The sequence below is a fragment of the Shinella sp. BE166 genome, assembly GCF_051201095.1.
In the GTDB taxonomy this organism is placed as follows: Bacteria; Pseudomonadota; Alphaproteobacteria; order Rhizobiales; family Rhizobiaceae; genus Shinella; species Shinella lacus.
In genome coordinates this window covers 108,012-163,488 of the sequence record NZ_JBPEHL010000009.1, presented here as the reverse complement: position 1 = coordinate 163,488, position 55,477 = coordinate 108,012, and the positions used below count along the sequence as shown (strand labels likewise).

The following is a 55,477-nucleotide window of genomic DNA, read 5'->3' as shown; positions in this document are numbered from 1 at the left end:
TACCGCGCGACGCTCGTGTTCCGGAAGGAACACGAGACGCTGCACGACGGCGACATGTCCTTCCTCCACTCCAACCAGGACATCCTCGCCTTCACCCGCGAGAAGGGCGGCGAAAAACTGCTCTTCATCTTCAACTTGACGCGCGAAAAGGCCGAGTTCGTGCCGGCGAAGTCGCTGAAGCTCGGCGAACCGCTGCCGGTGCCCGGCTTTGGCGCGAAGCTGAAGGACGGGACGATCGAGCTGGATGGGCTGGATATGGCGTGCGTGCGGATTTAGCGTTTTCGCCCGACGAGCCGGTCGTATTCGGCATGTGAGCCGATCCAGAACCAGATGAGTGTCTCCGTGTCGCTATCCCTGACGGCCAGTGCGCGCCAGGAGATGCCGACGCGTGCGGACCAGAAGCGGCCGACGGATTTGAGCTGCAAGGATGGATGAGCCGGATTGGCCTTGAGGAGAGCGAAATTCCTGTCGGCTTGTTCGCGTATGTGGGATGGCAGTGCTTCGTAACACGTCCAGAACGCGTTCGTGGCGTGATGTTTCAAAGCGGGCGGGTCCGATTGCTGCGGAATTCCGACAGAGCGAGCTCAGCGAACTCGTCCAATGCTCCGTTGGCGGCGTCTTCGGTCAGATCCCGGTCCCAACGTTCAGCCTGAAGCGCCTCGAACCAGGCCGAGAATCGCTCGAACTCGTCCGGGCTAAGCTCTGAGACGCTCTTCTCGATTTGCTCCAGTTTGGTCATGCCGCACTCCTATCGTGCATATTGTACGCGAAGGGGGCGCCGGAAGGCAAACTTCACCCGATCAGCGCAAACCGGTCCACATCCACCATCCCCTTGTCCGAGATCTTCAAATGCGGGATCACCGGCAGGGGCAGGAAGGCGAGTTGGAGGAAGGGTTCCTGCAGCGTGGCGCCGAGGGCGAAGGCGGCCTGGCGCAGGTGATGCAGGGTGTCGCGGACGGTCTCGTAGGGTTCGAGGCTCATCAGGCCGGCGACGGGGAGCGCGATCTCGCCTGTCACCCTGCCGTCCTCCACCACGACGAAGCCGCCCTTGATCTCGCCCAAACGGTTGGCGGCGAGCGCCATGTCGTCCTCGTCTACGCCGACGACGCAGATATTATGGCTGTCATGGCCGACCGTCGAGGCGATCGCGCCCTTCTTCAGGCCGAAACCCTGCACGAAGCCGTTGGCATGGTTGCCGTTCTTGCCGTGGCGCTCGATGACGGCGACCTTGATGATGTCCTGCGCGAGATCGACGGTCGTCTGGTTGCCCTTCGCGGGCAGCCGGTAGCGCCGGTGCTCGGTGATGATCTTTCCCGGCAGCACGCCGATGACCGGCGTCTCGCCATCCGTGACCGGCACGGCAAAATGCGCGGCATTGACCGGCCGCGCCTTGACGCTGTCGAGGCCGACCGGGGCGACGGATTGGCGTGTCGCAAACAGCGCGTCGTCGACCCTGCGGCCGGCGGAAAACACGATCTCGGCCTTGCAGTTCTCCAGCGTGTCGATGACGACGAGATCGGCGCGCCAGCCGGGCGCGACCAGGCCGCGGTCGCCGAGCCCGAAGGCCTTGGCCGCGGAAATCGACGCCGCGCGATAGACGGCGAGCGGCGCGCGGCCATGGCCGATCGCGGTGCGGATCATATAGTCGAGATGGCCCTGCTCGGCGATGTCGAGCGGGTTGCGGTCGTCCGTGCAGAGCGCGATGAAGGGCGAGAGCCGCTCGGTGATAACAGGCAGCAGCGCCAGCAGGTCCTTGGAGACCGAGCCCTCGCGCACGAGGATGTGCATGCCCTTGCGGATCTTCTCCAGCGCCTCCTCGGCCGTCGTGCATTCATGCTCGGTGCGGATGCCGGCGGAGAGATAGCCGTTGAGATCGTTGCCGCGCAAGAGCGGCGCGTGGCCGTCGATATGGCCGCCCTGGAAGGCTTCGAGCTTGGCGAGACAGATCGGGTCCTTGTGGATGACGCCCGGGAAATTCATGAATTCGGCCAAGCCTATGACCTTCGGGTGGTCGCGGAAGGGCAGCAGGCGCTCGATCGGCAGGTCCGCGCCGGAGGTCTCCAGATGTGTCGCCGGCACGCAGCTCGAAAGCTGCACGCGGATGTCCATGATGGTTTCCAGCGCGCTATCGAGGAAGAACTGGATGCCTTCCGTGCCGAGCACATTGGCGATTTCATGCGGATCGCAGATCACCGTCGTGACGCCATAGGGCAGCACACAGCGGTCGAATTCATGCGGCGTGACCAGCGAGGATTCGATGTGCAGATGCGTATCGATGAAGCCCGGCACGACGATGCGGCCGGAAATGTCGATCTCGGTGCGGCCGGTATAGTCGCCGCAGGTGCCAACGATGCGGTCGCCGGAAATCGCGATGTCGGACGCGACGAGCTCGCCCGTCACGAGATCGAAGAACTGCCCGCCCTTCAGCACGATGTCGGCTGGTTCGCGGCCGGTCCCCTGGTCGATGAAGCGTTCCAAGTCGGTCATGGCAAAGTCTCCGAATCCTTTTGCAGAGACTCTAGCGGCGCGGCGGCGAGAGGGAAGGGCCGGCGCGCCGAATTGCTAGACCGGGAAGGTGACGGAAAAAGCGAAGCGCTTCGTTTCGCCGCCGGCAAGCACCGTCGTGGAAGGCCGATCTTTCAACTCGCGCGATCCGCCCAATTCCGCCGCCGTACCGTGCCAGGGCTCGACGCAGAGGAAAGGCGCGCCGGTTTTTGTCCAGAGCGCGAGGTTCGGCAGGTTTTCGAAACGGAATTTCAGCGCCGGTCCGCCCTCGGCCCCGTAGGTCAGGCCGTCGCCCGTGCCTTCGGGGAAGACCAGCGCGTCGTTCTCGAACAGTCCGTGGGCGAGCACGAGGCGGCCTTTGTCGAAGGGTGAGGCTTGGCGCTCCGAGGCGAGCAGGCCGTTTTCCAGCGGCTGGCGTTCCGGCTCGCCGCCGTTGTCGAGGATGACGCTGTGTGGCTTGCCTTCCGCGCCGGGCAGGGGCCAGGCGAAGGCAGGGTGGAAGCCGAAGCCGAAGGGCATCGGGTCCTGGCCGCGGTTCTCCACCTCGGCGGCGACTGTCAGCGTGGGGCCATCGAGGCTATGCTCGACGGAAAGCCGGAAATCGAACGGGTAGATCGCGCGGCTGTCGTCCGAGGCGTCCAGCGTGAAGCGGCAGGCGGTCGCGCTGGCACCGGCGGGCGAAAACTCGCGTCGCCGGGCAAGGCCGTGCTGCGCCATGGGGTAGGGCTTGCCGTCGATCAGCAGCGTGTCGTCCGGCGCCTTGCCGACGATCGGGAAAAGCACCGGCGAGCGCCCGGTCCAGAAGGCGGCGTCGCCGTTCCACAGCCAGTTCGCTCCGTCGCGCGATGTGATCGCCTGCATTTCGGCGCCGAGCGAGGAGACATCGATCGAGAGGTGGTCGTTCTCTATGCGGGTGATTGTCGGCATGAGGCTCTCCCCTGGTTTTATCGTGGGCACAATAGCCCCGAAACCGGGCGGGCTTGCAAGCGCTATCAGGGCACGGCTAACCTTCGGCCCCGCATGGAGAACGATATGCAGACGGCACATACCATACGCGCGGCCGAGACCTCGGAGATCTCCGCGCTTGCACGGCTCTGGCACGCCGGCTGGCAGGATGGTCATGCGGCGGTGCTGCCGGTCGAACTGACCCGCCTGCGCACGCTCAGAAGTTTTGAAGACCGCCTGCCGGCCATGCTGGACGATGTGCGCGTCATCGGCGAGCCCGGCGCGCTGCTCGGCTTCTGCTACATCAAGCATGACGAGCTGGACCAGCTTTTCGTGGCGCCGGAGGGGCGGGGTGCGGGCATCGCCGCAGCCCTCGTCGCCGATGCCGAAGAGCGGCTTGCCGCGCACGGCGTGACGACGGCCTGGCTTGCCTGCGCGATCGGCAACGACCGGGCCGCGCGCTTTTATGAAAAATGCGGCTGGACGCTGACCGGCACGGTCACCATCAGGACGGACACGATCGAGGGGCCGTTCGATCTCGATGTCTGGCGCTATGAAAAGACGCTTGTCCCCGCCGCATAGTGGTTGATGGCGCGAGGCCGGCACCATATGTTCAGGTCATGAACCGGAACGACGCGGCAGGCCCGATCATCGTCTTCGATGCGGAGTGCATTCTCTGCTCGGCCAATGCGCAATTCGTGCTCCGGCACGATCATGCCCGTCGTTTCCGTCTTGCCTCCATGCAGAATGCGGTGGGTACGGCCCTCTATCGTCGCTTCGGCATCGATCCGGCCGATCCCGAATCGATGATCGTCGTCGAAGGCGACCGGCTGTTCAAGGACAGCGATGCGGTGCTGGCGATCTATGCCGGCCTCGGCTGGCCGTGGAAGGCTTTTGCCGCGCTGCGCTTCATTCCCCGTTTCCTGCGCGACCCGGCCTATCGCTGGCTCGCGCGCAACCGCTACCGCATTTTCGGGCGGCGCGAAGCCTGCTGGGTGCCGTCGCCCGACGATGCGGACAGGGTGCTGTGAAAAGCGTCATCGTGCTCGGCGGCTATGGCGGTTTTGGTGCCCGGCTGTCGAGACGGCTGGCGGCGGATGGCTGGGCGGTGCTGGTCGCCGGCCGCAACGGTTCCGCGGCAGAGCGCCTTGCCGCGGACTTGCCCAACGCCCGCGCGCTGGAGGCCGATCGCAACGCCGACCTCCGCCCGCTTCTCGAAGCCCATCGCCCCTTCCTGCTGGTCGATGCGGCCGGGCCGTTCCAGGGCAGCGGCTACCAGGTCGCCGAAGCCTGCATCGCCTGCGGCGTGCACTATCTCGACCTTGCGGATGCGCGGGATTTCGTCTGCGGCATAGGGCGGCTGGATGATGCGGCGCGGGCGGCGAGCGTCGCGGTGGTCTCCGGCGGCTCCAGCGTGCCGGCGCTTTCCGGCGCGGTGATCGCGGAATTGTCGCGGGACATGGGGGATGTGTGTTCGGTCGAAACCTCGATCAGCGCCTCCAACCGGGCGACGGCGGGCGCGTCGGTCGCGGCGGCGATCCTGAGTTATGTCGGAAAACCGGTGCGGCTCTGGCGCGGACAGCGTGTTCGACAGGAAAACGGCTGGCACCGGCTGCATGTCGCGCGCTATCACATTGCCGGCCGGGCGCCGATCCGCCGGCTGGTGGCGCTCGCGGATGTGCCGGACCACGATATCGTGCCGGCCACCATCCCCGGAAGGCCGGCGACGGTTTTTCGCGCGGGGCCTGAATTCGCCTTCCAGCTCCTGACGCTCTGGCTCCTGAGCTGGCCGGTGAAATGGGGCTGGGTCCGCTCGCTTTCACCCTTCGCCGGATGGCTGCTACCGCTGCAGAAGCTGAGCGCGCGTTTCGGCACGGATCGCTCCGCCATGGCGGTCGAGCTCAAGGGATTTGCCGGTGGCGAGGCCGTGGTGCGCCGCTGGACGCTGATTGCCGAGGATGGCGACGGGCCGGAGATTCCGACCATTGCCGCGCATGTGCTGGCGAATGCGATGGCGGCGGAGCGGCTCGCGCCCGGTGCGCGCCATGCAGCAGGTACGGTGGTGCTGGACGATTTCGCCCCGCATTTCGACAGGCTCGCCATTTTTCGGGAAATCGAAAGCGGACCCTATCAGCCGCTTTACCGCCGCGTCATCGGCCCGGCCTATGCGACCCTGCCGCAACCCGTTCGCGCGATGCACGACCTGATCGGCGATGCCGGCGCCTCCGGGCGGGCGACGGTGCGGCGTGGAACCTCGCTGCCCGCGCGTATCGTCTGCACCGTCATGCGCTTTCCGCCGGAAGGCGAACACAACCTTCATGTCGCCTTCGAGGAGCGTGACGGCGTCGAGCGCTGGACGCGCGATTTTGCCGGCCATGCTTTCATGAGCGAACTCAGCCAGAAGGGCGACCGTCTCACCGAACGGTTCGGCCCGATGCGCTTCTCGTTCGATCTGCCTTCGGACGCCACCGGCCTCACGATGGTGATGCGCGGATGGTCCGTTTTCGGCATCCCCATGCCGCTATGGCTCGCGCCGCGCAGCGAGGCGCGTGAATGGGCGGAGGGCGAGGATTTCTGCTTCGACGTGCCGATCGCGCTGCCGGGCATCGGCACCATCGTGCACTATTCCGGCCGCCTGCGACGGATCTGACCCCGCAAACGAAAATGGCGGCCGAGGCCGCCATTGCGCGTCCGCCCGATGGGTGGCGATCAGATGTTGTTCTGCAAGACCTCGCGCAGCTTGCCGAACAGGTCGTCGATATGGTGCTTCTCGATGATCAGCGGCGGCGAGAGCGCGATGATGTCGCCCGTCGTGCGGATGAGCAGGCCTTTTTCATAGGCCTTGAGGAAGGCGTTGAAGGCGCGTTTGGTCGGCTCGCCGGCGATGGGCGCGAGTTCGACGGCGCCGATCAGGCCGACATTTCTGATGTCGATGACGTTGGGGCAATCCTTCAGCGAATGTAGGCCGTCTTCCCAGTAGGAGGCGAGTTCGGCGGCGCGGGTCAGCAGGCCTTCTTCCTTGTAGGTGTCGAGCGTGCCGAGGGCGGCGGCGCAGGCCAGCGGATTTCCGGAATAGGTGTAGCCGTGGAAGAACTCGATCATGTGCTCCGGGCCGTTCATGAAGGCATCATGGATCTCGGAGGTCACGAAGACGGCGCCCATCGGAATGACGCCGTTGGTGAGGCCCTTGGCGGTGGTGATGATGTCCGGCTTCACGTCGAAATACTGCGCGGCGAAGGGGGCGCCGAGGCGGCCGAAACCGGTGATGACTTCGTCGAAGATCAGCAGGATGCCGTGCTGCGTGCAGATTTCGCGCAGCTTCTGGAGGTACCCCTTCGGCGGAATGAGCACGCCGGTGGAGCCGGCGACCGGCTCGACGATGACGGCGGCAATCGTCGAGGCGTCATGCAGGGTGATGATGCGCTGCAGTTCGCTGGCAATGTCGCCGCCGTGCTCCGGTTCGCCGCGCGAAAACGCGTTCCTGTCCGGGAAGTGGGTGTGCGGCATGTGGTCGACGCCAGTGAGCAGCGTGCCGAACATCTTGCGGTTCGAGACGATGCCGCCGACGGAGATGCCGCCAAAATTGACGCCGTGATAGCCGCGCTCGCGGCCGACCAGGCGGAAGCGCGAGCCGTCGCCCTTGGCACGGTGATAGGCGAGCGCCACCTTCAGCGCGGTCTCGACCGATTCGGAGCCGGAATTCGTGTAAAGAACGTGGTTCATGCCCTCGGGGGCGATGTCCACCAGGCGGTTGGCGAGCTCGAAGGCCTTAGGGTGGCCGAGCTGGAAGGCGGGCGCATAGTCGAGTTCGCCGGCCTGTTCGCGGATCGCCTCGGTGATCTTCGGGCGGCAGTGGCCGGCGTTGACGCACCAGAGGCCTGCCGTGCCGTCGAGCACCTGCCGGCCGTCATGGGTCGTGTAGTGCATGTCCTTGGCGCCGACGAAGAGGCGCGGTTCCTTCTTGAACTGCCGGTTCGCCGTGAACGGCATCCAGAAGGCGCGCAGATCGTTTGGGGTGTTGAGGCGGTTGGACATGCGGTCTCTCCGGTGCTTCTGAATGCGGGGGCTTTTGAATGCGGGGCCATGCGGATGGCAAATTTTACCCGGCGGTCAAAGTATCAAGGCCCCCCGGGGCGTCAAGCAGCCTTGGGCGTGCAGCCATGCAAAACGCCCCGGACGGGCATCCGGGGCGGCCTATGCCGAGTGATTTCTGCTGTTCAGGCGATGCGCAGCTTCTTTTCGGCGGCGCCGCTGCCGGAAGCCCGGTAGATGCGCTCAAGCGCGTCGAGGATGGTCAGCACGGCATCCGACTTGCTCGAATAATAGATGGTCTGGGCATCGCGGCGCGTGGTCACCAGGTTCTGTGCGCGCAGCTTCGAAAGATGCTGGGACAGCGCAGACTGGCTGAGGCCGACCTGGTTTGCCAGGGCGCCGACCGCGATCTCGCCTTCGACCAGCACTTTCAGGATGAGCAGGCGTTTGGGGTTCGCCATGGCGGAAAGAAAGTCCGATGCAACTTCGGCCTGCGCGTGTTCTGCGTCTGAAATCTTGTCCATCTGAAACTCCTTTGGGCGTTTCCGCTTCAAATCATATGATTTTATGTGAATCCGCTTGTTAGCATATAAACAAAATACCCCTCATCAAGAGCCAGAAATGGGGGTATGCTGCACGCATAGCGATAGGCGCAGGCCGAAAACCCGGAACACGCCAAAGCGGACGGACGCGGAAACGCCGCTTTTCAGCCAGCCGCCCGTGCTTCGCGAAGCAAACGCGCAAGCTCGCCCCTGAGTTCCGAGGCCTGATCAAGTTCGCGTGAAAATTCCAATCGCTTCAATTTATCGCCGCTCGCAAGGTCCACGCCGGCCGCATCCAGGCCGACGATGATCCATTCGCCGTCCTTTGCGCCGCAATAATGGCGGGCGTAAATGCCGGCTGCCTCCGCATGGTCACTGTTCATGTGCTCGACGGCGCCGGTTTCCATCTCGGCGAGCGCGCCACGGGCGGGCGAGCGAATCAGCAGGTCGTCGGCGGCGAGCACGAAGGCCTTGCCGAAGCCGCCATTCAGATGGGCGCGCAGCGGCACGAGGCGGAAGAAGGCGAAATCCGGGAAATCGACATAGAGCTTGGCCTTCGGATGGCGGCGGATGAAGCGTTCGCGCAGCGCTGCGTGCGAATCGCTTTCGCGCACCACCTCCTCGGCCTCGCAGATGACGGTGAGGCGCGGATGGGCGAGGGGATCGCCCTTGCCGGGCTCGCCGGCGAGCAACGAGGCGCGCGGGTCGCGCCGCAACGCCTGGGTGTGGACGGACAGCGCCGAGACGAGGATGACCGGCGTGCCGTCGGTGTCAGTACCGGTCAGCGTGCGGCTGGCAAAGGGCGCGCCGCTTTCCGGTTCGATGACGGCGAGCGCGCAGCTTCGCGCCGAGCGCAGCAGCGTGCGGGCGAGGCGGCGGGCGTCGTCGTCCGTTTCGCGCAGAACGCTGGGTTTGTCCTTCTCGGCCATGGTGCTTGCTCCCGTATCGCGAATGCAAAAGGCAGCGCCCTTGCGGAGCGCTGCCTTTTCTAGTCCGATTGGGCGCGGCTGTCAGCCGCGGCGGCGGTGCCGCGTCAAACCGTTCACGACATCCTGCGCGCTGATCGTGCCGATCACCGTGCCGTTGTCGACCACACCGACATTGCCGGGCGTGCGCGACATGGCGTCGAGGATATCGACGAGCGGTGTTTGCGGTGTTGCCGTCGCGGTGACGCCGCCGTTGCTGGAGGCGCCGTGCTGCATGACGTCCTGCGCCGTCAGCATGTTGATCGGGTTCATGTTCTGCACGAAATCCGCGACATACTGGTTGGCCGGGTTTTTCACGATGTCCTGCGGCGTGCCGCACTGGATGATCCGCCCGCCTTCCATGATGGCGATGCGGTTGCCGATGCGGAAGGCTTCGTCGAGATCGTGGCTGACGAAGAGGATGGTCTTCTTCAGCCGGCGCTGGAATTCCAGAAGCTCGTCCTGCAAACGCGTGCGGATCAGCGGATCGAGCGCGGAAAACGGCTCGTCCATCAGCAGGATCGGCGCGCCGGTGGCAAACGCGCGGGCGAGGCCCACGCGCTGCTGCATGCCGCCCGACAGCTCGTTCACCTTGCGGCTCGCCCATTTGGTGAGGTTGACGAGTTCGAGCTGTTCGGCGACGCGCGCCTTGCGCTCGTTGTCCGGCACGTTGGCCAGTTCGAGGCCGAAGCCGACATTGTCGGCGACGGTGCGCCAGGGCAGGAGCGCGAACTGCTGGAACACCATCGAGACGGTGTGCATGCGGAAATCGCGCAGCGCCTTGGGCGTCGATTTGTACGGGTTCACCGAGCCGTTGCCGGCCTTCACCTGCACATCGCCGCGCACCACCGGGGCAAGCCCGTTGACGGCGCGCAGCAGCGTCGATTTGCCGGAGCCGGACAGGCCCATCAGCACGAGAATCTCGCCTTCGGTGATTGACAGGGTCGCATCGGCGACGCCGAGCACAAGCCCGGTTTCCGCGCCGATCTCGTCGCGGGTCTTGCCCGCATCGACCATGGCGAGCGCCTTTTGCGGGCTGTCGCCGAAGATGATCGAGACGTTCTGGAAGATGACGGTGTCGGTCATTGGGCGTCTCCGTCATCGGAGGAGCGGAAGAGGCGGTCGAGGATGATCGCCAGGATGACGATACAGAGGCCGGCCTCGAAGCCCATGGAGATGTTCACGGTGTTGAGCGCGCGCACCACCGGAACGCCAAGCCCCTTGGCGCCGACGAGGGCCGCGATGACCACCATCGACAGCGACAGCATGATGGTCTGGGTGAGACCCGCCATGATCTGCGGCGTGGCATAGGGCAGTTCCACCTTGCGCAGCACCTGGCTCGGCGTCGCGCCAAAGGCCTGGGCGGCTTCGACCAGCGAGGGCGGTGTGGAGATGATGCCGAGGCGGGTGAGGCGGATCGGCGCGGGGATGGCGAAGATCACGGTGGCGATGAGGCCCGGCACCATGCCGAGACCGAACAGGATGAGCGCCGGGATCAGGTAGACGAAGGTCGGGATCGTCTGCATGAGATCGAGGATCGGCCGCAGGATCGAATAGAACCAGGGCCGGCGCGCGGCGGCGATGCCGAGCGGCACGCCCACGACCATGCTGACGCCGGTCGCAGCCAGCACCAGCGCCAGCGTCTCCGTCGTCTCCTTCCAGTAGCCCTGGTTCACGATGAGCAGCAGGCCGAGGAAGGTGAAGATCGCCACGCCGAGCGAGCGGCGGAAATACCAGCTCAGCCCCGTCACCAGCGCGATGAAGAAAAACGCATAGGCGAGCTTGCCGCCGGCGCTGGTGATGAACGGCCCTTGCAGCAGGAAGAGCACGGCATCGATGCCGGCCTGCAGGAAGACCTTCAGGAAATCGAACAGGCCTTTGCCATTCGTCGTCAGCCAGTTGACGGCTTCCTTGGCAATCGGGCCGATCGGAATTTTAGAAACGGTAAGCCAATCCACGGCAGCAAGCCCCGTTCTGGAGGTTGAGGATGAGCAGAAATGCCCGCGCAATTCCGGGTGCAAAACCGTTGCACACTTTTGCTGGAATTGCAGTATCCAGAGGCAAGAAGGGCGGGAAAGTTTCCTTCCCGCCCTATTCTGGCCTGTTAGAGACCGAGTGCCGTTTTTACGGCCGGCAAGGCCTCGCCGCTGCCGTCCTTGGTCGTGACGCCGGCAAGCCACGGCTCGATGGCCGCCGGGTTGGCCTTGATCCATTCGGTCGCGGCCGCTTCCGGGTCCTTACCGTCGTTCAGGATCTTGCCCATGATCTGGTTTTCCATTTCCAGCGAGAACTTGAGGTTCTGCAGGAACTTGCCGACATTCGGGCATTCGGCGACATAGCCCTGGCGCACGTTGGTGTAAATGGTCGCGCCGCCGAGGTTCGGGCCGAAGACGTCGTCGCCGCCGGTCAGGTACGTCAGCTTGAAGTTGGCGTTCATCGGGTGCGGTTCCCAGCCGAGGAAGACGACCGGGGTGCCATCCTGCTCGGCGCGGGCGACTTCCGCCAGCATGCCCTGCTCGGAGGATTCGACCACTTCGAAGCCGGTGAGGCCGAACTTGTCGCCGGAGACCATGTCGATGATCAGGCGGTTGCCGTCATTGCCCGGCTCGATGCCGTAGATCTTGGCGCCGAGCGCATCCTTCTGCGCGGCGATGTCCTTGAAATCCTTGATGCCGAGTTCGGCGCCCTTGGCGTTGGTCGCGAGCGTGTACTTCGCGCCCTCGAGGTTTTCGCGCACGGTCTCGACCGAGCCGTCCTCGCGGAACGGCTTGATGTCGGCTTCCATGGTCGGCATCCAGTTGCCGAGGAAGACGTCGATGTCCTTGTTCTTCAGCGAGGTATAGGTGACCGGCACGGAGAGAACGGTGGTTTCCGTCTCGTAGCCGAGGCCCTTCAGGATGGTGGCGGCCGTCGCGGTCGTGGCGGTAATGTCCGTCCAGCCCACATCCGAGAACCGAACCTTGCCACAGCTTTCGGCTTCGGCGGCCGAAACATGGGCGACGCCGAGGGCGAGGACGGATACGGCTGCGGCAAGAATGGTTTTGAATGGTGATGCAGTCTTCATTTTTTGCTCCCCTTATAATTGGTGGTATAGCCAATCATCAAAACGACATGCTTTCAAGCACCTTGGCGTGGCCCGAAGCCACTGAAACGTCCAATAAATTTCGCGCCTGTTCGCAATTGCGCCCATGAATGTCGCAACGGATGGGCCGTGCTGTTTTCTGTGGTTTTCCGCCCTTGGCGGCTGGAAAATCGCGCGTTCCCGCGCCATGACGCGGGGACGGAGAAAATCATGGCCAAGCTTTATTTCAGTTACGCGACGATGAACGCGGGCAAGTCGACGCTGCTCCTGCAGGCGTCCTACAATTACCGTGAACGCGGCATGCGCACGGCGATCTTCATCGCCTCCTTCGACGACCGCGCGGGTCAGGGCCGCATCTCGTCGCGCATCGGGCTGACCTCAGATGCCATCGCCTTCGACCATACGGACGATCTCTATCGCCATATCGAGCAGCTGAACGGCGATGGCGAAGGCGAGATCGCCTGCGTCTTCGTCGACGAGGCGCAGTTCCTCTCGGAAGAGCAGGTCTGGCAGCTCGCCCGTGCCGCCGACCGCTTGCATATCCCCATCATGGCCTATGGCCTGCGCACCGATTTCCAGGGCAAGCTCTTTCCGGGTTCGCAGGCGCTGCTCGCCATTGCCGACGAGCTGCGCGAGGTGCGCACCATCTGCCATTGCGGCCGCAAGGCGACGATGGTCGTGCGGCTGGGCGCAGACGGCAAGGTGGCGCGCGAGGGCGCACAGGTGGAAATCGGCGGCAACGACAAGTACGTTTCCTATTGCCGCCGCCACTGGGACGACATCATGAACGCCGATTGACGGCATCGAGCGGCGAAGGACGGACGATGAAACATCTTCTTGCAGGTGCAGCCGCTTTCCTCTGTCTGACCACATCCGCGCTGGCGGAGGGCGATCCCATTGCCGGCAAGGCGGTGTTCAAGAAATGCATGGCCTGCCACTCGACGGAGCCGGTCAACAAGGTCGGGCCGACCTTGTCCGGCATCATCGGCCGGCCGGTCGCCTCCATTGCGGATTACGGCTATTCCCCGGCCATGACGGCCTTTGCCGAGGGCGGCAAGCAATGGAGCGAGGGGCTGATCGCCGAATATCTGATGGCGCCCAAGGCGATGGTGCCGGGCACGCGCATGACCTTTGCCGGGCTGAAGAAGATCGAGGACATCGCCAATCTCATTGCCTACTTGAAGAGCCCGGCGCAAGAGTAGGCGTGCCCAAGAATATTTGCCCGCCGGCCTTGCGGGCGTCCCGCGCTGTCCCACATCTTGTTCCGGTAACGCCGTCGGGCAGGTTCCTATCCGTCTGAAATCGTATAGTGTTGCCGCAACGGAATAAATCGGGCGGCGAAGACGTCTGCCGTGGAGAGTTTCAAGGGGACAAGGCATGGCCACACTTCAGAATTTCGATGCGGAAATCGAGAAGACCCGCAGCGTCGTCAGCCAGATGCGCAGCAAGATGGAGCAGTCGGGCGTCGTGCTCGACCAGTTCGCCAAGGCGGACACCAAGCTCGGCGACGTCAATTTCGACATCGAGAACGCCCGTATCTCGGATGTCATTAACCAGCAGAAGGTGATGGAAGGCAATATCGCCGATCTCATCATCGGGCTGGAGGATGCGACCAACATCTTCGGCACCGAATTCGAGAGCATGAAGAGCTACACGGGCTATGAAAAGTTCATCGGCATCTTCTCCAAGCAGAAGATGCAGCGCATGCGCACCGACCGCGTGCGCAACATGTCGCTCGCCGGCAACCTACAGGAACTGCTCTCGAAGTCTGACACGATCGTTGGCATCCTGAAGGAACAGAAGTCGATCCTCGACCAGCGCTACAAGACGTCCGAAGCCAGCCTCGTGCAGGTGATCGAGCGCCGCAAGGGCACGATGGTTAATCTGGAAGCGACCCAGAAGCGCATCGAGGAATTGAACCCGCTTCTCATGGACCTCGAAAACCGCATCGCCGCGTCTACCGACCAGAAGAGCCGCACGGAACTCGAAGGCGAGCGCTCGGCGCTGGCGACCGAATACAATATGATGCAGGCGAAGGAGCAGGAGCTTTTGGCCGAAAGCCAGACGCTCGAACGCTACACCTCGATGTTCCAGACCTTCGTCGATTCGCTCAACAACCAGATCGCCGCGCAGAACACGCTGATCAACAAGCTGACCATCGATACCGAGCAGCGCATCGTGCTCTACAAGGCGCTGGAAGATTCGTTGAAGACGGCCGCCCAGCAGGACGTGGCGCACAAGATCAATACGCTCGGTTCGCAGGTCGATACCGCGGCGGAAGAGACCATGGCCGGCATCGGTTCCGCCGCCCAGCGCCATATCGGTGACCTTCTCGAAATGCACGAGAAGAACATGCTGTCGACCCAGGACATCCAGCGCCGCAAGAAACTCGCCGACGATGCGTTTGCGCGGCGCTTCCAGGCCGTGATGGACAAGCACAACACTGCGAATTACGTGAAGCAGTGATGGTTGCAGGCATGCCATTGCCCCTCACCCTAACCCTCTCCGCGCAAGCGGGGAGAGGGGACGTGCCCCACGAACGGTCATTGTTTTGGGAAACCGGCGCGGCATATCTCCTTCGCCCCGTTTACGGGGAGAAGGTGGCCGGCAGGCCGGATGAGGGGCAGCCCGGACCTGCCCGTGAGGATGCTGTCCAATGAACGCCCCCGCCGACAGCGCCGTCGCGCAATATTTCTCCACCATCCGCTCCGCCCTCGGCGGCCTCGAAATCTTCCTGGCCGACCGCAACTCGCCGCTCTACCGCAACTCCGTCGTCGGCGAGATCGTCGTGCCTTATCTCGCCCGGCTGAAGGCCTCCTTCGCCTGCTGGGAGAACCGGATCGGCTTCATCGACCAGTTCCGCGTCTCGCGCGCCGAAAGCGGCTTTCCGGTGTTCCAGAACGTGCTGGAACTGGAAAACGACCGGCAGACAGCGGAAAAGCGGCTCGCCGCCATACCGAACGCCGACCAGCTTCGCGGCGAGATGGCGGATTTCATCCTGCGCCAGAAGGCTTTCCCGACCGATCTTCAGGGGCGCATGGCCGAGCGGCTCTATCTGGAACAGATCGGCAAGGGCGACATCTTTTCGCCCTTCGTGCTGCCGGAGACGATCCGCGTCGCGGTCAACCCCAAGACCATGCGGCCCTATTACATCGTCTGCTGGGGCGCCTTCGACGGCACTGCGACATTGCCGATGGTCTACATGGCGACCATCGAGGATTCGAGCGAGAACGTCGTGAAGATGCTGGTGGGGCAGGACGGCAAGCTCAACCCGGACGTGGACATCCCGCTGCCCGTCGGCGGCCTGCTCAATCCGGAGCTTGCCAGCCGTTTCGACGATTTCACGCTGAAGAACAGCGCCTATTCGCTGACACCCGCAACGATCGCCACCAATCTCGACAAGGATTTCCCGACGCTGCACCCCAAGCAGCTGCGCCGCATCGTGCTCGGGCCGTTCTATTCGGCCGGCATCACCGAGAACAATGCGCGGGTCAACGAGATCCTCTCCAAGGTGCGCAAGCCCGAAAACGCCTGGCTGCTGACCTGGACGGTGCAGGAGGTGTTTTCCAAGGCCGAGCGCCCGGCGCAGAAGGGGTTCTGGAGCTCCACCCCGTCGCAGGAGGAATTCCACATCGAGACCAACGATCTCGAAGCCGCCCGCATGGGCGTCAGCACATACGAAAAACATGCGCTTGTGCCGCACGATGCCTACCAGGCGCTTTACGCCGCAGGCGAGACCGCCGGCATCTTCGGCGCCTACAAGGTGCATGTGATTTCCGGAAACCAGGTGATCAGCGAGGGCTAACCAATGAGCCTCAATGCCGGACTGACGACGATCCACGAAGACGATATCGCCAAGCATCAGGCGGCGGCGCAGAGCCTTGTCACCAAGCTCGTCATCCTCGAAAGCGAGGACGGCAAAAGCGGCACGACGCTCGCCGGTACCGGCCGGCGTTTCGTCTCCACCGTTTCGACGGCGGGCACGCGGCGCACCCGCGAAGTGGAGCTGGCAAAGACCATCCAGTCCGTGCGCGCCGCCGATCCGCTGCTCTCGCCCCAGCAGCATGCCGTGCTGTTCCGCTCACGGCGCGGCTTGCAAGTGGCGCTCGCCGTCACCGATGCCTTCTCCCGCCAGACCAATCTCGAAAGCCTGCAATCGCGTAATCTCGCCTCGCCCCTGGCCGGCGACGAGGCAAACCAGTTTAAAGCATTGCTCGCCGCCTCCGCCTATATCGCCGCTTTCACCTTCGCCGCCTATCTCGGCGCGACGCTGCCGGGCGAGGGAGAGCCGGTGGAGGATGGTGGCGAGCCGGACTATCTCTTCGACACGCCGCAGGATGCGCTGAAAAGCATGATCGCCGGCCTTGAGCACACGATCGTCGGTGCGCCCGACGATGCAGCACTCGTCAGCCGCGCCCGCGCCTTCTCGCGCGTCGCCATCGAGGGCCTGATTGGCCGCCGTGCGCGCTTCACCGGCCTTGCCGGCTTCGAGAATGCGCATATCCGCATCGAGCAGGACGATTTCACGCTTTCCGGCTTCGACGTGGCGCCCGGCCAGAAGCGCAAGCCTCTGACCATGACCTTCAAGAAGCCCGAGGAGATCATCGGCAACCACATTGCCAAATACCAGGCGATGAAGCTCGCAAAGATGCTGGTCGCCTATGATTTCGAGCGGCAGCTCAACCCCTTCGTCGAACTCGGCGGCTTCCTCTTCACCTTCATCGGCGACGGCATGCCCGGCACCGGCAAGACGATTCTCATCCAGATGCTCGCCGGCCTCGTCAACGATTACTGCCAGACCGCCGGTTACGCCTTCCATTACGAGAATTTCGGCGTCGACCAGATTTCCTCCTATCAGGGCAAATCCGGCCAGAACTGCAAGGAATTCGTCAACAACGTCATCAACCCCAAGGCAATCGGCTTCGGCACGATCGACGACGTCGACCAGGTCGCGGCCAAACGCTCCGACGACCGGGCATCCGCCGGCCAGCACGAGGTGACGGCGGTGCTGATGGAAAGTTTTGCCGGTGCCTCGACGGTCATTCGCGGCAACTGCACCTTCGGCATGTTCTCCAACTATCCGGAAAACGTTGATGACGCTCTGCGTCAGCGCGCCGGCGCCCGCTGGCTGGTGGACGGCCCGCAAACCGAGGACGACTATATCGACATTTTTGCGATGCTGGTCGGCAAGAACCATTCGATTCCGCTCGGCGAGCACAAGCTCTTCGAAGGCCAGGAGATCAAGCGCGCCGTCTCGACCTCCTACGAGCAGCATGCCAAGCCCCAGGAAGACGGCCTGCTCGCCGTCTGGGAGGCGCATGAGAAGGAGCACGGCGCGGTCAAGTCGCTCGCCGATGTCGGCGCTTACCTGCACCGCATCAAGATCGCCGAACCGCGCTTCACCGGCCGCGCCATCAAGAACATCACCGACGCGATCAAGATGCGCGCCATGGACGTGGAACTGCCGGACGACTGGTTCACCACCGCTGATGCCTTCATGCACAAGGGCTATGACGAGAAGAAGGCGATGATCGAGGAACTGCGCGGCCCCATCTCGATGGAAATGGTGCTCCAGGAGATCAACCGCTACGCCGATTCCGAATTCCGCTACACCGACAAATCCGACGATGCCGCCGTCACCGACATCATCCGCCGCGAACGCCAGCGCGAAAAGGCGATCCGCGAGATGGAGACGATGAAGGCGGAGGGGCGGTGGTAGAGGTGGGGCTGCCCCTCATCCGGCCTGCCGGCCACCTTCTCCCCGCAAGCGGGGAGAAGGAGATATGCCGCGCCGTTTTCCTCCCTTCGCGACCTACCGCCGGGCAGGTCCCCTCTCCCTGCTTGCGGGGAGAGGGTTAGGGTGAGGGGCAGATGCGTGGCGCGAACGGCAAGAGGACAGATAGAGCGCGCCAACTGCGTCAAGTCGACAATGATGCGGAAACATGGCTTTGGTCGGATTTGCGGGCACGGCGTCTGAACGGCTTCAAGTTCGTGCGGCAGCTCGCAATCGGTCTCTATTTCGCAGACTTTGCATGCCGGGAGAAAATGCTGGTGATCGAGGTTGACGGCAGCCAGCATGCGGGTAGTGAATAGGACCAGAAACGAAATGAATTCATGCGCCTGAATGGGTGGTCAATAGCCCGTTTCTGGAATGTGGATGTGATAACAGAGCGCGAGGCTGTATTGGAGACGATCGTGGCGATATGTGAAGGTCGTCTGTCCGAGCGTGTATCTGGGCCAGGTTTCACGTTTCTGCCAGCAGCGGAGCGCCAATGAAACGCCTCCTCGAAGCCGAATTGATCTATGGGCGGCTGTTGCCGGTCGATGAGCCGCATCTGGTCGAGCGCTACAACAAGGCGCTGGACGGGTTTGGCATGCGGCGCACGGCGCTTACCAATTTCCGGATCGACATGACGGGGTTTTCGCCGGAGATTGCCGATGAGCTCGGCGACCGGGATTATCTCGATCCGAATCGTGTCAACCGGCGCTTCGTCATCATGACGCCGGAGCAGGTGAACCTGCCGGTGGTGCATACGAGTTTTTCGAACACCGCCGCCCTGATGCACGAGTTCTTTTCGGCGAATGCCCGGGCGATCAATGCGATCACCATCCGCGATGCGCTCTATGGCGAGATTGAGGACTCGGTGTCCGTCGTCAACGATATCGACGACCTGCTGTCGATCAACGAGGTGCGTTTCAAGGTGCTTTCGGCCGAGGACATGCTCGGCAAGGCGGGGGAGTTGCGCGGGCTCGTCGACCGGCTGAAGACCGTGCCGAATGCCTGGTCGGACGATGCCATGCTCAACCGCATGGTGGAACTGGCCAAGCAGACCGGCGATATCCGCCAGAATGCGCTGGTGCCCGACCAGCTCGTCTTCCGCCACGAAGCCTATTGGGCGAACCATTTCGGCGGCGTCTATGTCTTCCTCGACGACAAGACGACGACGGTGATCTGCGATCCGACCGTGCCGGGTTTCCGCCGCTCGCGGCCCTGGCAGGTGAGCTATATCGCGCTGAACGACCACAAGCGCATCTTCGAATTTCTCTCCTCGACCAAGCGGCTGGAACTGCCGCGCGCCTCGTGGGTCGAGCAATCCGGCCTCTTCCAGCACCGTGCGGATATGACGGTCGTCAATCTCGTCAACCAGGGCGATCCGACGAGCGATCTTGAAAAGGCCGACAGGATCTGGCTGCAGACCTGGATGCACCGCAATTCCGAGCTTGTGGCGCGCGACGGAACCTACCCGTTCCTGCAGGAAGCGATCCGCACCGTGGCGGCGACCGGCGAGATCAAGATCAACGAGGTGCAGCCGGAACGGCGGTTCCTCGTGGTGCGCGCAGCCCCCGAACATCCCGACCAGTGGCTGGTCAACCGCCTGATTTCACAGATGGTTCCTTATGACTTTGTGTCGCGCTTCGTCTTCGACAAGCAGGGTTTCTACGCGGCCTACGAGCAATATAGCGAAAAGTTCCGCGAGTATGTTGTTGCGACGTTGACGCGGACCTATCTGCAAGACAAGGCTGGCTTCCGCCGAAAGCTGTACGGCATCAGAGAGGACGATACCAATGCTTGACCCGATCGTGGCGTTTTTCCAGCGCATCTTCGCGGCCATCGGCCGGGGCATCGGCCTGGTGATCGCCTGGATCCTCTGGCCGTTCATGGCGGCGGCGAACTGGTATCGGGCGCGCGGCTGGATCATCAAGGGGCCGATCGGCATCGGCCTGCTGGTCCTCTTCGGCCTCTATGCCTATTTCATCTGGCAGGCCCAGGTGTGGAGCGGCTTCAACCCGGATTATGTGAACAATTACAATCTCGCCCAGCGCAAGCAGGATGCCGGCGTCGCCTCGACGGGCGCGGCCGCAACCACGCCGGCAGCAGGCGAGGTGGCGGAGCCGGAGCCGAAAACCTGCGTGCGCTCGGCGATCGTCGATGTGACGGCGGACCTGATCGACTACAATGTCAACCAGAATGCCTGGATCTCCTCGATGCTGCTCTACAAGCTCGGGCTGTTCGGGCTCGACTGGGACAAGACGCCGTGGTTCGACAACAAGGCGTCGTTCCAGCGCGGCATCAACCAGGCGGTGCGCCGCACCTCCGTCGAGCTCGTCGATTCGCTCGGCCGCGTGCGCGGCACGTCCGGCATCAACGCCGATCTCCAGCGCGCCCGCGGCAATATTCAGTTCGATGAGGAGACCTGGTATTTCGGCTCGGATTCGTTGCTGCCGAAGACGCCGACGCCGAACTATTACCGCACGGCGATGGCGGACCTGCGCAAGTTCAACACCTCGCTCGAATCCTGCGAGGCGATCTTCGACGGCCGCTCGGACAACCTGATCGAGTTCCTCGATCGCATTGCCAACGATATCGGCTCGACCTCCGCGATCATCCGCGAGCGCTCGGAGTTCCACAATGGCGGCTGGTTCGATACGCGCGCCGACGATCGCTTCTGGTTCGCCTATGGCCAGCTCTATGGCTACTACGGCATCCTGTCTGCGGCCGGCGCGGATTTCGACGCGGTCATCAAGGCGCGCGGCATCGAGCCGATCTGGGCGGAAAGCATCAAGCAGCTGCGCTCCGCGCTCAGCATCCAGCCGGCCATCATTTCGAACGGCCGCGAGGATGGCTGGATCATGCCGACCCATCTGGCGACGATGGGCTTCTATATCCTGCGCGTGCGCTCCAACCTCGTCGAAATGCGCGACGTGCTGGCACGGTGAGCGAATAGGGAGTTGCGAATAGCGAATAGCGCTAAATTCTATTCGCTATTCGCTATTCGCTATTCGCTATTCGCTTCCGCCGCAAATTTATCGCTCCGTGTCGTTTTTAACCCAGCAAGCGGCAAATTCCGGCGTGGCGCGGCGGGCGGCTTCACGCTGAAATGGCGGGGCAAATAACAAGGGAAAACGCCGCCTTCGGGAGAGGAGACCCGGCTGCGGACGTTTTGCCAAAAGGGAGCGACACTGCATGGCTGACGTGAAATCCGACATCGAAATTGCCCGCGCCGCAAAGAAGAAGCCGATCATCGAGATCGGCGGCAAGCTCGGCATTCCGCCCGAGCACCTGCTGCCCTATGGCCATGACAAGGCGAAGATCAGCGCCGAGTTCATCGCTGCGCAGAAGGGCAAGAAGAACGGCAAGTTGATCCTCGTCACCGCCATCAACCCGACGCCGGCGGGCGAGGGCAAGACGACGACGACGGTCGGGCTTGGCGACGGCCTCAACCGCATTGGCAAGAAGGCCATCACCTGCATCCGCGAAGCCTCGCTCGGCCCGTGCTTCGGCGTCAAGGGCGGGGCTGCCGGCGGCGGTTATGCGCAGGTCGTGCCGATGGAGGACATGAACCTTCACTTCACCGGCGATTTCCACGCCATCACCTCCGCGCACAACCTGCTTTCCGCGCTCATCGACAACCACATCTACTGGGGCAACGAGCAGAACATCGACATCCGCCGCATCGCCTGGCGGCGCGTGATGGACATGAACGACCGGGCGCTGCGCCATATCGTCGGCTCGCTCGGCGGCGTGGCAAACGGCTATCCGCGCGAGACGGGTTTCGACATCACGGTGGCCTCCGAAGTCATGGCCATCCTGTGTCTTTCGATGGATCTCAAGGACCTCGAAAAACGCCTCGGCAACATCATCATCGGCTATCGCCGCGACAAGTCGCCGGTCTTTGCCCGTGACATCAAGGCGGATGGGGCGATGACGGTGCTGCTCAAGGACGCCATGCAGCCGAACCTCGTGCAGACGCTGGAGAACAACCCGGCCTTCGTGCATGGCGGCCCCTTTGCTAATATCGCGCATGGCTGCAACTCGGTGATCGCGACGACCACGGCGCTGAAGCTCGCCGACTATGTGGTGACGGAAGCCGGTTTCGGTGCCGATCTCGGAGCGGAAAAGTTCTTCGACATCAAATGCCGCAAGGCCGGGTTGAAGCCGGATGCGGCGGTCATCGTCGCCACCGTGCGCGCCATGAAGATGAACGGCGGCATCAAGAAGGACGAGCTCGGCAAGGAGAACATCGACGCGGTCAAGAAGGGCTGCGCGAACCTTGGCCGGCATGTGCAGAACGTCAAGAAGTTCGGCGTGCCCGTCGTCGTCGCCATCAACCACTTCATCTCGGATACGGATGCGGAAATCCAGGCGGTGAAGGATTATGTGGCGACGCTCGGCGCCGAGGCCATCCTCTGCAAGCACTGGGCGCAGGGCTCCGCCGGCATCGAGGCGCTGGCGCACCGGATTGTCGAGCTTGCCGAATCCGGCCTGTCGCAGTTCTCGCCGCTCTACCCGGATGAGATGCCGCTGTTCCAGAAGATCGAGACGATCGCCAAGGACATCTACCATGCCGGCGAGGTCATCGCCGACAAGTCGGTGCGCGACCAGCTGCGCGTCTGGGAGGATCAGGGTTACGGCCACCTGCCGGTCTGCATGGCGAAGACGCAATATTCCTTCTCGACCGACCCGAACCTGCGCGGCGCGCCTTCCGGCCATACGGTGCCGGTGCGCGAAGTGCGGCTATCGGCCGGCGCCGGCTTCGTCGTCGTCATCACCGGCGAGATCATGACCATGCCGGGCCTGCCCAAGGTGCCGTCTTCGGAAAAAATCTTTTTGAACGAAGAAGGCTTTATCGAGGGCCTGTTCTGACAAAAGAGGGGCGCTTCGGCGCCCCTCCTGCTTTCGGCTTACGTGCGGCCGAGGAAGTCGAGCTTGCCGACGGGAACGCCGTTGTGGCGCAGGATCGCGTAGGCGGTCGTGAGGTGGAAGTAGAAGTTCGGCAGCGCGAAGGTCAGCAGGTAATCCTTGCCGGTGTAGGTCACATCCTGGCCGCGCGACTTTATGACGACCGTGCGTTCCGCGGCGCCCTCGAAGCCCGATTCCGGCACGGTGGCGAGATAGGAGACGGTCTTTGCGATGCGGGTGCGCAGGTCGGCCAGCGTCGTTTCGTCATCCGGGAAGCTCGGGGCGTCCGTGCCGGTGAGGCGGGAGGCGGCGCCCTTTGCCGTGTCGCTCAGGCGCTGGATCTGGCCGGCGAGCGAGAGCATGTCGGGCGAGAGGCGGGCATTCACCAGCACGTCCGTCTTGATCTTCTTTTCTTCCGCAAAGGCCTCGGCCTTGTCCAGCAGTTTCGTCAGCACGGCGAAACCGCGCTGGAAGGTGGGGATCGAGATTTCGTAGGGGGAGATCGACATGGTGGGGGACCTTTGAGGTGGAATGATTGGGCCGGAGCCGGCCGCCCTACAGATAGGTGCCGTCGTACCGCCTTTTGAGGAGCGCTAGAACATTTCCGCTTTTCTTCGAATCGCGAGAACGCTCTATCTCTTTGTTTTAACGCAATTCCGGACGCAAAACCGCTGCGCACTTTTGCTGGAATTACTAGGAAATAAACGGTGCCTACCAGCAATAGCGGTAGCCGCCGCGCCGTTCCTTCACGTCGAGATGCAGGTGGTTCTGGTGGGCGGCGTCGCTGCCCGGGTCGAGCACGGTCGTGAAGTAGAGGCAGGCGGCCTCGGTGATGGCGCGCTGGAAGGCGCCCTCCATGGTGGAATCCTTGTCGGCCGGGCGGATGGTGAGGGTCTTGCCGCTTTTCAGCGTGAAGCCCGCCACATCCACCGCATTGCCGAAGGCGTGCTCGGAAATCCTGCCTTCTTCGGCGCCGTTGCGGTTCTTGCAGACATAGGCTGAGGCCTGGGCGAGGACCGTGATCGTCTCGCCCGGCATGGCGGCTTCGAGCGAGGGTTTGACCGATCCCTCCATCCAGCGTGAAAGCTGGAGCGCGGTGTCGCAGCGCACCGTCGCCTCGGGCTCGACCTTGCTGCCGCCCGGCAGGCCCTTGAGCAGCACCGGCTTGTCGATGCCGCAGGCCTTGCCATCCTCGACAGCGGGCGCCTCCTCGAAGGTCGCGCCGATGCTTTTGAGTTCCGCCCGGCAGGCCGCCTGTTCCTGGCCGTCTTCCTGCGGGCGCTCCTTGGCCTTATCTTCCTCTTCCTTCGCCTTGCGCGCAGCCTCGGCCTTCGCGTCGTCGTCCTTCACGGCCTTGTCGGGCACGGCCTGATCGGGCGTCTCCTTGGCGTCTTCCTTGGCCTGCTGTTCCGGCCGGGCAGCGGGAAGCGGGCCTTCCTTCGGCAGGTCGGCAGCGCCGGTGAGCACCAGCGTGGCGGCAAGCAGAGCTATGCGATGGAGCGTTGCGATGGGTCCGTCTCCCGGCTGATTATATCAGCCGACAGGCTGATCGTATCAGCGGGGAAACGCCGGGGAATGGATTTGGTTGCCGGATTTTCGTTAGATGCCGGCGCCGTACACGATTTCCATGGAGGGCGGGCAGGAGCCGGCACAGTCGTCGATGATCGTGCGCACGCGCTCGATGAGGTGGATGCTGTCGCCGGCATCGTTGTTTTCGATAAGCTCGAGGAACAGGCGCACCATGGCGTGCGCCTCGTCGACCGTGCGTGGCTCATGGCGATAGATCGCATCGAAGACGCTGGCGATGCGGCCGTCCAGCGCCTTGAATTCGGGGGACTCGTATTGCTCGATCGTATCCGCCAGCAGGAGCTGCATTTCGCGGAACTGTTCCACCATGACGGAAACCATGGGTATTTGCCTTGACATCAATACTCTTCTATGGCCGCCATTAGCACATGCTCAAGAAAGGAGCAAATGCCGCGGCATGGTGAAAATTCGCCATATTGACAGATTGTTTCGCCGCACTAAGCCGTCACGCACGGTGTGTAATGGCCGGTGGTGCGCCGGCGCAACATCCGGAAAGCCAGCGGTAAACGGCCGCAATCGGTCTTGCGCGCCGCAAAACTTCAGGCTAACACTCGTCGCCATGGAAAAGATGATCATCATTGCTGGTTGGTGGTGGGCTCGCTGAGGCGGCCTTGACCAGTCATGCGTGATTGAGACGACAAGCCGCCCGAAACCTTCGAGGCGGCTTTTGCTTTTTTAAGCCGCCTTCAAGGGAGCGGGCCTGAAACGGAGTTGGGGAATGGCCACGAAAATTCTGGAAGACGGCGCGGAAGCCTACGAGACGAAGGGTGGCGTGACCGTCACGCGTCGCCGGCGCGCAACAGATTATGCGAACTCGATTTCCGCCTATGTCGACAAGCTCGATGAGCGGCGCGGCGCGGTCTTCTCGTCGAACTACGAATATCCCGGCCGCTACACGCGCTGGGATACCGCCGTCGTCGATCCGCCGCTCGGCATCTCCTCCTTCGGCCGCGCCGTCTGGATCGAGGCTTACAATGCACGCGGCGAGGTGCTGCTTTCCCTGATCGCCGATCGCCTGGCCGCGGTGCCGGAACTGGCGCTCGGCGCCCGCACGGCGACCCGCCTCGATCTCGACGTGAAGCTGCCCGACCGGATCTTCACCGAGGAAGAGCGCTCCAAGATGCCGACGGTGTTCACGGTGCTGCGCGCCGTCACCGACCTCTTCCATTCTGACCAGGATGCCAGCCTCGGCCTCTACGGCGCCTTCGGCTACGACCTCGCCTTCCAGTTCGATGCGATCGAGCTGAAGCTGAAGCGCCCGGACGACCAGCGCGACATGGTGCTTTTTCTGCCGGACGAGATCCTCGTCGTCGACCACTATGCCGCCAAGGCCTGGATCGACCGCTATGATTTCGCCAAGGATGGGCTTTCGACGGAAGGCAAGGGCGAGGCGATCGAGGCCGAGCCGTTCCAGACGGTTGATGTCATCCCGCCGCATGGCGACCACCGGCCCGGCGAATATGCCGAGCTCGTCGTCAAGGCGAAGGAAAGTTTTCGCCGCGGCGACCTGTTTGAAGTCGTGCCCGGCCAGAAATTCTTCGAGCGCTGCGAGAGCAAGCCTTCGGAAATCTCCAAGCGGCTCAAGGCGATCAATCCGTCGCCCTATTCGTTCTTCATCAATATCGGCAATCAGGAATATCTTGTCGGCGCCTCGCCGGAAATGTTCGTGCGCGTGTCCGGACGGCGCATCGAGACCTGCCCGATCTCCGGCACGATCAAGCGCGGCGAAGACCCGATTGCCGATTCGGAACAGATCCTGAAACTGCTCAATTCGAAGAAGGACGAATCCGAACTCACCATGTGCTCGGACGTCGACCGCAACGACAAGAGCCGCGTCTGCGAGCCGGGCTCCGTCAAGGTCATCGGCCGCCGGCAGATCGAGATGTATTCGCGCCTCATCCACACGGTGGACCATATCGAGGGTCGTCTGCGCGACGATATGGACGCCTTCGACGGTTTCCTGTCGCATGCCTGGGCCGTCACCGTCACCGGCGCGCCGAAGCTGTGGGCGATGCGCTTCATCGAGGCGCATGAGAAGAGCCCGCGCGCGTGGTATGGTGGGGCGATCGGTATGGTCGGCTTCAACGGCGACATGAACACGGGGCTGACGCTGCGCACCATCCGCATCAAGGACGGCATTGCGGAAGTGCGCGCCGGCGCGACGCTGCTCTACGATTCGAACCCGGAAGAAGAAGAAGCCGAAACCGAACTGAAGGCATCCGCCATGATTGCAGCCATTCGTGACGCCAAGGCCGGCAATGCCGCAAAGGTCCAGCGCGACGTCGCCTCCGTCGGGGCAGGGGTGAATATCCTGCTCGTCGACCACGAGGACAGCTTCGTGCACACGCTCGCCAACTACTTCCGCCAGACCGGCGCGAACGTGACGACGGTGCGCACGCCGGTGCCGGAAGAGGTGTTCGACCGCCTGAAGCCGGATCTCGTCGTGCTGTCGCCCGGCCCCGGCACGCCGAAGGATTTCGACTGCAAGGCGACGATCAAGAAGGCGCGCGCCCGCAACCTGCCGATCTTCGGCGTCTGCCTCGGTCTCCAGGCGCTCGCCGAAGCCTATGGCGGGGACCTGCGCCAGCTCGCCATCCCCATGCACGGCAAGCCGTCGCGCATCCGCGTGCTGGAGCCCGGCATCGTCTTCTCCGGCCTCGGCCGCGAGGTGACGGTCGGCCGCTACCATTCGATCTTCGCCGATCCCTCGACCCTGCCGCGCGATTTCATCATCACGGCGGAGAGCGAGGACGGCACGATCATGGGCATCGAACATGTAAGCGAGCCGGTCGCCGCGGTGCAGTTCCATCCGGAATCGATCATGACGCTCGGCCAGGATGCCGGCATGCGCATGATCGAGAACGTGGTGGCGCACCTCTCCAAAAAAGCCAAGGTAAAAGCCGCCTGAGGCTTTGACAAAACGGCCGAACTGGCCGATAGCAGGCCCAAGAGAAAACCGCGTGCACGTCCCCGTGCGCGCGGTTTTGCGTTGATGGGCACGGCTTTTGCAACTCGGTTGCATCTGCATGGAAAGAACGGCCATGGAAAACACGGATAGCAAGACGGTCAAGCGGCTGGCGCTCTGGGGCATTCCGCTGTCGCTCGGCGTGATGGGGCTGAAGCTCGTCGCCTGGTGGGTGACGGGGTCAGTGGCGCTGCTGTCGGACGGCATGGAATCGAGCGTCAACGTGGTTGCCGCCATCGTCGCCTTCGCGGCCATCACCTATGCGGCAAAGCCCGCCGACAAGACGCATCCCTTCGGCCATCACAAGGCTGAATATCTTTCGGCGGTTCTGGAAGGCGTGCTGATCGTCGTCGCGGCGCTGCTCATCGTGGCGGAGGCGCTGCCCGCGGTCATGGCGCCGACACCCATCGAAGCACCGGCGCTCGGCCTCGCCATCAACTTCCTGGCCGGCGTCATCAATGCGATCTGGGCCTTCGTGCTCATACGCGCCGGCCGGCGCTATCGCTCGCCGGCGCTCTCGGCGGATGGCCAGCATATCCTGTCCGACGTCGTCACCTCGATCGGCGTGCTCGTCGGCCTCGTGCTGGCGATCGCGACGGGGTATGCGGTGCTCGACCCGCTTTTGGCGGTGCTGGTCGCGCTGAACATTCTGTACCAGGGCTGGAAGGTCATCGCGCATTCGGTCGACGGGCTGATGGACCATGCGGTGGAGCCGGAGGAGGCCGATGCCATCCAGGCGGCCATCGCCGCCCATGGCGCGGGTTCGCTCGGCGTGCATGATCTCAAGACCCGGCGGGCGGGGTCGGCGACCTTCGTCGATTTCCACCTGGTCGTGCCGGCATCCATGCCGGTGGGGCAGGCGCATGACATCTGCGACCGGATGGAGGATGCCATCCGCACCGTGCAGCCCGGCGCGCAGATCGCCATCCATGTCGAGCCCGAGACGGAAAAGGCGCATGGTATCAGGGTCAAGATCGAGGAGGCATGACGATGAGCAAGACGGACGTATCGGGACTGTCGCAACTGGGGCAGGCGGTGGAGCTTCCCGTCAATCCGGAAACCGCGGTGCTGGAAAAGGTGCCGAGCAACCACGCCGGCACGGATTTCGTCGTGCGCTTCACGGCGCCGGAATTCACCTCGCTCTGCCCGATGACCGGCCAGCCGGACTTCGCGCATATCGTCATCGACTATGTGCCGGATGGCTGGCTGGTCGAATCGAAGTCGCTGAAACTCTACCTGCATTCCTTCCGCAACCATGGCGCCTTCCACGAGGATTGCACGATCGACATCGCCAAGCGGCTCGTCGATCTCTTGCAGCCGAAATGGCTGAGGATCGGCGCCTACTGGTATCCGCGCGGCGGCATTCCGATCGATGTGTTCTGGCAGACGGGGGAGGCGCCGAAGGGCGTCTGGCTGCCCGACCAGGGCGTGCAGCCCTATCGCGGACGCGGATAAGGCGGCGGCGGTTGCCCGCCGCCTCTTAAAAATCAGCCGAAGGCGAGGGCGAGGCCGGCGAGTGCCGTTGCGCCACCGATGATGCGGGCAGCGATCGCGCCGCCGGAAAGCCGCGCGATGCCGAGACCGAGGCCGATGCCGGCGCCATGCAGCAGCGCGGTCGCGATGACGAAGCCGATGCCGAAGGACAGCGCGCCGGCCGAGCCGAGCTCGCCGCCATGGGCATGGCCATGGAAGAGCGCGAAGACGGCGACGATCGCGGCCGACACGACCGTGTCGAGCTTCACCGCCATGGCGACGAGGAGGCCGAGTGCGACGACCGAGGCGAGGATCGCGGGCTCGACGAAGGGCAGGCCGATGCCGGCGAGCGCAACGCCGAAGCCGAGCGCCATGGTCGCAACGAAGGCGGTGGGCACGGCCCACAGCGCCTTGCCACCGATCTGCGCCGCCCACAGGCCGACGGCGACCATGACGAGGATATGGTCGAGGCCGAACAGCGGATGCGAGAAGCCGGCCATGAAGGAGCCGTGCTCTTCCGGGTTGAGATGGGCAAAGGCCGGTGCCGTCGTGGCGGCGAGCGCTGCAAGCGCCAGCGTGATGCGTCTGATCATGATGTCCCCTGTTGCGCCGGTGGGGGCCCCGGCGTTTCGTCAATGAGAACCGCATCCTAGGAGCTAGGCTCCGGGCAAGTCCATACGCAAATTGCGTAAGTGCGGGCGGCGGCATTTACCCTGTTTTCCGGTGGCGCCGACGTGCTCTATCGCGCGCTATCGGTTTTGTTGCATTGTCTTGGCCGGTGAGTCGCATTATCTGACAGCGACAGGACTATTCTGACGAGCAATCGGAGATTTTGCATGAGCGACGAGGACGACAAGAAGACGGAACTGCCCCTGGGCAAGGAAACGGAGGCGAACCTTTTCAAGTCGCGTTCGATCTTCATCTATGGGCCGATCAACCAGGAACTGGCGCAGAAGGTCTGCTCGCAGCTCGTGGCGCTCGCCGCCGCCAGCGACGAGGACATCCGCATCTACGTGAATTCGCCGGGCGGCCATGTCGAATCGGGCGATTCGATCCATGACATGATCAAGTTCATCAAGCCGAAGGTCTGGATGATCGGCACGGGCTGGGTCGCCTCCGCCGGTGCGCTCATCTATGTCGCGACGCCGAAGGAACGCCGGCTTTGCCTGCCGAACACCCGCTTCCTGCTGCACCAACCGTCGGGCGGTACCCGCGGCATGGCGTCTGACATCGAGATCCAGGCCCGCGAGATCATCAAGATGAACGAGCGCCTGAACCGGATCTTCGCCGAGGCGACCGGCCAGCCGATCGAGAAGATCGCCAAGGACACGGACCGCGACTACTGGCTCTCGGCCGAAGAGGCCAAGGGCTACGGCCTGGTCTCGCGCATCGTCACCTCGCAGGGCGACATCTGAGGCTTTCTGCCTTTCCGAATTGACGAAGCCCTCCCGTCGTGGAGGGCTTTTTCTTTTGGGCGCTTGCGCTTTGCGCCTCCCGCCGGTATAGACGGCCTCATGTTGAAGACCAGCGCACAGATCATCGAACGAGTTTCCCGCGGCAGCGCAGCTGTTCGTGAGCGTTCGCGCGGCTTCTCCTCGCTTCTTCTTCTCGGCCTTACGCGCGGTTGCCGGGTTCGTTGAGGAGCGCCCGGCGGCCGAAAAGCCCGCCCAGGCCATAGCTCCTCGTTTCACCCTACGCATTAATTCCGGTTTGGCCGCCCACGGCCAGCATTCGCCGTCGCAAAATGCGCACGCTTGCGCTAAGACGCTTTCGCGAATGCCGGGACGACGAAGAGACGAAGACGATGATTTTGAAGACCCATACGCCCAAGCAGGGCATGCCCGAGGCCGCCGTCAAGTACCAGGCCTACCCGACCATCAACATCCCGGACCGCACCTGGCCCGGCAAGGTGATCACCGAGGCGCCGATCTGGTGTTCGGTGGACCTGCGCGACGGCAACCAGTCGCTGATCAACCCGATGGGCCACGACCGCAAGGCCCGCATGTTCCAGCTCTTGCTCGACATGGGTTTCAAGGAAATCGAGATCGGTTTCCCCTCCGCCTCGCAGACCGATTTCGACTTCGCCCGCTGGTGCGTCGAGCAGGGAAATGTGCCGAAGGATGTCTCGTTGCAGGTGCTGGTGCAGTGCCGGCCGGAGCTGATCACCCGCACCTTCGAGGCGCTGGAAGGCGCGCATAACCCGATCATCCACTTCTACAACTCCACCAGCGAATTGCAGCGCCGCGTGGTGTTCGCCAAGGATGTTTCCGGCATCAAGCAGATCGCCACCGATGCGGCCAAGATGATCACCGACATGGCCGCCAAGGCCGGCGGCGGTTACCGCTTCGAATATTCCCCGGAAAGCTTCACCGGCACCGAGCTGGAAGTGGCGCTGGAGATCTGCAACGCGGTCGTCGAGATCGTCAAGCCGACGGCTGACAACAAGCTGATCCTCAACCTGCCCTCCACCGTCGAGATGGCGACGCCGAACATCTATGCCGACCAGATCGAATGGATGTGCCGCAACATCGACAACCGCGAGAACGTCATTATCTCGCTGCACCCGCACAACGACCGCGGCACCGGCATCGCCGCCACCGAACTCGCCTTGATGGCGGGCGCGGACCGCGTCGAAGGTACCCTGTTCGGCAATGGCGAGCGCACCGGCAATGTCGACGTCGTCACGCTGGCCTTGAACATGTACACGCAGGGCGTCGATCCCAAGCTCGACTGCTCCGACATCGAGCGCATCAAGGCGGTCTATGAATATTCCAACGAAATGGCCATTCCGGAACGCCACCCCTATGTCGGCGAACTGGTCTACACGGCCTTCTCCGGCTCGCACCAGGACGCCATCAACAAGGGCATGAAGGCCATCAAGAAGGCCAACAAGCCCTTGTGGGAAGTGCCTTACCTGCCGATCGACCCGCAGGATGTCGGGCGCTCCTACGAGGCGATCATCCGCATCAACTCGCAGTCCGGCAAGGGCGGCATCGCCTATATCCTCCAGGAAGACTACGGCATCAACCTGCCGCGCAACCTGCAGGTGGAGTTCCGCGAGGAGATCCAGCGCATCACCGACGAGGAGGGCGTGGAGCTGCCCTCGAAGCGCATCCACCAGAGCTTCATGGACCGTTACGTCACGCAGCCCGGCACGCGCCTGCGCTTCGTCGATCACCACACCTATCCGGACGATGCCGGCCAGAAGGGCACGCGCATCGTTGCGGCCGAGGTCACCGATGGCGGCGAGACGAAGCGCATCGAAGGCAAGGGCACCGGCCCGATCGACGGCTTCATCAACGCGCTGTCGATCTATCTCGGCATCCCGATGTCCGTGGCGGACTATTCCGAGCACTCGCTCCAGCACGGCTCGAACGCCGCAGCCATCGCCTATGTGGAAGTCGAGCATCCGGGCGGAAAACTGTTCGGCGTCGGCATCAACACCAACATCGTGACCGCCTCGCTCGAAGCCATCGTTTCCGCCGCAAACCGCGTGCTCGCGATCCGCGGCTGAGCCGTTTGCGCGTTACAATCGAATGCGCCCCGGTCGCCTCGCGGCCGGGGTTTTTTGTATCAGTACATTCTTAACTATCCTGTGAAATATTATAGTTCATAGCGAAAGGCTGCCTCGATCGATGAGGTGGCGGCAATGATTGCTTGATCGCGGAGCCGCCTTTGGCGGCCGATACCCATTGCGTGCGCGGCGCGAAAAGCCGCAAATTTCTGCTTTTCAGGACATTACGGAATGCCAGTCGCGACCCGGCTTATGGCTGGCCATGTCGCGTGGCTACTCATCGGGGGAGATGTGACTATGGGCATGCGCTTCGGAATTTCCGCCCGTCTCGGGCTAGGCTTCGGCTTTCTCGTCGTTTTGATGATGGTATTGACGTGGACATCGGTCTCGCAGGTCAACAGCATCAACCACGACCTCGGCCGCATCAACGACGTCAACAGCGTCAAGCAGCGCTTCGCGATCAACTATCGCGGCAGCGTGCACGACCGCGCCATCGCCATCCGTGACGTGGTTCTCGTCAGTTCGGACGACGAGCGCAAGGAGGCGATCGCGCTGATCGACAAGCTCGCCGCCACCTATGCCGAAAACGAAAAGAAGATGGCGGACATGGTGACGCCGCCTGATGGCGCGACGGCCGAGGAACGCACGATCCTCGCGGAAATCGCCGACATCCAGGCGAAGACCAATCCGCTCGTGGCCGAGATCATCGATCTGACCGCCAAGGGCGACGCGGCAAACGCACATACCGTGCTGCTTGAAAAGGCCCGTCCGCTCTTCGTTTCGTGGCTCGGCGCCATCAACAAGTTCATCGACTACCAGGAGAACCTGAACAAGACGATCGGCGGCGATGTCCGCACGTCGGCAAGCGGCTTCGGGAACCTGGCGATGATCGAGCTTTCGGTCGCCGTCGTGCTGGCGCTTGTCGCCGCCTTCCTGGCGAGCCGCTCGATCACGCGCCCCGTCGGCCAGTTGCGCACCACGCTTGCCGCCATGGCCCGCGGCGAACTCGACAGCCAGTCGGTGACCGACGGCCGCAAGGACGAGATCGGCGACCTGGCGCGCGCCGTTGCCGAGGTTCGCGATGCGACCCGCGCCCGGGCTGACGAACGCTCGCGTGTCGATGCGGATCGCGCCTCCGCCGAACATGCCCGCATGAGCGCCGACGCGGATGCCCGCTCCATCCAGGCCTCGCGCACTGCGACCGCCGTCGGCGAGATCGGGCTCGCCCTCGAAGAAATGGCCAATGGCCGCCTCGACTACCGCATCACGCAGGGCTTCGACGCGGAACTCGATACGCTGCGCGTCAACTTCAACGCGTCGATCGGCAAGTTGCAGGAGACCGTCGAGGCGATCGGCCGCATCGCCGGCTCCATCGATGCGGGCGCCCGCGAGATCAGCGGCGCCACCAATGACCTCGCTCGCCGCACGGAGCAGCAGGCGGCCTCCGTCGAGGAGACGGCGGCGGCGCTGGACGAGATCTCGACGACGGTCGCCGACTCGACCAAGCGGGCGGAAGAGGCGGGCTCGCTGGTTGCCGAAACCCGCCGCAATGCGGAAAAGTCCGGCGACGTCGTCGCCCAGGCCGTTGCCGCGATGGGCGAGATCGAGCGCTCGTCCACCGAGATCAACAACATCATCAGCGTGATCGACGACATCGCCTTCCAGACCAACCTGCTGGCGCTCAATGCAGGTGTCGAGGCGGCGCGGGCCGGCGAGGCGGGCAAGGGTTTTGCCGTTGTCGCGCAGGAGGTCCGCGAACTCGCCCAGCGCTCCGCCACGGCGGCAAAGGAGATCAAGCAGTTGATCAACAGTTCCGGCGAGCAGGTGCGCGCCGGCGTGTCCCTTGTCGGCCAGACCGGCACGGCGCTGACGGGCATCGTCTCCGGCGTGCAGGAGATCAACCGTCACGTCGTCTCGATTGTGGAGGCTGCCCGCGAGCAGGCGACGGCGCTGAAGGAGATCAACGCCGCCGTCAACAGCATGGATCAGTCGATCCAGCAGAACGCGGCGATGGTGGAAGAGACATCCGCCGCCAGCCAGACGCTTGCAAGCGAATCGGTCTCGCTTTCGGGCCTGCTCGCGCAGTTCCGCGACGGCGGGCAACGCCGCCCGGCGGCGGTCGCGTCGTCGCAGGCCCGCTCTGCCCCGGCACGACGTCCCGCACCGGCGTCGCACGGCAATGCGGCCCTCAAGGCGAGCGAATGGGAAGACTTCTGATCGTTGCGGTAGACTGATCAAGCCGGCTGGATTCCAACGAATCCGGCCGGTTTTGTTTTGCCGTCAGATCGACGCAGACACGGTTTCCGCCAGCCGTTCGAGGCCAGGATCTGCCGAGGGGCCGACCACCACGTAGGAGGCGTTGCCCTTCTGCCAGGAGACGAGGCCGATATCGTTGCGCATGCTCTCGGAGAGGGCGGTTGCGCTTCCGACCGGGTCGCTCTGCAGGAAGCAGATGGCGAAGATCTCGTTTTCGGCATTGCGGTAGAGAAGCTGGGCGGTCGGCTTGCCGCCGGCGACCAGCAGGCGCGCGCCTTCGAACGTGAGGTTCTGGCCGGACAGGTCGGGCAGGGCGAAATTCACGCCGGTGCTGGCCGACAGCCATTCGACGATATGGTCCTGCTCGCTCGCCGGCACTTCCACCAGATGGCGCGTCTGGCGCGAATAGATGCGGTGATAGTCGGCGATGTCGTCGAGCCAGGTGCGGGCAGGGGCGAACTGGGTGGAGGCGACTTTCTGCGCGGCATCCCGCTGCTCGGAGACGAGGTAGCCGGCGGCACCGCCGGCGATGAACAGCGCCATCGAGGCGGCCAGCGCCTTCGGCCAGAACGGCGATTTTCGGCGCGGAGCGGCGGTGGCGACCGGAATGGCGGCAAAACCCGATTTCGGCGGTTCGTCCTCGGTCTTACCGGCGTCCTTGATGTTGCGCACCAAGTCGAGCGGGATCGGCTCCTGCAACAGTCTGTCGAATGCGCGCGCACCGAATTCGCTGCCGAGCTTCAGTTTCTCGTAGACGCCGCGCGCGTCGTCGTCCTCGGCGAGGATGGCGTTGATTTCGTCCACTTCCGAATCCGGAAGCTGGCCATCGAGATAGGCCGACAAGCGTACTTCGAGCGGGAGACCCTGTGTGCTTTCCACGATCAGGCCCTCCTTTCCATCTGTTCGGAGATCATGGCCGCGAGCCTGATGCGGGCCGCCGAAAGCCGGCTCATCACGGTGCCGATCGGTATCCCCAGGATATCCGCCGCCTCCCGGTAGCTATGGCCTTCCACATTCACCAGGAGGAAGACGCTCGAAAGGCCTTCCGGCATGGTCATGATCAACTTGTGCAACTGCTTGGCATAGACCGCCTTGTCCGCTGATGCCTCGACATGCAGGTTATCCTGCTCGGCAACATCTACCGTGCCGGACCCTGTGCGGACCTTTCGCTTGCGGATTTCGTCCACCCAGAGATTGCGCGTCATGGCATAAACCCAGCTTTCCAGCCGGCCTTCCCCGTTCCAGAGATGGCTTCGCGTGATGGCTCGCTCGCATGCCTCCTGTACGAGGTCGTCGGCATCGCTGCCGTTTCGCGTCAGTGTCATGGCGAAACGACGCAGCTTCGGCAGCAAATTGACCAATTCTCGTCGGAACTCATTCGATTCTGCCGTCGGACGCATTGCTTTTCCAAGGAAACGTTCGGGATCAAAACTCTATTCGCCCCCGGGTGGGCAGCGAGTGTCTGATATGAAACATTCTTCCTAAGCTCTGCAAGCATGAACGGCAACCCGGAGCGCAGTTTCCTGCGTTCCCTCAACGATTGATCTTTTGTTGGCCGGCGCCGTCCCGTTTTCGGACGGCGCGGCCAGCGATGTCAGTAAGTGGTGCGCTCGCCACCGAGCGACTGGAGCAGGGCGCGGTAAGCCCAGGTGTTCTCGCCGCCGCGATCGCGGATTTCGACGAGCTGGACGCGGGCACCCTCGATGTCGCCCTGCTCGATCAGGGCCTGGCCCATATAGGAGCGAGCGAGAATATAGTTCTCGTCCTTCTGCAGCGCCCGCTTGTAATAGGTCATGCCAAGCTGCATGTCGCCGAGCTTGCGGGTGTTGTAGCCCATGTAGTTGAGAATGCGCGGGTCTTCCTGGTTGGAAGCGGCGCGCAGCGCGCGAAGCGCGTTCTCGTACTGGCCGGCATAGGCGAATTCGCGGGCCGCTTCATAGAGCTTGTTGTCGATATCGATCTGGCTCTTCTTCTCTTCGCCTTCCGGCGGCTTTTCCTCGGCCGGCGTGCCTTCCGTCGGCGTCACTTCCGCCGGCTTCAGGTCCTCGGGCGCGACGCATTCCTTCTTTTCCTCGTTCCAGATCTTGCCGTCCGTGCAGGTGGTCGTCGTTTCGGTGGCGACCGGCGGCGTCGTGGTGTCGGAATCCGCCGCGCGGGCGGGCACAAACGCCGTCAGCGAGACGGCGGCGCAGAATGAAAGCAGCATGGTGTGGCGAAGCATGGTCATGGGTTCCCCTCTCTATCGGATCGTCTGCCGGGCGCTGGCCGTCTCGTTTTGACCTGCCTTCCTGCATATCGCAGGCAGGTCTCTCTGAGGAGTTGTTACGGATGGCGGGAGGGATTTATTCGGCCTCGCTTTAGAAACGCGTCGTCTCCGCGAGCGTCAGCGCAAGGCCGTCCTGGTTCAGCGCGTAGCGCTCGCGCATGACGTTCCAGTTCCCCGGTGCGCCGGAGATCGAGAAGAGATTGTAGCCGGCCGGCGGCTTGTGGCCGCCCGGCCCCTGCGAGGCGGATGCGATGCCGACGACCGGCACCTGCTTCGTCTGGCCGGGCAGCCAGTGCACGGTGTTGAGATGGGTGTGGCCGTGCAGCACGAGCTCCGCCCCGCCGGTCGAAATGGTGGCGGCGAAGCGGCGGATGCCGATCATGCGCTTGTGGAAGGAGGTGGCGCCGCGGATCGGCGGATGATGGATCATCACGACGCGGAAGAGGCCCGCTTCACCTGCTGCACGCAGCATGTTGACCGCCTCGCGCGCCTGCCGGCTGCCGAAATAGCCCGATGCGGAAAAGGGCGGCGTCGCCACCGCCGTCGAGCAGCCGATGATCGCCACCTGGCCGCGCACGCGCAGATAAGGAAAGACGTGCACGTCCTCTTCCCATTCGGCGGGTGCTGCGTCGCCGCGCATGTAGGGATACCAGGCGCGCGTCGATTTCTCGTAGGCGCCGCGCACATAGGCGTCGTGGTTGCCCGGCACGACCGAGACATGCTCAGGCGTCCCCGCTTCCGGCAGCCACTTCTTCACGGCCGCGATTTCGAGCGAGGAGGCGAGGTTCACCAGATCGCCGGTGATTGCCAGATGGTCCGGGTCGCGCCGCTCGATATCGTCGAGCACCAGGTCGAGCGTGTTGGTGAACAGGTGCCGGCGGCGGTTGCGGTGCCAGTTGACGAAGCCGGTGATGCGCTTGGAAAACAGCTCCAGGAACGTCAGGGCGGGCAGAGGCCCAAGATGGACGTCCGATATATGGGCAAGTCTGAACATACCTTTCCTTAGAGCATAAGGCCGTTAAGGGAAACGCAAGGCGTGGATATTCGCGACGCTTTGACGCTGCAAGACTTGATTTGGCCCAAAGGTTCCGGCGAAGTGCCAGAATGGAACACGACACGCCGACGAGCACCACGCCGCCCACCCGCCGCTTGCTGGCGCGGCTGGTGACGCGCATGGCGCATGGTTACTTCGCGCTTGCCCGCGGCATGACGATGGGCGTGCGCGCCGCCTGTTTCGACGAGGCCGGCCGCGTCTTCCTGGTGCGTCACAGCTACGTGCCCGGCTGGCACCTGCCGGGCGGTGGCATCGAGCGCGGCGAGACGGCGCTGGAGGCGCTGGAGAAGGAAATGCGGGAGGAGGGTAACCTGGCCCTTGGCGCACCGCCGGCGCTCGTGCATGTCTATTTCAACCGGCAGACCAGCCGGCGCGACCATGTGCTGCTCTATCGCTGCGACGGCGTCACGCAGACCGCGCCGCGCCTCAAGGACCGCGAGATCGTCGAGGCAGGCTTCTTTGCGCTGGATGCGCTGCCGGTCGCCACCACGCTCGCCACGAGCCGGCGGTTGGAGGAGCTCGCCGGCCGCGCACCTTTCGCGGATTTCTGGTAGGCTCAGGCCGCCTTCAGCTGTTCCCGGCCATGCGGCGCGTCGAGGTCGAGCTCCGGGCCGACCGGGACGATGCCCGTCGGGTTGATCGTCGTGTGCGAGCGGTAATAGTGCTCCTTGATGTGGCGCATGTTCACCGTCCCGGCGATGCCGGGCACCTGGCAAAGCTCGCGCAGGTAGCCGGAAAGGTTCGGGTAATCGGTGATGCGGCGGATGTTGCACTTGAAGTGGCCGACATAGACCGGATCGAAGCGCACCAGCGTCGTGAAGAGCCGCCAGTCGGCCTCCGTGATACGGTCGCCGGTGAGGTAGCGTTTTTGGGAAAGCCGCGTCTCCAGCCTGTCCAGCGTCTCGAAAATCTTTACGACAGCGTCGTCATAGGCGGCCTGCGTCGTGGCAAACCCGGCCTTGTAGACGCCGTTGTTGACGCTGTCGTAGATCGTATTGTTCAGCGCATCGATTTCCGCGCGCAGGTCTTGCGGATAAAAATCGTCGCGTGAGCCGGTGAGTCCGTCGAAGGCGGTGTTGAACATGCGGATGATCTCGGCCGATTCGTTGGAGACCATGCGGCTCTGCTTCTTGTCCCACAGGACGGGCACGGTGACGCGGCCGGAATAGTGCGGATCTGCCTTCTGGTAGACCTCGTAAAGAGCGGATGCGCCGAACAGCGGATCGAGCGTGCCGCCGTTCTCGCCCTTGAACTCCCAGCCCTTGGCCAGCATCAGCGGATCGACGACGGAGACGGTGATCAGGTCCTCCAGCTTTTTCAGCTTGCGGAAGATCAGCGTGCGGTGCGCCCAGGGGCAGGCATAGGAGACGTAGAGGTGGTAGCGGCCGGCTTCGGCCGCAAAGCCGCCTTCTCCCGAGGGGCCGGGCGCGCCATCCGGCGTGATCCAGTTGCGGAACTGCGAGGCGGCGCGCTCGAAACGGCCCTTCGTCGCCTTCGTGTCGTACCAGACGTCGTGCCAGACGCCGTCCACCAGCATGCCCATGATCGTTCCTTCCGCTTTGTCACTTCGCTTCTAGATAGCGCATGGGTGGGGCGTGGATAGGCGCATTTTGATGAACAGTGCGTTTTGCTCTTTGACAAGCGGCGATTTTCTGCTATCCGCGCTGGTCAGAACCGGCGCTATTGGCCGGCGAGGAAGACGAACGAATGTTCTACCCGGGAAGCCCACGACGACGCTGATGCCCCCGCACGCACCCTTCGACGGTGCGCGATCACCCGCATCCACAGCTTCGCATACGGTTTCTCGCTTCCCATGAACATGCTCAAGCACGATCTCGTCTACCTGACGGAAGATGCGTCCCACGACGCGGCCATCGAACACATCAACGAAGAAGCCTTCGGCCCCGGCCGGCATGTGCGCGCCGCAGCCCGCATCCGCGAGCAAGGCCCGCACGACCTTTCGCTCTCCTTCATCTGCACCGATGACGGCGAGACGATCGCCTCCGTGCGCATGACGCCGGTGCTGGCTGGCGGCGTGAAGGGTCATCTGCTCGGCCCGCTCGCCGTGCGCCCCTCGCACAAGAACCAGGGCATCGGCCGCGAATTGCTGCGCATCGCCTGCGCCGCCGCCAAGCGGAAGGGCTCGGAAGCCGTCGTGCTCGTCGGCGATCCGCCCTATTACGGCCCGCTCGGCTTCGAGAAGGTCGCGTGGAACGCGCTGACCTTTCGGGGCCCGGTCGATCCGGCCCGGGTGCTGGTCATGCCCTTTGCGGCGGATACGCATGCGCGGCTGAAGGGCGTCATCGCCTGGCGGTGCGACGAGGGGCAAGCCCCCCGCCGGGATTGATCAGTCCTTCAATTCCATGAAGCGGATGCGGTTCTGGAAGGGGTCGGTCACGGTCACCTCCCACCGCGAACCTTCATCCTCCAGCCCCGGCTTCATGTAGCGGTAGTCCTTGCGGATCAGCTCCTTCTGGAAGCCGCGGATGCCCTTCATGTAGACGACCATGTTGCCACCCGGCGTGGCATCGCCCGCATGTTCGGAAAGGTGCAGCCGCAGGCCGGCGCGCGACACCTGCGTATAGAGCGGAAAATTGTCGCCGTAGCGGTGCTCCCAGTCGACGGAAAAACCGAGGAAGCCGAGATAGAATTCATGCGCCTTCGCCACGTCGAAGATGCGCACGATCGGCACGGCCTGCTCGAATTGCGGGCCGTTGGCCGCCGGTTTGGCCTCGATCTTCGCGGACAGGATGTTCCAGGTCTCCGCGCCGAACTGGCGGGCGACGATTTCCAGCGCTTCGCTGTGGGTGATCTCGATCGTGCGGGCGGCGAGCGCCTCCCGCAGGTTTTTTGCCATGGTCTTGGCATCGCGATAGTCGCGCATATCCGTTCCTCATCTCCGGCGAAGTCTTCGTCAGTGCCCGCATTGCCGACGCCTTCGCCCAACGATGAACGGGGGAGAAAGGTTTTTGGGGAGGCGTTCGCCATGCCCTGAAAGGGCGCGGGTCTGCCGGCCGCCTCCGGCCGTGGGGCCGAGACTAGCCGAACGATCGCGGCGGCGCCAGCGGGATTTCGTCAGCGCCCTTCGCGATACCAGGTGGCGGAGAAGGCGAGCAGCAGCAGGCCGACGCCGGCAAAACCGGCAAAGAGCGGCAGCGAGTTGATGCCCTTCAGCACCGTCTCGTCCGTCATGCGCAGCGACAGGCGGTTCTGGTCGGCGGTGCGCACCTGGCCGGTGACCGGCAAGAGCGGCGGCAGCGAGATGGCGTCGCCGTTCTCGTCGACGAGGCGGCGCACGGTGCCCTTCGTGGCGTCGGCAAGCGGCTTCAGCGTCTCCGTCGTCGAGATCGTCGCCTTGAATTCCGGCGCATCGACCGCGCCAACATGCACGAGCGCGCTCAGATCGTCGTTGGTGATCTCGTAGAGGCCAGTCTCGGTGGTCGGCACTTCGGCGCGGTAGAGGCCGGGCTCGGCTTCGGTCAGCGCCACCTGCTGCGTGGCGCCGGAGGGCAGCTTCAGCGTCGCCTCGCCGGGCGCATCGCCGATCGTCTGGCGGTTGATCTGCAAAGTGCGGCCGAAGGTGCGCGCCGTCAGCGCTTCTTCTTCCAGCGCCGGCTCCTGCATCAGCCAATGCGCGGTGCGGCGATAGAGCGAGACATGCGGCCCGCCGCCTTCAAAGCCGCGCGCCCAGAGCCAGCCCTGGTCGGAGAGCAGCATGGCGACACGGCCCTTGCCGGCGCGGTTGAGCACGAGCAGCGGCTTGCCCTCGTTCGCTTCCATCACGACATTGCCCTCCGGGCGCTGCACGTCGACGGTGCGGAACCAGCGGCCCCAGCGCGGCGGCTCTTCGCCGGCGCCTTCGAGCCCGCGCGTGACGGGATGCTTGCGGCCCTGTTCGGAGAGGCGCGGATAGAAGGCGGCCTCGTTCATCGAACCGGTCGGGTTGGCCGGCAGCACGACGGACAGCGGCGTGCTGGCGATCGAATCATTGCCCGCATGTTCCGGCCCCGCCGCGATCAGCAGCGCGCCGCCGTTTTCGACATATTGTGCAATGTTGTCATAGTAGAGTATCGGCAGCACGCCGCGATGCTGGTAGCGGTCGAAGATGATGAGGTCGAACTCGTTGATCTTGTCGACGAAGAGTTCACGGGTCGGGAAGGCGATCAGCGAGAGTTCGTTGATCGGCGTACCGTCCTGCTTTTCCGGCGGCCGCAAAATCGTGAAGTGCACGAGGTCGATCGCGGTGTCGGACTTCAACAGGTTGCGCCAGGCGCGCTCGCCGGCATGCGGCTCGCCGGAGACCAGCAGCACGCGCAGGTTCTCGCGAATACCCTCGATGACGTGAACCGCGCGGTTGTTCGCCGTGGTGATCTCGCCCTCGACGGGGGCGACCTCGAATTCCAGGATGTTGTTGCCGCCGCGCGGGACAGTGAAGCCGAGCGGCTGCTCGGTGCCGGGCTCGGCGATCTCCGAGGCGATCTCGTTGCCGTTAAGGCGCACGGTAACGCGGGCGGCCGCGTCCGTGCCGGCGCCATCGTCCACCACGCGGAACTTCAGTTCCTGCGGTTCGCCGACGATGCCGAAGCGCGGGGCGCTGACCACTTCGATGCGGCGGTCGAATTCATCCGGCCGGCCGGTGATCAGCCCGTGGATCGGCGCGTCGAAGCCGGAAAAGGCGGACGCCTCCGGAATGTCGTGCACCTGGCCGTCGGTAATCAGGATCGCGCCGCCGACACGCGATCGCGGCACGTCGGCGATGGCCGCGTTGAGGGCGTCGAACAGGCGCGTCGAGGGCGTGTCGGACGTGCCGTCGTCGCCCGCCTCCACGATGCGCGGCTCGATGCGGGGATAGCGCGCAAAGCGTTCCTTGAGTCCTTCCAGCGCGGCATTGGTCGCGGCGGTGCGCGCCTCGCTGTCCTGGCTCTGGCTGCGGTCGACGATGACGGGCACGACGGTCGACAGCGCCTCGCGGTCCTCCTGCAGGAAGACCGGGTTGGCGAGCGCCAGCACCAGCAGCGCCAGCGCGACGGCGCGCACGAAGGACCCGCGCAGGCCCCGCCAGAAGCCGAGTGCGGCCAGCGCAACGCCGGCCAGCGCGATCAAGGCGATGGCGATCCAGGGCAGGAAGGGGGAGAACTGGATGGTCATGTCATTGTCCCAGCCGTTCGAGGAGGGCGGGCACGTGCACCTGGTCCGCCTTGTAGTTGCCGGTCAGCATGTACATCATGATGTTGACGCCGGAGCGGAAGGCGTGGTCGCGCTGCACCTCGTCGGGCGGCACCGTCGGCAGGAGCGCCATGCCATTGGCGTCGATCGCCCAGGCGCCGGCAAAGTCGTTGCCGGTGATCATGATCGGCGAAACGCCGTCGCCGGCGCGTGCCGGGCGGGTCGGGTCTTCGGCGCGGTCGAGCTCCGCCTCGATCCACAGCGGGCTTCCGGCATAACGGCCGGGGAAATTCGCAAGCAGATAGAAGGCCTTGGTGAGAACGTGATCGGCCGGCACCGGCTCCAGCGGCGGAATGTCGAGATTGGCGAGGATCGCCTGGAGGCGCTCGGTGTTCGGGCTCGTCGCCGTGTCGTTGAGCGAGACGAACTGGTCGCGTGTATCGAACAGCACCGTGCCGCCATTGCGCATATAGGCGTCGATGCGGCTGATCGCGGCGCTCGACGGCATCGCGGCCGTGGCGCTCACCGGCCAGTAGATGATCGGGTAGAGCGAGAGCTCGTCCTTGGAGATGTCGACGCCGACCGGCTGGCCGGGCTCCAGCGTCGTACGGTAGGTGAGGAATTCCGTGAGGCCGGCGAGGCCGCGTTCCGAAATCCGGTCCACCTCGCCCTCGCCGGTGACGACATAGGCGAGATGCGTCGTGTCGAGGCGCGACAGGATCGCCTCGTCGCCGGGCTTGGCATCGTCCGCACGGCTTTCCGAGGGAAGCGCCAGAAGGGCGGTGGCAAAGAGCGCCAGCAGAAGGGCGGCGGTGGCGCCGCGCGCGGGCGTGCGGCGGACGGCCGCCGCGAAGGCGCCGCCGATGAAGAGCACGATGGCGCAGTCGGCCAGAAGCAGCAGGGCTGCGAGCGTGAAGAGATGCGGTTTCAGCGACCAGGTCTCCCTGCCGGCCAGCGGTTCGCGCAGGACCGACGTGCCCTCGGCGACCATGAGCGGGCGGATTTCGTGGCCCGGCGGGAAGAGGTTGTGCGCAACATAACCGTCCTCCGTGCCGTAGAGGCCGGGCGGATTGTCGAAGCTTGCTATCCGGCGCGTTCCGTCGCCGGTGGCGAGCGGTTTGGCCTCGCCGGTGGCGGCGGCGAGCGTGCCGTTCGCGGTCATCAGGCGATAGGGCGGCAGGCCAGGGCTTTGCTCGCCATCGCTGGTCGAGACGCCGCCGCCGCGCGAAAGCTGCACGGTGCGGCGGAGCATTTCGACGAAATCGCCGGACAGCGGCAGGTTGGACCAGCCGGTTTCGGCGCTGATGTGGAAGAGCACGAGGCGGCCGGAGCCGAGCGGGCCGGTCGTCACCAGTGGCGTGCCGTCGGCAAGGCTTGCCCAGGTGCGCTCGGCAAGGTCCGGCGTCGGCTCGGCGAGCACCTGGCGCTTGATGAGGATGTTGTCCGGCGCGCGCATGCCAAAGAACGGGCTGTTTTGCGGATAGGCGGAGAGCGGCTGCGGCTCCGACCAGGACAGCGCGCCGCCGAGCGCACGTTCGCCCTTGCGCAGCAGCACCGGCACCAGCGGATCGTCGGCGGGGGCGGCGGCAAGGCGCGGGCCGGCAAAGCGGATCAGCATGCCGCCCGCCTCGATCCAGCGGCGAACCTCGCCCTGCGCGTCCTCCGGCAGGCGGCCGATATCGGCCATGATCAGCACCGAGGGGTTCTGTTCCAGGAGTTCGGGGATCGCGACCGAAAGATCGGCGACGCTCGGCTCCAGCAGATCGGCATAAGGCGCGAGCGCGCGGTTGATATAGTGCAGCGGCGAAAGCAGCGGCTGGCTCGCATCCACCACCTCGCCGGAGAGGAAGGCGACGCGGCGGCGGCGGAAACCGTCGTCCAGCAGGTAGGTGCCGCCGGCATTGGCGAGCCCGTCGATCGTCACACGGGCGAAGTCGTTGCGCAGTTCGAATGGGGCGGTGATCGTGCCGGCCGTCGTCGTGCTGCCGGCTGCGAAATCGGCCGTGCCTGTCGCAATCGGCCGGCCGCGCGAATCATGCGCCGTCAGCGGCAGGCTCTGTGCCGCGCCGCCCTCAAGCCGGGTGAGCGTCAGGGACAGCGCGTCCGCGCCGTTCGTGGCGGCTGTGATGGCGACGGCGGAGGCGCCGTCGCCCTGGATCATGCGGAACTCGGCGGGCGAGAGCGCCTGCAGGGCGGCGACCGTCTCGTCGGTCTCGCCGCTCGCCATGCCGTCGCTGATGAAGGCGATCGTGCCCGGTGCGTTTCCGTCGAGCGCGGTGCTGAGCGATGCGATGGCGGCGGAGCGGTCGGCGGGCAGCGGCCGGGGCTCGGCGGCGGCGAGGCGGTTGCGGGCGGTCGCGGCATCGACCGGCACGGCGTCGTGCTGGCGATCGGCGGTCAGCACCAGCGATATCGGCACGTCGCGGCTTTCCGCGTCGTCGATCAGCGTCGATGCGGTATCGACGCGGCGCTGCCAGTCGGTGGCGGAGGCCCAGCTGTTGTCGACCACGAGCACCAGCGGGCCGGTGGTGGCCAGCGTGTTGGTGCGCGGGTTGAAGACCGGGTCGGCGATGGCGAAGATGATGGCGGCCGCGATCAGCATGCGCAGCAGCGTCAGCCACCAGGGGCTCTGCGCCGGTGTCTCCTCGCGCTTCATGATGGAAGCGAGGATGGCGAAGGGCGGGAAGACCTCGACAAGCGGCTTCGGCGGCGTCAGGCGCAGCAGCCACCAGATTACGGGCAGCAGCACCAGCGTCGTCAGAACGGCGGGAAAGGCGAAGGCGAAAGCGCTCATCGGCCGCGGCCCTCCGTCTTCATCGCCGGCATGCCGGAGAGATACATGTGCACGGCGACCAGCGCCTCGGAGGCGAGCCGGTCGGTGCGGTGGGGCACGAAGCTCCAGCCGAGGTGGCGCAGATTGTCGGCCAGCGCCTCACGGCGTGCGACATAGGCGCGGGCGTACTCGTCCTTCAGCGTCTCGGCGCGGCCGGCGGTGAGCTTCTGGCCGGATTCCGGATCGGTGAATTCGGTGCGCCCGACATAGGGGAACACCTCTTCCGCAGGATCCGCGATCTCGACGACATGGCCGCGCAGGCCGCGGCGGGCAAGCGGCCCGAGCCGGTCCATCACGTCCTCGACGGGATCGAGAAAGTCGCCGATCAGCACGATGTCGCTGCTGCCGCGGATCATGCTGGTATCCGGCAGGCCGCCGGTCGCGGCGTTGTGCATGAGGGCGGTGGCGAGGCGCTCGGCGGCGTTGCGCGCGGCGATCGGCTCCATGATGCCGGGGCAGCCGATGCGCTCGCCAGAGCGGGCGAGGATTTCGGCGAGCGCCAGCAGCAGGACGAGCGCGCGGCTTTCCTTCGAGACGCTGCCGAAGGTGGATTTGTACATCATCGAGGGCGAGAGATCCGCCCAGATCCACACGGTGTGGGCGGCCTCCCATTCGCGGTCGCGCACATAGGTGTGGTCGTCGCGCGCCGAGCGGCGCCAGTCGATGCGCGACAGGCTTTCGCCGTCGACATAGGGGCGAAACTGCCAGAAATTCTCGCCGATGCCGCGCTTGCGGCGGCCGTGCCAGCCGGCGATGACGGTGTTGGCGAGGCGCTGCGCCTCGACCATGCAATCGGGAATGAGGGCAGCCCGGGCCTGTGCCCGCGAGAGCACCTCGCGGGTCGGGGTCGGTTGGACGATCTGGCCGACGGACGCCATGCTCTTTGCTCCGCTCAGCCGCCCGCCTGCCGCACAAGGCCTGCAATGACGTCGCGCACGGACATGCCCTCGGCGCGTGCGCCAAAAGTCAGAGCCATGCGGTGCTGCAGGACGGGTTCGGCCAGCGCCAGCACGTCGTCGACGGAGGGCGCGAGGCGGCCTTCGTAGAGCGCGCGAGCGCGGGCACAGAGCATCAGCGCCTGGCCGGCACGAGGGCCTGGACCCCAGGCGACGTGCTTGTCGGTGCCGGCCACGCCATTGCCGGGGCGGGCGGAGCGCACCAGCGAGAGGATCGCGTCGAGCACCTTTTCGCTGACCGGCATCTGGCGGATGAGGGTCTGGATTTCGATGAGCCGTTCGGCGGAGATTGCCGCACTGGCATGCGCCTCGTGCACGCCGGTGGTTTCCAGCAGGATCTGCCGTTCGGCGGCAAGTTCTGGATAATCGACGTCAACCTGCAGCAGGAAGCGGTCGAGCTGGGCTTCCGGCAGCGGATAGGTGCCTTCCTGCTCCAGCGGATTCTGCGTCGCGAGCACATGGAAGGGTTTCGGCAGGTCGTTGGTCTGGCCGGCGACCGTGACGTGATATTCCTGCATGGCCTGGAGCAGGGCGGATTGGGTGCGCGGCGAGGCGCGGTTGATCTCGTCGGCCATCAGGAGCTGCGTGAAGATCGGGCCGGGCACGAAGCGGAAGGAGCGCTTGCCGTTCTCGTCCTGGTCCATCACTTCAGAGCCGAGGATATCGGAGGGCATCAGGTCGGGCGTGAACTGGATGCGGCTGGAGGCAAGGCCGAGCACGGTGCCGAGCGTGGCGACCAGCTTGGTCTTGGCGAGGCCCGGCACGCCGACCAGAAGCGCATGGCCCCCGGAGAGCACGGCGAGCATGGTCTGCTCGACCACGCTTTCCTGGCCGAAGATGACCTTGCCCACTTCCTGGCGGATGATGGCGATATCGGAGAGCGCGCGCTCGGCGGCGGCGATGACCGCTTTTTCGTCCAGGCCTGCCTCGGGGGAATTCTGAACGCCCATGGTCGTCTCCAGTGTCGGTTCCAACGTAACACGAATCGTGGCTTTGCCATGTTCGCATGCTTCATAGAGAGCTTATTAGCTCACCCGTGGCTGACAAGCGGCCACGAAATGACTATCTCGTGAGAAAGAGGTGTATCCACCCTTTCCTCGATCAAGAGGGCTCAATCAAGAGGACCCTCTCGCGGAGATAGGGTTCAACCGGGACGGAACAATGGCAACGGGCGAAATTCGCGAAAGCAGCGACGCGGCGGGACTGGCCGCCTTGATCTCGCGGGCAGCCGCGGAAACCGGCGGGCGCGGCCTGCCGCCAGTCGAGCGCTGGAACCCGCCGTTCTGCGGCGACATCGACATGGAAATCCGCGCCGACGGCACCTGGTTCTACATGGGCACGCCGATCGGCCGCGCGCCGCTGGTGCGGTTGTTCTCGACGGTGCTGCGCAAGGACGAGGACGGCAACACCTATCTGGTGACGCCGGTCGAGCGGGTCGGCATCCGCGTCGTCGATGCGCCGTTCCTGGCGGTCGAGATGAATGCGGCGGGCGAGGGAGAGGCGCAGACGCTGACCTTCCGCACCAATGTCGGCGATGTCGTGGAGGCAGGGGCGGAGCATCCGCTACGCTTCGTGATTGCCGGTGAAAACAACGAGTTGAAGCCGTATCTTCTGGTTCGCGGCCGACTGGAAGCACTCGTCTCGCGGGCGGTAATGTACGAGCTGGTCGAGCTCGGCGAGACGATCGAGATCGACGGCGTGGAGATGTTTGCGCTGCGCTCCGGCGGCGTGGTCTTCCCGGTCATGCCGGCGGCCGAGCTGGATCAGCTTTCCCGATGAGTTTTCCACCCTACAGCGCAGCGGAATTCCGTCGCCGGGCCATGCAACAGACCCTGACGCTCGGCGACGAGAGCTGGCGCGACCATGGCGACAGCCTGCTCAACCCCTCGGTCATTCCCCATCTCGAAGGCATGAAGCTGCGCGATGCGGCGGTGCTCATCCCCGTCGTCGACGATGGCGAGGAGGCGCGGGTGATTTTCACGCAGCGCACCACCACCATGCGCAAACATTCCGGCCAGGTCGCCTTTCCGGGTGGCGCGGTCGATGACGAGGATGCGGACGTGGAGGCGGCGGCGATGCGCGAGGCGGAGGAGGAGATCAGCCTCGATCGCCGTTTCGTCGAGCCCGTCGGCCGCCTGCCGCAGTACAAGGCGCTGTCCGGTTTCTCCATCACGCCGGTGCTGGCGGTGGTGCAGCCGGGTTTCGAGCTGATCGCCAATCCGGACGAGGTGGAGGCGGTCTTCGACGTGCCGCTCTCCTTCCTGATGGACCCGCGCAATCACGAACGCGGCAGCGGCGTCTGGCTCGGCGCCGAGCGGCACTATTATCGCCTGCCCTATGAGGGGCGGAACATCTGGGGCATCACCGCCGGCATCGTGCGGATGATCTATGAAAGGCTTTATGCATGACCTCTGTTTCGGGCGAGGCGTGGTTTACCGATCCGGCGCTCGTGCGCGTGCTGGCGCTGCTCAACGGCGACGGCGGCGAGGGGCGCGTGGCGGGCGGTGCCGTGCGCAACAGCCTGATGGGCCTGCCGGTCGCCGATGTCGATATCGCCACGACGCTGAAGCCGGAAGTGGTGGTCGAGCGGGCGAATGTCGCCGGCATCAAGGCGGTGCCGACCGGCATCGAGCATGGCACGGTGACGCTGGTGATCGACGGAAAACCCTTCGAGGTGACGACGCTGCGCCGCGACGTTGCAACCGACGGGCGGCACGCCGAGGTCGCCTTCGGCGCGGATTGGCAGATGGATGCCGAGCGGCGCGACCTCACCATCAACGCGCTCTATGCGACCGCCGAAGGCGAGGTCGTCGATCTCGTGAACGGCTTGGCCGATATCGAGAGTCGCACGGTGCGGTTCATTGGCGATGCCGCGACGCGCATCGCGGAGGATCACCTGCGCATCCTGCGCTTCTTCCGCTTCTTCGCGCTCTATGGCAGCGGGCGGCCGGATGCCGAAGGCCTGAAGACCTGCGCGCGGGCGAAGGACAAGCTTGGAAAGCTCTCGGCCGAGCGGGTCTGGGCGGAGACGAAGAAGCTGCTGGCGGCGCCCGATCCCGGCCGCGCGCTGCTCTGGATGCGCCAGGCCGGCGTGCTCACCGAAATCCTGCCCGAGACGGAAAAGTGGGGCATCGACGCCATTCCCGGCCTGATCGATGCCGAAAAGGCCTTCGGCTGGACGCCGGATGCACTGCTGCGGCTTGCCGCCATGGTGCCGGCGGATCGCGAGCGGCTGAAGGTGCTCGCCGAGCGCCTGCGCTTGTCCAAGGCGGAGGCGGCGACGCTCGATTATTGGGCGTCCGCCCCGGAGATCGCGCCAAAACTGGCGGAAACGGCCTTCGACCGGCTGCTCTATCGCAACGGCCCGCAGGGGCTGACGATGCGGCTGAAACTGGCGCTCGCCGGTGCCCGGGCGCGCGGCCTCGGCGATGCCGATGCGCTGGCTTTCGCCGGACTGTGCCAGCGGTTGCTGGCGCGGGTGCAGAAATGGCAGAAGCCATCCTTCCCGCTGAACGGCGCGGATGTGCTGGCAGCCGGGCTTCCGGCCGGGCCGAAGGTCGGCACGCTGCTGGGGGCGATCGAAGAGGAATGGGTGGCTGGCAACTTCCATGAGGGCCGGGCAAAGTTGCTTGCCCGGCTGGAAGCCCTCGTCAAGGAAGGCTGAGAAATGTCACGCGGCGTCGGCGGCTTTTTCGTCGACGATGCGTTCCTTGATGTGGTCGACGGTGCTTTCCCGGATCATCGTCTCGCCATGCGCAGTGCGCATGTGCTCGACGGCGCGGCGCACGACTTCGGCGTCGTCATTGGCCCGCGTATGCCAGTCGCATCCGGGGACGAGTGAACCGCATTCAAAAAGTCTCATGACCTATCTCCTGTCGTTTCAACGGGACCAGTGTAGCAGATGAGGCCCGATCGGCCAAACCGGGACCGGGCCCGCGGCTGAAAGAGCCGTCGTCAGAAACGGCAAAGCCCGCCCGGAGTTCCGCTCCGGCTGAGGAATATTCGAGGCGCTCCCAGACAGCCGTCAGGCGGCGTCTTCGTCCTTCGCCCAGGCGTCGAAGCAGGCGGACGACTGCAACTGTTCCGGCCGCGTATGGTGGTCGGCGAGATGGTGGACGGTGCCGCCGGCAATGCGCCGCCGGGCTTCTTCGACGAAATAGGAATGTGGAAGGTCCATGCCGCTTTCGACGCGCATGGTTTCTGCAAAACGATCGAGAAAATCGGCGGATTGCGGGTCGATGCCCGACGTTGCCGCATGCTGTGTCGCGACTGTCATGATAACCTCCTCCATGAGATCATGCCGGAACATGGTACCACGAAAGGGGTAGAGCCGTTAATCACAAGGCCGTATTGCCCACCGTTATTTCACGGCCAGCGCACCACCGGGGGCAGCGACGAGAGGATCGAATCGACATTGCCGCCGGTCTTCAGGCCGAAGATCGTGCCGCGGTCGTAGAGCAGGTTGAACTCGACGTAGCGGCCGCGGCGCACGAGCTGCTCGTCGCGGTCCTCCTCTGTCCAGCCCTTGTTGAAGTTCGAGCGCACGATGCGCGGATAGACCATCGCGAAGGCGCGGCCGACATCCTGGGTGAAAGCGAAATCCGCCTCCCAGCCGCCGAGTTCTTCCGGCGAATGCAGCCAGTCGTAGAAGATGCCGCCGGTGCCGCGCGGTTCGTTGCGGTGCTTCAGGAAGAAGTAGTCGTCGCACCAGTCCTTGAACTTCGCGTGGTCTGCGACCGGATGGCGGTTGCAGGTAATCTCCATCGCCTTGTGGAAGAGCTGGGTATCGGGATCGTCCATGACGCGGCGGCGGTCGAGCACCGGCGTCAGGTCCGCGCCGCCGCCGAACCAGCGGCTGGTGGTGACGACCATGCGGGTGTTCATGTGCACGGCCGGCACGTTGGGGTTCACCGGATGGGCGATCAGCGAGATGCCGGAGGCCCAGAAGCGCGGGTCCTCGTCGGCGCCGGGAATCTGGCCGCGAAATTCCGGCGAGAACTCGCCGTGTACGGTGGAGGTGTGCACGCCGACCTTCTCGAAGACGCGGCCATCCATCATCGACATGCGGCCGCCGCCGCCTTCGCCATTGTCGCGCTGCCAATCCTTGCCGACGAAGCGGCCGGGCGGCAGGTCGGACAGCGGGCCTTCCAACTCGTCCTCCAGCGCCTCGAAGCTGGCGCAGATCGCGTCGCGAAGATGTTCGAACCAGGCGCGGGCGTCGGCCTTCTTCTCTTCGATATCCTCGGGCAGGCCTTTCGGCAGGTCTGGTCGTTCCATGGTGCTTCCCGCTGCCGGCGGAGCGCCGCCGAATCGCATTTTCGCCACAGTTCCCAACTTTGCGCCATTTGGCAACCGCGCAGCGCGATCGGCCGAGGCGGCGGGACTCGCAAAACGTGCCTTAGCGGCTTATCTTCCTTACGTTGAATGTGCTGCCGGAGGAAATCTGCATGGCGCGTGTTCCCGGTCCGCCCCCGATGCAGGGGCTCCGGCGCCAGATCGAGCGCCGCCGCCGCGAAAACCCCGCGGGCGACGGCCATTTCGTGCGCGAGACCTTCTGCCTCGAGCGGCAGGCGGCAAGGGAAAAGGCGCGCGAATGGTTCGACCAATGGCCGAAAGCCGCCTACTGGACGGAGGTCGAGAGCTGGCGCGCCATGGAAGGCGACCGCATCGAATTCACCATGCGCCGCCTGCCCAGCGCCGATTGAGGCGATCGGCCCTACGCCGCCATCGCGATGCGCCGGCTTTCCTGCGTGCGCCCGCCATAACCCCAGCTTTCCATCGGGACTTCGCGCACGATCACGTAGGTGACCGGGTGGAGCGGCGCGCCGACGGCTTCCTCTAGCAGCGCATAGGCGGCGGCGATGAAGCGCTCCTTTTCCTCGGCCGTGTTGGTGCCCTCGCTGACGGTCACTTCCAGATAGCCCGCGGCCGGCTGCCGGCGCACGCCGACGGTCCAGGCTTCGGCATTCGTTTCCTCGATGAAGACGGCGGTCGCCTCGGCGCGCTTGTTGAGCAGGGTGACCGCAAGGCGGGTGGCCTCGTCCTGGAGATGCAGGCGCTCGGCATCCGTGAGGCTGCGGCCTGCAATGCGGATATGAAGGAAGGGCATGGTCGTCTCCTGTCGCTGTTGACGGGATGAGCCTATTGCGCGACTATCGTTTTTAAAATTGAGAAGTGTTGCGATAATAGTTTTGGAAAACTGAATGGTTTCGTTTCGCAATTTCGACATGGACGTGTTGCGCACCTTCGTCGCCGGGGTGCGATTCGGCAGTTTCGCCAAGGCTGCCGAGGCGCTGGGCCGCACGCCGCCGGCCGTCAGCCTGCAGCTGAAAAAACTCTCCGATCTGAGCGGGCAGACGCTATTCACAAAACAGGGCAGGGGGCTGGCGCTCACCGATGCCGGCGAGGCGCTTTATGATTATGCGGTGCGCATTCTGGAACTGAACGACGAGGCGATGATGATGCTCGGCTCCAGCCGCTCGCTTGATGGCTGGCTGCGCATCGGCATCCCGCAGGATTTTGCCGAGACCTCGCTGCCGCCGGTGCTCGGCCGGTTTTCGCGGGCGCATCCGAAGCTCCGGGTGGAGGCGCGGGTCGATCGCGGCGCCAAGCTGGTGGCGGCGGTGGAACGCGGCGACCTCGACATGGCGGTTACCTGGGGCGGGCAGCGCAGCGCCCATTGCCGGCATATCGCCACGCATCCGATCGTCTGGATCGCGGCGGCGGATTATGACCTGCCGCCGGGCGAGCCGGTGCCGCTCATCGCCTTCGATCCACCCTGTTCCTTCCGCGCCGCCGCGGTCGATGCGCTCTCAGCCACGGGGCGCGACTGGCGGCAGGTCTTTGCCAGCCCCGGCCTTGCCGGGCTCTGGGCGGCGGTGACGGCGGGGCTTGGCGTGACGATCCGCACCACGACGGCGGTGCCGCCGCATCTGCGCGTGCTCGATCTCGAGCGGGCCGGCTTGCCGACGCTTGGCAGCGTCGACCTGATGCTGCACACGGCCGAGGCCGTGCCGGCCGCGCCGGTGTCGCGGCTGCGGGATATCCTGCTCGAAATGCTTGTTGTCCCGTCCTGATGGCACCAACCGCGGGAAGTTCGATTGACGCCGGACCGCCGCACCCCTATCTTGCCGCCATCATCATCAACAGAAAGGCGCCGTTGCGGTTCTAAAGCACGGCTCACAGTCCTTGTTCGAACTCGCGATTGCCGTCTTCCTCATCCTCCTCAACGGGGTCTTTGCCCTTTCCGAACTTTCCATCGTTTCCGCGCGCAAACCGCGCCTGAAGACCATGGCCGCGCAGGGCTCGCGCGGTGCCGCGGCCGCCCTGCGGCTGGCGGAAAACCCCGGAAAATTCCTCTCCACCGTGCAGATCGGCATCACGCTGATCGGCGTTCTCGCGGGTGCCTTTTCGGGTGCGGCCCTCGGTAGCCGCCTGCGTGACATCCTGTTTGCCGAGGGCGTGCCGGACTGGCTGGCCGATCCGCTCGGCTACGGTATCGTCATCTTCCTCATCACCTATCTCTCGGTCGTCGTCGGCGAACTGGTGCCCAAGCAGATCGCGCTGAAGAACCCGGAGCGTTTCGCAACGCTCGTGGCGCCCGCGATGTCGCTGCTTTCCAAGGTCGGCGCGCCGGCCGTCTGGATTCTTGACGCCTCGACGCGGCTGATCTTCCGCCTGCTCGGCCAGCACCAGGTCGCCGAAAGCATCGTCACCGACGAGGAGATCAAGACGATCGTCGCCGAAGCCGAGGCCGCCGGCGTCATCGAGGGCGGCGAGAAATTGATGATCGCCGGCGTCATGCGCTTTTCCGACCGCGAGGCGCGCGGGCTCATGACGCCGCGCAACGACGTCGACTGGATCGACCTCGGCGATACGGTGGAGGAAATCCACCAGCAGCTCGTCGATAGCCAGCATGGCCGCCTGCCGGTCGCCGATGGCGGGCCGGAGACCATCGTCGGCATCGTGCAGAAGCGCGAGCTGCTCTCCGCGCTCCTGACCGGCCAGCCGCTCGACATCCGCACCTTCATCCGCCCCGCGCCGATCGTGCCGGATACGATGGATGCGATGCGCGTGCTCGAAAAACTGCGCAATTCCGAAGTACCGATGATGCTCGTGCATGACGAATACGGCCACTTCGAAGGCGTCATCACGCCCGCCGACGTGCTGGAAGCGATCGCCGGCGTCTTCCGCGCCGATATCGAGGAAGGCGACGACGAACATGCCGTGCAGCGCGAGGACGGCTCCTGGCTGATCGCCGGTTCCATGCCGATCGACGAGATGGCCGATCGCCTCGGCCTGCTGCTGCCGGCCCGCCGCAGCTACCAGACGGCCGCCGGCATGGTCATCGAATCGCTACAGAAGCTGCCGAAGACCGGCGAGGTCACGGAAACCCAGGGCTGGCGCTTCGAAGTCGTCGACATGGACGGTCGCCGCGTCGACAAGCTGCTCGCCACGCGCCTCGATTAAGCCGGATCGGGTTCGAGCAATCTCGGACCCGGCCCTTCCGCGGCAAGCGTGTCCCACGGATTGCGCAGCGGACATTCCTGCATGGACAGGCACCCGCAGCCGATGCAGCCGTCGAGCTGGTTGCGCAGCTTGGCAAGCCGCGCGATGCGCTCGTCGAGCAGGCTGCGCCAGGTCTCAGAGAGCTTG

55 protein-coding genes and 1 pseudogene (2 of these 56 only partly in view) are annotated in these 55,477 nt (G+C 64.5%); 27 read left to right on the top strand and 29 right to left on the bottom strand.

Annotated elements, in window-relative coordinates:
* Positions 1-276 carry the final stretch of an alpha-glucosidase gene (locus J2Y63_RS21895; RefSeq protein ID WP_435267800.1) on the top strand. Its footprint begins 1,368 nt before the window's first position, so 276 of the gene's 1,644 nt are visible here — the last part of the coding sequence; its start codon lies off the left edge, out of view; it ends in the stop codon at positions 274-276.
* On the opposite strand, the gene J2Y63_RS21890 is transcribed toward J2Y63_RS21895, so the two are convergent.
* From J2Y63_RS21890 to J2Y63_RS21875, 4 genes are all read right to left on the bottom strand, one after another.
* Positions 273-425: a hypothetical protein gene (locus tag J2Y63_RS21890; RefSeq protein ID WP_369431655.1), complete on the bottom strand. Its 153-nt coding sequence runs from the start codon at positions 423-425 to the stop codon at positions 273-275. The two genes, J2Y63_RS21895 and J2Y63_RS21890, sit on opposite strands and share 4 nt — an antisense overlap.
* 113 nt (positions 426-538) lie before the next feature.
* Entirely contained in the window at positions 539-739 is a 201-nt protein-coding gene (locus J2Y63_RS21885; protein WP_256117593.1) for a hypothetical protein, read from the bottom strand.
* 53 nt (positions 740-792) lie between these two features.
* Positions 793-2,487 carry an adenine deaminase gene (gene ade, locus J2Y63_RS21880; RefSeq protein WP_435267799.1) on the bottom strand — a complete coding sequence of 565 codons (1,695 nt, stop codon included), beginning with the start codon at positions 2,485-2,487 and terminating at the stop codon, positions 793-795.
* A gap of 75 nt (positions 2,488-2,562) precedes the next feature.
* Complete coding sequence (locus J2Y63_RS21875) at positions 2,563-3,432, bottom strand: aldose 1-epimerase family protein (protein WP_435267798.1); 870 nt, start codon at positions 3,430-3,432, stop codon at positions 2,563-2,565.
* Positions 3,433-3,537: 105 nt separating this feature from the next.
* Here J2Y63_RS21875 and J2Y63_RS21870 point away from each other — a divergent pair, with 105 nt between their 5' ends.
* The 3 genes from J2Y63_RS21870 to J2Y63_RS21860 are packed head-to-tail and all read left to right on the top strand — an operon-like array spanning position 3,538 to position 6,100.
* Positions 3,538-4,032 (top strand): GNAT family N-acetyltransferase, encoded by a 495-nt coding sequence (locus J2Y63_RS21870; protein ID WP_435267797.1) that lies wholly within the window; start codon positions 3,538-3,540, stop codon positions 4,030-4,032.
* A 38-nt stretch (positions 4,033-4,070) separates the two neighbouring features.
* Positions 4,071-4,481, top strand: coding sequence for a thiol-disulfide oxidoreductase DCC family protein (locus tag J2Y63_RS21865; RefSeq protein ID WP_435267796.1), 411 nt, complete (start codon positions 4,071-4,073; stop codon positions 4,479-4,481).
* Positions 4,478-6,100, top strand: a complete 1,623-nt coding sequence (locus J2Y63_RS21860; RefSeq protein WP_435267795.1) for a DUF4166 domain-containing protein — start codon at positions 4,478-4,480, stop codon at positions 6,098-6,100. Before J2Y63_RS21865 ends, J2Y63_RS21860 begins: the two co-directional genes overlap by 4 nt.
* Positions 6,101-6,159: 59 nt before the next feature.
* Here J2Y63_RS21860 and J2Y63_RS21855 read toward each other — a convergent pair whose 3' ends face one another.
* The 6 genes from J2Y63_RS21855 to J2Y63_RS21830 all read right to left on the bottom strand — a co-directional run bounded on the left by J2Y63_RS21855 (position 6,160) and on the right by J2Y63_RS21830 (position 12,053).
* A complete protein-coding gene (locus tag J2Y63_RS21855; RefSeq protein ID WP_435267794.1) occupies positions 6,160-7,485 on the bottom strand; it encodes an aspartate aminotransferase family protein in 1,326 nt (441 codons plus the stop codon).
* 182 nt (positions 7,486-7,667) lie between these two features.
* The gene (locus tag J2Y63_RS21850; protein WP_256117585.1) at positions 7,668-8,006 is read right to left on the bottom strand and encodes an ArsR/SmtB family transcription factor; all 339 of its coding nucleotides are present in this window, start codon (positions 8,004-8,006) and stop codon (positions 7,668-7,670) included.
* Between the two features lie 182 nt (positions 8,007-8,188).
* Positions 8,189-8,953 carry a HugZ family protein gene (locus tag J2Y63_RS21845; protein ID WP_435267793.1) on the bottom strand — a complete coding sequence of 255 codons (765 nt, stop codon included), beginning with the start codon at positions 8,951-8,953 and terminating at the stop codon, positions 8,189-8,191.
* Between the two features lie 81 nt (positions 8,954-9,034).
* Positions 9,035-10,075, bottom strand: coding sequence for a choline ABC transporter ATP-binding protein (gene choV, locus J2Y63_RS21840; protein WP_435267792.1), 1,041 nt, complete (start codon positions 10,073-10,075; stop codon positions 9,035-9,037).
* On the bottom strand, positions 10,072-10,947 hold the full coding sequence (gene choW / locus J2Y63_RS21835) for a choline ABC transporter permease subunit (protein ID WP_435267791.1): 876 nt from the start codon (positions 10,945-10,947) through the stop codon (positions 10,072-10,074). Before choW ends, choV begins: the two co-directional genes overlap by 4 nt.
* A gap of 146 nt (positions 10,948-11,093) precedes the next feature.
* Positions 11,094-12,053, bottom strand: a complete 960-nt coding sequence (locus J2Y63_RS21830; protein ID WP_256117580.1) for a choline ABC transporter substrate-binding protein — start codon at positions 12,051-12,053, stop codon at positions 11,094-11,096.
* A gap of 228 nt (positions 12,054-12,281) precedes the next feature.
* Between J2Y63_RS21830 and J2Y63_RS21825 the strand changes: the two genes are divergently transcribed.
* The 9 genes and pseudogenes from J2Y63_RS21825 to J2Y63_RS21785 all read left to right on the top strand — a co-directional run bounded on the left by J2Y63_RS21825 (position 12,282) and on the right by J2Y63_RS21785 (position 22,716).
* Entirely contained in the window at positions 12,282-12,869 is a 588-nt protein-coding gene (locus J2Y63_RS21825) for a thymidine kinase (protein WP_435267790.1), read from the top strand.
* A gap of 26 nt (positions 12,870-12,895) precedes the next feature.
* Positions 12,896-13,273, top strand: coding sequence for a c-type cytochrome (locus tag J2Y63_RS21820; RefSeq protein ID WP_435267789.1), 378 nt, complete (start codon positions 12,896-12,898; stop codon positions 13,271-13,273).
* 175 nt (positions 13,274-13,448) lie between these two features.
* On the top strand, positions 13,449-14,537 hold the full coding sequence (locus J2Y63_RS21815; protein ID WP_256117576.1) for a hypothetical protein: 1,089 nt from the start codon (positions 13,449-13,451) through the stop codon (positions 14,535-14,537).
* Positions 14,538-14,727: 190 nt separating this feature from the next.
* Positions 14,728-15,876, top strand: coding sequence for a hypothetical protein (locus J2Y63_RS21810; RefSeq protein WP_435267788.1), 1,149 nt, complete (start codon positions 14,728-14,730; stop codon positions 15,874-15,876).
* A 3-nt stretch (positions 15,877-15,879) separates the two neighbouring features.
* Entirely contained in the window at positions 15,880-17,790 is a 1,911-nt protein-coding gene (locus J2Y63_RS21805) for an AAA family ATPase (RefSeq protein ID WP_435267787.1), read from the top strand.
* 152 nt (positions 17,791-17,942) lie between these two features.
* Positions 17,943-18,347 (top strand): annotated as a pseudogene (locus J2Y63_RS21800) (endonuclease domain-containing protein).
* Positions 18,344-19,645 (top strand): DUF6638 family protein, encoded by a 1,302-nt coding sequence (locus tag J2Y63_RS21795; protein ID WP_435267786.1) that lies wholly within the window; start codon positions 18,344-18,346, stop codon positions 19,643-19,645. Before J2Y63_RS21800 ends, J2Y63_RS21795 begins: the two are co-directional and overlap by 4 nt.
* The gene (locus J2Y63_RS21790) at positions 19,638-20,789 is read left to right on the top strand and encodes a DUF2333 family protein (protein WP_256117569.1); all 1,152 of its coding nucleotides are present in this window, start codon (positions 19,638-19,640) and stop codon (positions 20,787-20,789) included. Before J2Y63_RS21795 ends, J2Y63_RS21790 begins: the two co-directional genes overlap by 8 nt.
* Before the next feature lie 247 nt (positions 20,790-21,036).
* Positions 21,037-22,716 (top strand): formate--tetrahydrofolate ligase, encoded by a 1,680-nt coding sequence (locus J2Y63_RS21785; RefSeq protein WP_435267785.1) that lies wholly within the window; start codon positions 21,037-21,039, stop codon positions 22,714-22,716.
* Between the two features lie 38 nt (positions 22,717-22,754).
* Here the strand turns inward: J2Y63_RS21785 and J2Y63_RS21780 are convergent, their stop codons facing one another.
* From J2Y63_RS21780 to J2Y63_RS21770, 3 genes are all read right to left on the bottom strand, one after another.
* Complete coding sequence (locus tag J2Y63_RS21780; RefSeq protein ID WP_435267784.1) at positions 22,755-23,261, bottom strand: DUF1993 domain-containing protein; 507 nt, start codon at positions 23,259-23,261, stop codon at positions 22,755-22,757.
* A gap of 202 nt (positions 23,262-23,463) precedes the next feature.
* Positions 23,464-24,219: an extensin-like domain-containing protein gene (locus J2Y63_RS21775; protein WP_435267783.1), complete on the bottom strand. Its 756-nt coding sequence runs from the start codon at positions 24,217-24,219 to the stop codon at positions 23,464-23,466.
* Between the two features lie 132 nt (positions 24,220-24,351).
* Complete coding sequence (locus tag J2Y63_RS21770; RefSeq protein ID WP_435267782.1) at positions 24,352-24,678, bottom strand: hypothetical protein; 327 nt, start codon at positions 24,676-24,678, stop codon at positions 24,352-24,354.
* A 379-nt stretch (positions 24,679-25,057) separates the two neighbouring features.
* Between J2Y63_RS21770 and J2Y63_RS21765 the strand changes: the two genes are divergently transcribed.
* From J2Y63_RS21765 to queF, 3 genes are all read left to right on the top strand, one after another.
* Positions 25,058-27,247: an anthranilate synthase gene (locus J2Y63_RS21765; RefSeq protein WP_435267781.1), complete on the top strand. Its 2,190-nt coding sequence runs from the start codon at positions 25,058-25,060 to the stop codon at positions 27,245-27,247.
* Positions 27,248-27,380: 133 nt separating this feature from the next.
* A complete protein-coding gene (locus J2Y63_RS21760) occupies positions 27,381-28,292 on the top strand; it encodes a cation diffusion facilitator family transporter (RefSeq protein ID WP_435267780.1) in 912 nt (303 codons plus the stop codon).
* A 2-nt stretch (positions 28,293-28,294) separates the two neighbouring features.
* Positions 28,295-28,759, top strand: a complete 465-nt coding sequence (queF, locus tag J2Y63_RS21755) for a preQ(1) synthase (RefSeq protein ID WP_435267779.1) — start codon at positions 28,295-28,297, stop codon at positions 28,757-28,759.
* Positions 28,760-28,791: 32 nt separating this feature from the next.
* Here the strand turns inward: queF and J2Y63_RS21750 are convergent, their stop codons facing one another.
* The gene (locus J2Y63_RS21750) at positions 28,792-29,370 is read right to left on the bottom strand and encodes a HupE/UreJ family protein (RefSeq protein ID WP_435267778.1); all 579 of its coding nucleotides are present in this window, start codon (positions 29,368-29,370) and stop codon (positions 28,792-28,794) included.
* Between the two features lie 243 nt (positions 29,371-29,613).
* On the opposite strand from J2Y63_RS21750, the gene J2Y63_RS21745 reads away from it, so the two are divergent.
* The 3 genes from J2Y63_RS21745 to J2Y63_RS21735 all read left to right on the top strand — a co-directional run bounded on the left by J2Y63_RS21745 (position 29,614) and on the right by J2Y63_RS21735 (position 34,508).
* Entirely contained in the window at positions 29,614-30,192 is a 579-nt protein-coding gene (locus tag J2Y63_RS21745) for an ATP-dependent Clp protease proteolytic subunit (RefSeq protein ID WP_256117556.1), read from the top strand.
* A 389-nt stretch (positions 30,193-30,581) separates the two neighbouring features.
* Complete coding sequence (leuA, locus tag J2Y63_RS21740; protein WP_435267777.1) at positions 30,582-32,291, top strand: 2-isopropylmalate synthase; 1,710 nt, start codon at positions 30,582-30,584, stop codon at positions 32,289-32,291.
* Between the two features lie 297 nt (positions 32,292-32,588).
* On the top strand, positions 32,589-34,508 hold the full coding sequence (locus J2Y63_RS21735; protein ID WP_435267776.1) for a methyl-accepting chemotaxis protein: 1,920 nt from the start codon (positions 32,589-32,591) through the stop codon (positions 34,506-34,508).
* A 63-nt stretch (positions 34,509-34,571) separates the two neighbouring features.
* On the opposite strand, the gene J2Y63_RS21730 is transcribed toward J2Y63_RS21735, so the two are convergent.
* From J2Y63_RS21730 to J2Y63_RS21715, 4 genes are all read right to left on the bottom strand, one after another.
* Positions 34,572-35,426, bottom strand: coding sequence for an anti-sigma factor family protein (locus tag J2Y63_RS21730; protein ID WP_435267775.1), 855 nt, complete (start codon positions 35,424-35,426; stop codon positions 34,572-34,574).
* Between the two features lie 2 nt (positions 35,427-35,428).
* Positions 35,429-35,947 (bottom strand): RNA polymerase sigma factor, encoded by a 519-nt coding sequence (locus J2Y63_RS21725; protein WP_256117553.1) that lies wholly within the window; start codon positions 35,945-35,947, stop codon positions 35,429-35,431.
* A 194-nt stretch (positions 35,948-36,141) separates the two neighbouring features.
* The gene (locus J2Y63_RS21720; protein ID WP_435267774.1) at positions 36,142-36,774 is read right to left on the bottom strand and encodes a tetratricopeptide repeat protein; all 633 of its coding nucleotides are present in this window, start codon (positions 36,772-36,774) and stop codon (positions 36,142-36,144) included.
* A 130-nt stretch (positions 36,775-36,904) separates the two neighbouring features.
* Positions 36,905-37,807, bottom strand: coding sequence for a metallophosphoesterase family protein (locus J2Y63_RS21715; RefSeq protein WP_435267773.1), 903 nt, complete (start codon positions 37,805-37,807; stop codon positions 36,905-36,907).
* 110 nt (positions 37,808-37,917) lie between these two features.
* Here J2Y63_RS21715 and J2Y63_RS21710 point away from each other — a divergent pair, with 110 nt between their 5' ends.
* Positions 37,918-38,421 carry an NUDIX domain-containing protein gene (locus J2Y63_RS21710; protein WP_435267772.1) on the top strand — a complete coding sequence of 168 codons (504 nt, stop codon included), beginning with the start codon at positions 37,918-37,920 and terminating at the stop codon, positions 38,419-38,421.
* 2 nt (positions 38,422-38,423) lie between these two features.
* Here J2Y63_RS21710 and J2Y63_RS21705 read toward each other — a convergent pair whose 3' ends face one another.
* On the bottom strand, positions 38,424-39,410 hold the full coding sequence (locus J2Y63_RS21705; protein ID WP_435267771.1) for a glutathione S-transferase family protein: 987 nt from the start codon (positions 39,408-39,410) through the stop codon (positions 38,424-38,426).
* Positions 39,411-39,686: 276 nt separating this feature from the next.
* On the opposite strand from J2Y63_RS21705, the gene J2Y63_RS21700 reads away from it, so the two are divergent.
* Entirely contained in the window at positions 39,687-40,214 is a 528-nt protein-coding gene (locus tag J2Y63_RS21700) for a GNAT family N-acetyltransferase (protein ID WP_435267856.1), read from the top strand.
* Here J2Y63_RS21700 and J2Y63_RS21695 read toward each other — a convergent pair whose 3' ends face one another.
* From J2Y63_RS21695 to J2Y63_RS21675, 5 genes are all read right to left on the bottom strand, one after another.
* Positions 40,215-40,751, bottom strand: coding sequence for a glyoxalase superfamily protein (locus J2Y63_RS21695; RefSeq protein ID WP_435267770.1), 537 nt, complete (start codon positions 40,749-40,751; stop codon positions 40,215-40,217).
* Between the two features lie 191 nt (positions 40,752-40,942).
* Complete coding sequence (locus J2Y63_RS21690) at positions 40,943-43,015, bottom strand: hypothetical protein (protein WP_435267769.1); 2,073 nt, start codon at positions 43,013-43,015, stop codon at positions 40,943-40,945.
* A gap of 1 nt (position 43,016) precedes the next feature.
* Positions 43,017-45,827, bottom strand: a complete 2,811-nt coding sequence (locus J2Y63_RS21685) for a DUF4159 domain-containing protein (protein WP_435267768.1) — start codon at positions 45,825-45,827, stop codon at positions 43,017-43,019.
* The gene (locus J2Y63_RS21680; protein ID WP_435267767.1) at positions 45,824-46,744 is read right to left on the bottom strand and encodes a DUF58 domain-containing protein; all 921 of its coding nucleotides are present in this window, start codon (positions 46,742-46,744) and stop codon (positions 45,824-45,826) included. Before J2Y63_RS21680 ends, J2Y63_RS21685 begins: the two co-directional genes overlap by 4 nt.
* A 14-nt stretch (positions 46,745-46,758) precedes the next feature.
* Positions 46,759-47,772, bottom strand: coding sequence for an AAA family ATPase (locus J2Y63_RS21675; protein ID WP_435267766.1), 1,014 nt, complete (start codon positions 47,770-47,772; stop codon positions 46,759-46,761).
* A gap of 211 nt (positions 47,773-47,983) precedes the next feature.
* Here J2Y63_RS21675 and J2Y63_RS21670 point away from each other — a divergent pair, with 211 nt between their 5' ends.
* From J2Y63_RS21670 to J2Y63_RS21660, 3 genes are read left to right on the top strand one after another with little or no spacing between them, the layout of a single operon-like run.
* The gene (locus J2Y63_RS21670) at positions 47,984-48,601 is read left to right on the top strand and encodes a DUF1285 domain-containing protein (RefSeq protein ID WP_256117541.1); all 618 of its coding nucleotides are present in this window, start codon (positions 47,984-47,986) and stop codon (positions 48,599-48,601) included.
* Positions 48,598-49,230, top strand: coding sequence for a CoA pyrophosphatase (locus tag J2Y63_RS21665; RefSeq protein ID WP_435267765.1), 633 nt, complete (start codon positions 48,598-48,600; stop codon positions 49,228-49,230). Before J2Y63_RS21670 ends, J2Y63_RS21665 begins: the two co-directional genes overlap by 4 nt.
* Positions 49,227-50,486 (top strand): CCA tRNA nucleotidyltransferase, encoded by a 1,260-nt coding sequence (locus J2Y63_RS21660; protein ID WP_435267764.1) that lies wholly within the window; start codon positions 49,227-49,229, stop codon positions 50,484-50,486. Before J2Y63_RS21665 ends, J2Y63_RS21660 begins: the two co-directional genes overlap by 4 nt.
* Positions 50,487-50,492: 6 nt before the next feature.
* On the opposite strand, the gene J2Y63_RS21655 is transcribed toward J2Y63_RS21660, so the two are convergent.
* From J2Y63_RS21655 to hemF, 3 genes are all read right to left on the bottom strand, one after another.
* A complete protein-coding gene (locus J2Y63_RS21655) occupies positions 50,493-50,684 on the bottom strand; it encodes a DUF1059 domain-containing protein (RefSeq protein ID WP_069058059.1) in 192 nt (63 codons plus the stop codon).
* A 162-nt stretch (positions 50,685-50,846) separates the two neighbouring features.
* Positions 50,847-51,098: a hypothetical protein gene (locus tag J2Y63_RS21650; protein WP_256117536.1), complete on the bottom strand. Its 252-nt coding sequence runs from the start codon at positions 51,096-51,098 to the stop codon at positions 50,847-50,849.
* A gap of 89 nt (positions 51,099-51,187) precedes the next feature.
* Complete coding sequence (gene hemF / locus J2Y63_RS21645; RefSeq protein ID WP_435267763.1) at positions 51,188-52,099, bottom strand: oxygen-dependent coproporphyrinogen oxidase; 912 nt, start codon at positions 52,097-52,099, stop codon at positions 51,188-51,190.
* A 170-nt stretch (positions 52,100-52,269) separates the two neighbouring features.
* Here hemF and J2Y63_RS21640 point away from each other — a divergent pair, with 170 nt between their 5' ends.
* Positions 52,270-52,527, top strand: coding sequence for a hypothetical protein (locus J2Y63_RS21640; protein WP_256117534.1), 258 nt, complete (start codon positions 52,270-52,272; stop codon positions 52,525-52,527).
* Positions 52,528-52,538: 11 nt separating this feature from the next.
* Here J2Y63_RS21640 and J2Y63_RS21635 read toward each other — a convergent pair whose 3' ends face one another.
* Complete coding sequence (locus J2Y63_RS21635) at positions 52,539-52,931, bottom strand: tautomerase family protein (protein WP_435267762.1); 393 nt, start codon at positions 52,929-52,931, stop codon at positions 52,539-52,541.
* Between the two features lie 94 nt (positions 52,932-53,025).
* Between J2Y63_RS21635 and J2Y63_RS21630 the strand changes: the two genes are divergently transcribed.
* Entirely contained in the window at positions 53,026-53,898 is an 873-nt protein-coding gene (locus J2Y63_RS21630) for a LysR substrate-binding domain-containing protein (protein ID WP_435267761.1), read from the top strand.
* Between the two features lie 112 nt (positions 53,899-54,010).
* Positions 54,011-55,291, top strand: coding sequence for a hemolysin family protein (locus tag J2Y63_RS21625; protein ID WP_435267760.1), 1,281 nt, complete (start codon positions 54,011-54,013; stop codon positions 55,289-55,291).
* Here the strand turns inward: J2Y63_RS21625 and soxR are convergent.
* Positions 55,288-55,477, bottom strand: partial view of a redox-sensitive transcriptional activator SoxR gene (gene soxR / locus J2Y63_RS21620; protein ID WP_435267759.1) — the 3' end only. The gene runs 281 nt beyond the window's last position; 190 of the gene's 471 nt are visible here — the last part of the coding sequence; its start codon lies beyond the right edge, outside the window; the stop codon is at positions 55,288-55,290. The two genes, J2Y63_RS21625 and soxR, sit on opposite strands and share 4 nt — an antisense overlap.

Excerpts from the sequence above, each read along its gene's own strand:
- J2Y63_RS21885 (WP_256117593.1), bottom strand. The coding sequence starts at position 739 with ATGACCAAACTGGAGCAAATCGAGAAGAGCGTCTCAGAGCTTAGCCCG.
- ade (WP_435267799.1), bottom strand. The coding sequence starts at position 2,487 with ATGACCGACTTGGAACGCTTCATCGACCAGGGGACCGGCCGCGAACCA.
- J2Y63_RS21875 (WP_435267798.1), bottom strand. The coding sequence starts at position 3,432 with ATGCCGACAATCACCCGCATAGAGAACGACCACCTCTCGATCGATGTC.
- J2Y63_RS21870 (WP_435267797.1), top strand. The coding sequence starts at position 3,538 with ATGCAGACGGCACATACCATACGCGCGGCCGAGACCTCGGAGATCTCC.
- J2Y63_RS21865 (WP_435267796.1), top strand. The coding sequence starts at position 4,071 with ATGAACCGGAACGACGCGGCAGGCCCGATCATCGTCTTCGATGCGGAG.
- J2Y63_RS21855 (WP_435267794.1), bottom strand. The coding sequence starts at position 7,485 with ATGTCCAACCGCCTCAACACCCCAAACGATCTGCGCGCCTTCTGGATG.
- J2Y63_RS21850 (WP_256117585.1), bottom strand. The coding sequence starts at position 8,006 with ATGGACAAGATTTCAGACGCAGAACACGCGCAGGCCGAAGTTGCATCG.
- J2Y63_RS21845 (WP_435267793.1), bottom strand. The coding sequence starts at position 8,953 with ATGGCCGAGAAGGACAAACCCAGCGTTCTGCGCGAAACGGACGACGAC.
- choV (WP_435267792.1), bottom strand. The coding sequence starts at position 10,075 with ATGACCGACACCGTCATCTTCCAGAACGTCTCGATCATCTTCGGCGAC.
- J2Y63_RS21830 (WP_256117580.1), bottom strand. The coding sequence starts at position 12,053 with ATGAAGACTGCATCACCATTCAAAACCATTCTTGCCGCAGCCGTATCC.
- J2Y63_RS21825 (WP_435267790.1), top strand. The coding sequence starts at position 12,282 with ATGGCCAAGCTTTATTTCAGTTACGCGACGATGAACGCGGGCAAGTCG.
- J2Y63_RS21820 (WP_435267789.1), top strand. The coding sequence starts at position 12,896 with ATGAAACATCTTCTTGCAGGTGCAGCCGCTTTCCTCTGTCTGACCACA.
- J2Y63_RS21815 (WP_256117576.1), top strand. The coding sequence starts at position 13,449 with ATGGCCACACTTCAGAATTTCGATGCGGAAATCGAGAAGACCCGCAGC.
- J2Y63_RS21810 (WP_435267788.1), top strand. The coding sequence starts at position 14,728 with ATGAACGCCCCCGCCGACAGCGCCGTCGCGCAATATTTCTCCACCATC.
- J2Y63_RS21805 (WP_435267787.1), top strand. The coding sequence starts at position 15,880 with ATGAGCCTCAATGCCGGACTGACGACGATCCACGAAGACGATATCGCC.
- J2Y63_RS21795 (WP_435267786.1), top strand. The coding sequence starts at position 18,344 with ATGAAACGCCTCCTCGAAGCCGAATTGATCTATGGGCGGCTGTTGCCG.
- J2Y63_RS21790 (WP_256117569.1), top strand. The coding sequence starts at position 19,638 with ATGCTTGACCCGATCGTGGCGTTTTTCCAGCGCATCTTCGCGGCCATC.
- J2Y63_RS21785 (WP_435267785.1), top strand. The coding sequence starts at position 21,037 with ATGGCTGACGTGAAATCCGACATCGAAATTGCCCGCGCCGCAAAGAAG.
- J2Y63_RS21780 (WP_435267784.1), bottom strand. The coding sequence starts at position 23,261 with ATGTCGATCTCCCCCTACGAAATCTCGATCCCCACCTTCCAGCGCGGT.
- J2Y63_RS21770 (WP_435267782.1), bottom strand. The coding sequence starts at position 24,678 with ATGTCAAGGCAAATACCCATGGTTTCCGTCATGGTGGAACAGTTCCGC.
- J2Y63_RS21765 (WP_435267781.1), top strand. The coding sequence starts at position 25,058 with ATGGCCACGAAAATTCTGGAAGACGGCGCGGAAGCCTACGAGACGAAG.
- J2Y63_RS21760 (WP_435267780.1), top strand. The coding sequence starts at position 27,381 with ATGGAAAACACGGATAGCAAGACGGTCAAGCGGCTGGCGCTCTGGGGC.
- queF (WP_435267779.1), top strand. The coding sequence starts at position 28,295 with ATGAGCAAGACGGACGTATCGGGACTGTCGCAACTGGGGCAGGCGGTG.
- J2Y63_RS21750 (WP_435267778.1), bottom strand. The coding sequence starts at position 29,370 with ATGATCAGACGCATCACGCTGGCGCTTGCAGCGCTCGCCGCCACGACG.
- J2Y63_RS21745 (WP_256117556.1), top strand. The coding sequence starts at position 29,614 with ATGAGCGACGAGGACGACAAGAAGACGGAACTGCCCCTGGGCAAGGAA.
- leuA (WP_435267777.1), top strand. The coding sequence starts at position 30,582 with ATGATTTTGAAGACCCATACGCCCAAGCAGGGCATGCCCGAGGCCGCC.
- J2Y63_RS21735 (WP_435267776.1), top strand. The coding sequence starts at position 32,589 with ATGGGCATGCGCTTCGGAATTTCCGCCCGTCTCGGGCTAGGCTTCGGC.
- J2Y63_RS21725 (WP_256117553.1), bottom strand. The coding sequence starts at position 35,947 with ATGCGTCCGACGGCAGAATCGAATGAGTTCCGACGAGAATTGGTCAAT.
- J2Y63_RS21720 (WP_435267774.1), bottom strand. The coding sequence starts at position 36,774 with ATGACCATGCTTCGCCACACCATGCTGCTTTCATTCTGCGCCGCCGTC.
- J2Y63_RS21715 (WP_435267773.1), bottom strand. The coding sequence starts at position 37,807 with ATGTTCAGACTTGCCCATATATCGGACGTCCATCTTGGGCCTCTGCCC.
- J2Y63_RS21710 (WP_435267772.1), top strand. The coding sequence starts at position 37,918 with ATGGAACACGACACGCCGACGAGCACCACGCCGCCCACCCGCCGCTTG.
- J2Y63_RS21705 (WP_435267771.1), bottom strand. The coding sequence starts at position 39,410 with ATGGGCATGCTGGTGGACGGCGTCTGGCACGACGTCTGGTACGACACG.
- J2Y63_RS21700 (WP_435267856.1), top strand. The coding sequence starts at position 39,687 with ATGCTCAAGCACGATCTCGTCTACCTGACGGAAGATGCGTCCCACGAC.
- J2Y63_RS21695 (WP_435267770.1), bottom strand. The coding sequence starts at position 40,751 with ATGCGCGACTATCGCGATGCCAAGACCATGGCAAAAAACCTGCGGGAG.
- J2Y63_RS21690 (WP_435267769.1), bottom strand. The coding sequence starts at position 43,015 with ATGACCATCCAGTTCTCCCCCTTCCTGCCCTGGATCGCCATCGCCTTG.
- J2Y63_RS21685 (WP_435267768.1), bottom strand. The coding sequence starts at position 45,827 with ATGAGCGCTTTCGCCTTCGCCTTTCCCGCCGTTCTGACGACGCTGGTG.
- J2Y63_RS21680 (WP_435267767.1), bottom strand. The coding sequence starts at position 46,744 with ATGGCGTCCGTCGGCCAGATCGTCCAACCGACCCCGACCCGCGAGGTG.
- J2Y63_RS21675 (WP_435267766.1), bottom strand. The coding sequence starts at position 47,772 with ATGGGCGTTCAGAATTCCCCCGAGGCAGGCCTGGACGAAAAAGCGGTC.
- J2Y63_RS21670 (WP_256117541.1), top strand. The coding sequence starts at position 47,984 with ATGGCAACGGGCGAAATTCGCGAAAGCAGCGACGCGGCGGGACTGGCC.
- J2Y63_RS21665 (WP_435267765.1), top strand. The coding sequence starts at position 48,598 with ATGAGTTTTCCACCCTACAGCGCAGCGGAATTCCGTCGCCGGGCCATG.
- J2Y63_RS21660 (WP_435267764.1), top strand. The coding sequence starts at position 49,227 with ATGACCTCTGTTTCGGGCGAGGCGTGGTTTACCGATCCGGCGCTCGTG.
- J2Y63_RS21655 (WP_069058059.1), bottom strand. The coding sequence starts at position 50,684 with ATGAGACTTTTTGAATGCGGTTCACTCGTCCCCGGATGCGACTGGCAT.
- J2Y63_RS21650 (WP_256117536.1), bottom strand. The coding sequence starts at position 51,098 with ATGACAGTCGCGACACAGCATGCGGCAACGTCGGGCATCGACCCGCAA.
- hemF (WP_435267763.1), bottom strand. The coding sequence starts at position 52,099 with ATGGAACGACCAGACCTGCCGAAAGGCCTGCCCGAGGATATCGAAGAG.
- J2Y63_RS21640 (WP_256117534.1), top strand. The coding sequence starts at position 52,270 with ATGGCGCGTGTTCCCGGTCCGCCCCCGATGCAGGGGCTCCGGCGCCAG.
- J2Y63_RS21635 (WP_435267762.1), bottom strand. The coding sequence starts at position 52,931 with ATGCCCTTCCTTCATATCCGCATTGCAGGCCGCAGCCTCACGGATGCC.
- J2Y63_RS21630 (WP_435267761.1), top strand. The coding sequence starts at position 53,026 with ATGGTTTCGTTTCGCAATTTCGACATGGACGTGTTGCGCACCTTCGTC.